General features: G+C 45.3%; 58 protein-coding genes, 1 tRNA gene and 1 riboswitch (1 of these 60 running past the window's edge). Of the genes, 55 read left to right on the top strand and 4 right to left on the bottom strand.

What is annotated here, in order from left to right:
- A protein-coding gene (locus J3A84_RS13365) for a branched-chain amino acid aminotransferase (protein ID WP_207600605.1) crosses the window boundary here: on the top strand, nt 1-913 show its 3' portion. 155 nt of this gene lie to the left of the window's left edge; only the last 913 of its 1,068 coding nucleotides appear in the window; its start codon lies beyond the left edge, outside the window; it ends in the stop codon at nt 911-913.
- A 147-nt stretch (nt 914-1,060) separates the two neighbouring features.
- Here J3A84_RS13365 and J3A84_RS13360 read toward each other — a convergent pair whose 3' ends face one another.
- The gene (locus tag J3A84_RS13360; protein WP_207600543.1) at nt 1,061-1,642 is read right to left on the bottom strand and encodes a hypothetical protein; all 582 of its coding nucleotides are present in this window, start codon (nt 1,640-1,642) and stop codon (nt 1,061-1,063) included.
- Nucleotides 1,643-1,952: 310 nt separating this feature from the next.
- On the opposite strand from J3A84_RS13360, the gene J3A84_RS13355 reads away from it, so the two are divergent.
- The 9 genes from J3A84_RS13355 to J3A84_RS13315 all read left to right on the top strand — a co-directional run bounded on the left by J3A84_RS13355 (nt 1,953) and on the right by J3A84_RS13315 (nt 11,465).
- Nucleotides 1,953-2,843: an NYN domain-containing protein gene (locus J3A84_RS13355; protein ID WP_207600542.1), complete on the top strand. Its 891-nt coding sequence runs from the start codon at nt 1,953-1,955 to the stop codon at nt 2,841-2,843.
- Between the two features lie 153 nt (nt 2,844-2,996).
- Nucleotides 2,997-3,072: transfer RNA gene (locus J3A84_RS13350), tRNA-Val, on the top strand.
- A gap of 124 nt (nt 3,073-3,196) precedes the next feature.
- Nucleotides 3,197-3,661, top strand: a complete 465-nt coding sequence (locus J3A84_RS13345; protein WP_207600604.1) for a methylated-DNA--[protein]-cysteine S-methyltransferase — start codon at nt 3,197-3,199, stop codon at nt 3,659-3,661.
- A 142-nt stretch (nt 3,662-3,803) separates the two neighbouring features.
- On the top strand, nt 3,804-4,394 hold the full coding sequence (locus J3A84_RS13340; protein WP_207600541.1) for a general stress protein: 591 nt from the start codon (nt 3,804-3,806) through the stop codon (nt 4,392-4,394).
- Between the two features lie 311 nt (nt 4,395-4,705).
- Nucleotides 4,706-6,019, top strand: a complete 1,314-nt coding sequence (locus J3A84_RS13335; protein ID WP_207600540.1) for a PGN_0703 family putative restriction endonuclease — start codon at nt 4,706-4,708, stop codon at nt 6,017-6,019.
- A gap of 31 nt (nt 6,020-6,050) precedes the next feature.
- Nucleotides 6,051-6,932, top strand: a complete 882-nt coding sequence (locus tag J3A84_RS13330) for a hypothetical protein (RefSeq protein ID WP_207600539.1) — start codon at nt 6,051-6,053, stop codon at nt 6,930-6,932.
- A 515-nt stretch (nt 6,933-7,447) separates the two neighbouring features.
- Nucleotides 7,448-8,569 carry a sugar ABC transporter substrate-binding protein gene (locus tag J3A84_RS13325; RefSeq protein ID WP_207600538.1) on the top strand — a complete coding sequence of 374 codons (1,122 nt, stop codon included), beginning with the start codon at nt 7,448-7,450 and terminating at the stop codon, nt 8,567-8,569.
- 158 nt (nt 8,570-8,727) lie between these two features.
- Nucleotides 8,728-10,263, top strand: a complete 1,536-nt coding sequence (locus J3A84_RS13320; RefSeq protein WP_207600537.1) for a sugar ABC transporter ATP-binding protein — start codon at nt 8,728-8,730, stop codon at nt 10,261-10,263.
- A gap of 23 nt (nt 10,264-10,286) precedes the next feature.
- Nucleotides 10,287-11,465: a sugar ABC transporter permease gene (locus tag J3A84_RS13315; RefSeq protein WP_207600536.1), complete on the top strand. Its 1,179-nt coding sequence runs from the start codon at nt 10,287-10,289 to the stop codon at nt 11,463-11,465.
- 128 nt (nt 11,466-11,593) lie between these two features.
- Here the strand turns inward: J3A84_RS13315 and J3A84_RS13310 are convergent, their stop codons facing one another.
- Nucleotides 11,594-11,959 carry a hypothetical protein gene (locus J3A84_RS13310; protein WP_207600535.1) on the bottom strand — a complete coding sequence of 122 codons (366 nt, stop codon included), beginning with the start codon at nt 11,957-11,959 and terminating at the stop codon, nt 11,594-11,596.
- Nucleotides 11,960-12,141: 182 nt separating this feature from the next.
- Here J3A84_RS13310 and J3A84_RS13305 point away from each other — a divergent pair, with 182 nt between their 5' ends.
- Together J3A84_RS13305 and J3A84_RS13300 are read left to right on the top strand one after the other, a co-directional pair.
- Nucleotides 12,142-13,047 (top strand): radical SAM protein, encoded by a 906-nt coding sequence (locus J3A84_RS13305; RefSeq protein WP_242694243.1) that lies wholly within the window; start codon nt 12,142-12,144, stop codon nt 13,045-13,047.
- Nucleotides 13,048-13,088: 41 nt separating this feature from the next.
- Nucleotides 13,089-13,553 (top strand): hypothetical protein, encoded by a 465-nt coding sequence (locus tag J3A84_RS13300; RefSeq protein ID WP_207600534.1) that lies wholly within the window; start codon nt 13,089-13,091, stop codon nt 13,551-13,553.
- Nucleotides 13,554-13,612: 59 nt separating this feature from the next.
- Here the strand turns inward: J3A84_RS13300 and J3A84_RS13295 are convergent, their stop codons facing one another.
- Nucleotides 13,613-14,770 carry a cation diffusion facilitator family transporter gene (locus J3A84_RS13295; protein WP_207600533.1) on the bottom strand — a complete coding sequence of 386 codons (1,158 nt, stop codon included), beginning with the start codon at nt 14,768-14,770 and terminating at the stop codon, nt 13,613-13,615.
- Nucleotides 14,771-14,895: 125 nt separating this feature from the next.
- Here J3A84_RS13295 and J3A84_RS13290 point away from each other — a divergent pair, with 125 nt between their 5' ends.
- The 15 genes from J3A84_RS13290 (at nt 14,896) to J3A84_RS13220 (ending at nt 29,721) form a co-directional block, all read left to right on the top strand.
- Nucleotides 14,896-15,375 (top strand): HD domain-containing protein, encoded by a 480-nt coding sequence (locus tag J3A84_RS13290; protein WP_207600532.1) that lies wholly within the window; start codon nt 14,896-14,898, stop codon nt 15,373-15,375.
- Nucleotides 15,376-15,443: 68 nt separating this feature from the next.
- The gene (gene mutY, locus J3A84_RS13285; RefSeq protein ID WP_207600531.1) at nt 15,444-16,541 is read left to right on the top strand and encodes an A/G-specific adenine glycosylase; all 1,098 of its coding nucleotides are present in this window, start codon (nt 15,444-15,446) and stop codon (nt 16,539-16,541) included.
- Nucleotides 16,542-16,606: 65 nt separating this feature from the next.
- A complete protein-coding gene (locus J3A84_RS13280) occupies nt 16,607-17,608 on the top strand; it encodes a macro domain-containing protein (protein WP_207600530.1) in 1,002 nt (333 codons plus the stop codon).
- An 80-nt stretch (nt 17,609-17,688) separates the two neighbouring features.
- A complete protein-coding gene (locus J3A84_RS13275; protein WP_207600529.1) occupies nt 17,689-18,348 on the top strand; it encodes a vWA domain-containing protein in 660 nt (219 codons plus the stop codon).
- A 185-nt stretch (nt 18,349-18,533) separates the two neighbouring features.
- Nucleotides 18,534-20,339, top strand: coding sequence for a thiamine pyrophosphate-dependent enzyme (locus J3A84_RS13270; protein ID WP_207600528.1), 1,806 nt, complete (start codon nt 18,534-18,536; stop codon nt 20,337-20,339).
- Nucleotides 20,330-20,908 (top strand): indolepyruvate oxidoreductase subunit beta, encoded by a 579-nt coding sequence (locus J3A84_RS13265; RefSeq protein WP_207600527.1) that lies wholly within the window; start codon nt 20,330-20,332, stop codon nt 20,906-20,908. Before J3A84_RS13270 ends, J3A84_RS13265 begins: the two co-directional genes overlap by 10 nt.
- Complete coding sequence (gene thpR / locus J3A84_RS13260) at nt 20,895-21,494, top strand: RNA 2',3'-cyclic phosphodiesterase (protein ID WP_207600526.1); 600 nt, start codon at nt 20,895-20,897, stop codon at nt 21,492-21,494. Before J3A84_RS13265 ends, thpR begins: the two co-directional genes overlap by 14 nt.
- Before the next feature lie 153 nt (nt 21,495-21,647).
- Nucleotides 21,648-22,088, top strand: a complete 441-nt coding sequence (locus tag J3A84_RS13255) for a VOC family protein (protein WP_207600525.1) — start codon at nt 21,648-21,650, stop codon at nt 22,086-22,088.
- 182 nt (nt 22,089-22,270) lie between these two features.
- Nucleotides 22,271-23,410 carry an AI-2E family transporter gene (locus J3A84_RS13250; RefSeq protein ID WP_207600524.1) on the top strand — a complete coding sequence of 380 codons (1,140 nt, stop codon included), beginning with the start codon at nt 22,271-22,273 and terminating at the stop codon, nt 23,408-23,410.
- A gap of 157 nt (nt 23,411-23,567) precedes the next feature.
- Nucleotides 23,568-24,236, top strand: a complete 669-nt coding sequence (locus J3A84_RS13245; RefSeq protein WP_207600523.1) for a SatD family protein — start codon at nt 23,568-23,570, stop codon at nt 24,234-24,236.
- 56 nt (nt 24,237-24,292) lie between these two features.
- Nucleotides 24,293-25,630 carry a metallophosphoesterase gene (locus J3A84_RS13240; protein WP_207600522.1) on the top strand — a complete coding sequence of 446 codons (1,338 nt, stop codon included), beginning with the start codon at nt 24,293-24,295 and terminating at the stop codon, nt 25,628-25,630.
- 162 nt (nt 25,631-25,792) lie between these two features.
- Nucleotides 25,793-25,973: riboswitch (Lysine riboswitch) on the top strand.
- A 192-nt stretch (nt 25,974-26,165) separates the two neighbouring features.
- Nucleotides 26,166-26,957 (top strand): transporter substrate-binding domain-containing protein, encoded by a 792-nt coding sequence (locus J3A84_RS13235; RefSeq protein WP_425350769.1) that lies wholly within the window; start codon nt 26,166-26,168, stop codon nt 26,955-26,957.
- A gap of 55 nt (nt 26,958-27,012) precedes the next feature.
- Nucleotides 27,013-27,786: an amino acid ABC transporter permease gene (locus tag J3A84_RS13230; protein WP_207600520.1), complete on the top strand. Its 774-nt coding sequence runs from the start codon at nt 27,013-27,015 to the stop codon at nt 27,784-27,786.
- A 3-nt stretch (nt 27,787-27,789) separates the two neighbouring features.
- The gene (locus J3A84_RS13225; RefSeq protein ID WP_242694242.1) at nt 27,790-28,530 is read left to right on the top strand and encodes an amino acid ABC transporter ATP-binding protein; all 741 of its coding nucleotides are present in this window, start codon (nt 27,790-27,792) and stop codon (nt 28,528-28,530) included.
- Between the two features lie 168 nt (nt 28,531-28,698).
- Nucleotides 28,699-29,721 (top strand): D-alanine--D-alanine ligase family protein, encoded by a 1,023-nt coding sequence (locus J3A84_RS13220; RefSeq protein ID WP_207600519.1) that lies wholly within the window; start codon nt 28,699-28,701, stop codon nt 29,719-29,721.
- Between the two features lie 191 nt (nt 29,722-29,912).
- Here the strand turns inward: J3A84_RS13220 and J3A84_RS13215 are convergent, their stop codons facing one another.
- Nucleotides 29,913-30,860 (bottom strand): NADP-dependent oxidoreductase, encoded by a 948-nt coding sequence (locus tag J3A84_RS13215; protein WP_207600518.1) that lies wholly within the window; start codon nt 30,858-30,860, stop codon nt 29,913-29,915.
- A gap of 164 nt (nt 30,861-31,024) precedes the next feature.
- Between J3A84_RS13215 and J3A84_RS13210 the strand changes: the two genes are divergently transcribed.
- From J3A84_RS13210 to J3A84_RS13080, 28 genes are all read left to right on the top strand, one after another.
- Entirely contained in the window at nt 31,025-31,678 is a 654-nt protein-coding gene (locus J3A84_RS13210) for a DarT1-associated NADAR antitoxin family protein (RefSeq protein WP_207600517.1), read from the top strand.
- Between the two features lie 99 nt (nt 31,679-31,777).
- On the top strand, nt 31,778-32,827 hold the full coding sequence (gene corA, locus J3A84_RS13205) for a magnesium/cobalt transporter CorA (RefSeq protein WP_207600516.1): 1,050 nt from the start codon (nt 31,778-31,780) through the stop codon (nt 32,825-32,827).
- Nucleotides 32,828-32,899: 72 nt separating this feature from the next.
- On the top strand, nt 32,900-35,188 hold the full coding sequence (locus J3A84_RS13200) for a heavy metal translocating P-type ATPase (RefSeq protein ID WP_342590974.1): 2,289 nt from the start codon (nt 32,900-32,902) through the stop codon (nt 35,186-35,188).
- Between the two features lie 45 nt (nt 35,189-35,233).
- Nucleotides 35,234-35,464, top strand: coding sequence for a heavy-metal-associated domain-containing protein (locus tag J3A84_RS15485; RefSeq protein WP_342590973.1), 231 nt, complete (start codon nt 35,234-35,236; stop codon nt 35,462-35,464).
- A 13-nt stretch (nt 35,465-35,477) separates the two neighbouring features.
- Nucleotides 35,478-35,741: a metal-sensing transcriptional repressor gene (locus tag J3A84_RS13195; RefSeq protein ID WP_207600515.1), complete on the top strand. Its 264-nt coding sequence runs from the start codon at nt 35,478-35,480 to the stop codon at nt 35,739-35,741.
- Nucleotides 35,742-36,359: 618 nt separating this feature from the next.
- The gene (locus tag J3A84_RS13190) at nt 36,360-36,536 is read left to right on the top strand and encodes a Flp family type IVb pilin (RefSeq protein ID WP_207600514.1); all 177 of its coding nucleotides are present in this window, start codon (nt 36,360-36,362) and stop codon (nt 36,534-36,536) included.
- A gap of 95 nt (nt 36,537-36,631) precedes the next feature.
- The gene (locus J3A84_RS13185; RefSeq protein ID WP_207600513.1) at nt 36,632-37,195 is read left to right on the top strand and encodes an A24 family peptidase; all 564 of its coding nucleotides are present in this window, start codon (nt 36,632-36,634) and stop codon (nt 37,193-37,195) included.
- A 20-nt stretch (nt 37,196-37,215) separates the two neighbouring features.
- Nucleotides 37,216-37,641, top strand: a complete 426-nt coding sequence (locus J3A84_RS13180) for a TadE family protein (RefSeq protein WP_207600512.1) — start codon at nt 37,216-37,218, stop codon at nt 37,639-37,641.
- Between the two features lie 20 nt (nt 37,642-37,661).
- On the top strand, nt 37,662-38,852 hold the full coding sequence (locus J3A84_RS13175; RefSeq protein WP_207600511.1) for a pilus assembly protein TadG-related protein: 1,191 nt from the start codon (nt 37,662-37,664) through the stop codon (nt 38,850-38,852).
- A gap of 23 nt (nt 38,853-38,875) precedes the next feature.
- Nucleotides 38,876-39,610: a Flp pilus assembly protein CpaB gene (cpaB, locus tag J3A84_RS13170; RefSeq protein WP_207600510.1), complete on the top strand. Its 735-nt coding sequence runs from the start codon at nt 38,876-38,878 to the stop codon at nt 39,608-39,610.
- Nucleotides 39,611-40,762: a CpaE/TadZ family protein gene (locus J3A84_RS13165; protein WP_207600509.1), complete on the top strand. Its 1,152-nt coding sequence runs from the start codon at nt 39,611-39,613 to the stop codon at nt 40,760-40,762.
- 12 nt (nt 40,763-40,774) lie between these two features.
- Nucleotides 40,775-42,160, top strand: a complete 1,386-nt coding sequence (locus tag J3A84_RS13160; RefSeq protein WP_242694241.1) for a TadA family conjugal transfer-associated ATPase — start codon at nt 40,775-40,777, stop codon at nt 42,158-42,160.
- 2 nt (nt 42,161-42,162) lie between these two features.
- Nucleotides 42,163-43,131: a type II secretion system F family protein gene (locus J3A84_RS13155; protein ID WP_207600508.1), complete on the top strand. Its 969-nt coding sequence runs from the start codon at nt 42,163-42,165 to the stop codon at nt 43,129-43,131.
- A gap of 13 nt (nt 43,132-43,144) precedes the next feature.
- Nucleotides 43,145-44,062, top strand: a complete 918-nt coding sequence (locus J3A84_RS13150; RefSeq protein ID WP_207600507.1) for a type II secretion system F family protein — start codon at nt 43,145-43,147, stop codon at nt 44,060-44,062.
- 677 nt (nt 44,063-44,739) lie between these two features.
- Complete coding sequence (locus J3A84_RS13145) at nt 44,740-45,078, top strand: DUF192 domain-containing protein (protein WP_207600506.1); 339 nt, start codon at nt 44,740-44,742, stop codon at nt 45,076-45,078.
- A gap of 494 nt (nt 45,079-45,572) precedes the next feature.
- Entirely contained in the window at nt 45,573-45,746 is a 174-nt protein-coding gene (locus J3A84_RS13140) for a Flp family type IVb pilin (protein ID WP_207600505.1), read from the top strand.
- 234 nt (nt 45,747-45,980) lie between these two features.
- A complete protein-coding gene (locus J3A84_RS13135) occupies nt 45,981-46,556 on the top strand; it encodes an A24 family peptidase (RefSeq protein WP_207600504.1) in 576 nt (191 codons plus the stop codon).
- 25 nt (nt 46,557-46,581) lie between these two features.
- Complete coding sequence (locus J3A84_RS13130; RefSeq protein WP_207600503.1) at nt 46,582-46,983, top strand: TadE/TadG family type IV pilus assembly protein; 402 nt, start codon at nt 46,582-46,584, stop codon at nt 46,981-46,983.
- 12 nt (nt 46,984-46,995) lie between these two features.
- Nucleotides 46,996-48,126 (top strand): pilus assembly protein TadG-related protein, encoded by a 1,131-nt coding sequence (locus tag J3A84_RS13125; protein ID WP_207600502.1) that lies wholly within the window; start codon nt 46,996-46,998, stop codon nt 48,124-48,126.
- Between the two features lie 14 nt (nt 48,127-48,140).
- Nucleotides 48,141-48,899, top strand: coding sequence for a Flp pilus assembly protein CpaB (cpaB, locus tag J3A84_RS13120; RefSeq protein ID WP_207600501.1), 759 nt, complete (start codon nt 48,141-48,143; stop codon nt 48,897-48,899).
- A 5-nt stretch (nt 48,900-48,904) separates the two neighbouring features.
- The gene (locus J3A84_RS13115; protein WP_207600500.1) at nt 48,905-50,083 is read left to right on the top strand and encodes a CpaE/TadZ family protein; all 1,179 of its coding nucleotides are present in this window, start codon (nt 48,905-48,907) and stop codon (nt 50,081-50,083) included.
- A 13-nt stretch (nt 50,084-50,096) separates the two neighbouring features.
- The gene (locus tag J3A84_RS13110) at nt 50,097-51,482 is read left to right on the top strand and encodes a TadA family conjugal transfer-associated ATPase (RefSeq protein ID WP_207600499.1); all 1,386 of its coding nucleotides are present in this window, start codon (nt 50,097-50,099) and stop codon (nt 51,480-51,482) included.
- Between the two features lie 3 nt (nt 51,483-51,485).
- Entirely contained in the window at nt 51,486-52,442 is a 957-nt protein-coding gene (locus tag J3A84_RS13105) for a type II secretion system F family protein (protein ID WP_207600498.1), read from the top strand.
- 12 nt (nt 52,443-52,454) lie between these two features.
- Nucleotides 52,455-53,375, top strand: coding sequence for a type II secretion system F family protein (locus J3A84_RS13100; RefSeq protein WP_207600497.1), 921 nt, complete (start codon nt 52,455-52,457; stop codon nt 53,373-53,375).
- A gap of 22 nt (nt 53,376-53,397) precedes the next feature.
- Complete coding sequence (locus tag J3A84_RS13095; RefSeq protein WP_207600496.1) at nt 53,398-55,917, top strand: vWA domain-containing protein; 2,520 nt, start codon at nt 53,398-53,400, stop codon at nt 55,915-55,917.
- Nucleotides 55,918-56,178: 261 nt separating this feature from the next.
- On the top strand, nt 56,179-56,535 hold the full coding sequence (gene tnpA, locus J3A84_RS13090; RefSeq protein WP_425350768.1) for an IS66 family insertion sequence element accessory protein TnpA: 357 nt from the start codon (nt 56,179-56,181) through the stop codon (nt 56,533-56,535).
- Nucleotides 56,532-56,888, top strand: coding sequence for an IS66 family insertion sequence element accessory protein TnpB (gene tnpB / locus J3A84_RS13085; RefSeq protein WP_207600494.1), 357 nt, complete (start codon nt 56,532-56,534; stop codon nt 56,886-56,888). The genes tnpA and tnpB overlap by 4 nt, the downstream gene beginning before the upstream one ends.
- 113 nt (nt 56,889-57,001) lie before the next feature.
- Nucleotides 57,002-57,671 (top strand): IS66 family transposase (locus J3A84_RS13080; RefSeq protein ID WP_207600493.1); only part of this gene is annotated, 670 nt, incomplete at its 3' end.

The following is a 57,671-nucleotide window of genomic DNA, read 5'->3' as shown; positions in this document are numbered from 1 at the left end:
ACCCATTCCAATGGACCCAGGAGCCATGGTCTTCCATTATGCTCAGGAAATCTTTGAAGGCATGAAAGCCTACAGGACGGAAAGCGGAGCGATCCAGTTTTTCAGACCTTTTGAAAACATCAGAAGAATGGCCAGGTCCGGTGAAAGAGTGAGCATGCCAGCAATGGATGAGGATATGTTCATGGAAGCGCTGAAGAAACTGGTGGAAGTGGACAAGGAATGGGTACCTAGTGAAGAAGGGACTTCCCTCTACATCAGACCGTTCATGATTGCAACAGATGTAGGTCTTGGTGTGCATGCTTCAGACAGCTACCTGTTCTGCATACTGACCTGTCCAGTAGGAAGCTACTATCCAGAAGGCATCAATCCCATCAAGATACTCATCGAGGATCAGGATGTCAGAGCAGTACGTGGGGGTACTGGTTATGCGAAATGTGGCGGAAACTATGCTGCATCCATCAGAGCTTCTGTCAGAGCCGGAAAGAAAGGCTTCTCACAGGTTCTGTGGCTGGATGGCGTGGAAAGAAAATACGTGGAAGAAGTCGGTGCCATGAACATCATGTTCAAAATCGACGGAAAGATCTATACGCCAGAACTGAACGGATCCGTTCTTCCTGGTGTGACAAGAAAGTCCAGCATCGAACTTTTGAAGGACTGGGGATATGAAGTCATCGAAAAGCTCATCAGTGTTGATGAACTTGTGGAAGCTGCCAAAGCAGGGAAACTGGAAGAAGTCTGGGGCACAGGAACAGCAGCGGTGGTGACACCTGTAGGCTGGCTGACCTATAAGGATGAAACCTTCGAAGTGGAAGGTGGAAAGATCGGAGAAGTCACCCAGAAGCTCTATGATGGCCTGACAGGCATTCAGTGGGGCAAGGTCGAAGACACTCGTGACTGGATCGTTACAATCTAAATTTTTATGCAAGCAAAAAGCTTCATGTTCTCTTTTATGAGAAGCATGAAGCTTTTCTTCTGATGGAGCTCTGAGCTTTGCGGGTTCAGAACCTGATTTTTCATTGATCCCAGTCTTCTTGTGTCAGTTGGAAGTGTAATAATAGAACTAAATAATTGCTGATGCCTTGAGGGCCGGATTCATGACCAGATTCGGTTCACCGTTATACATGGAGATGAATCCCTCATAAAGGAGTTCCATGTTCTCGACGCTGTAGAGATCATCCGGTGAGATCAGTTCAGGTTCCTTATCAATGTCGTAGATCTTGCTGTTGATGAGGATCTCCGATATGAACTGGGAACAGAAGTAGTGGTGTTTTCTCTTCAGTGGAATACCGAGCTTTGCACCCACAAGACCGATGAGGTTGTAGTGGTATTTGTCGGCTTCGTTCTGGAATTTCGCCAGTTCCTCTTTCAGAGAATAGTACTGAAGCTCTGTGACCTTTACCTTATAGATGAGGCATCTGGACTCCGTGAATTTCTGGTAGACGCCACCTTTGAGGTTTTCTTCCACAAAGCCGCCTGAAAAAGGATTGTCCGGATTTCTTCTACCGAAGGAATACATTCTGGTGAAGCTGTCATCAAAGCTGATGGATGCATGAACATATTTCATGTCCGAAAAAGTGGCAATGACACGGGACAGCCAGGTCCCGGTTTTCGTGAAAACAAGATAAATATAATATGATTCCATTTCTGTCTCTTCCTCTCATTAAGTCCTTGTACATTCCTATTTTACGGGGTAATTCTTATGAAATTATGAGTATTTCCTGATATATTAATCTGGTAAAAGAAGTACATCTTATTATAGTCTGCTTTCCCTGAATTTGAAACATCTATTTTCTTTTTCTTTTCTGGAAGAGATAGAGATGCTTTTCATCAGAGACGAAGCGTGCATCCCGCAGAAATCAGGATAAATGAGAGAAAATCAGCGAAAATGTTCCGTTTTCAATTTCAATTCGTGGTATGATAAAAGAAAAGCTAGAAAACTTGGAGGCCAATAGATGGTAGAAGAAAAACGGTTTGCAATCCTCATCGATGCAGATAATGTTTCAGCAAAATACATCAAGTACATATTCGACGAAGTATCCAATTACGGAGTAGCCACCTACAAGAGAATCTATGGAGACTGGACATCACCAGGGTCCGCATCCTGGAAGGATATTCTTCTGGCCAATTCCGTCACCCCGGTGCAGCAGTACAGCTATACCGTAGGGAAGAATGCCACGGATTCTGCCATGATCATCGATGCCATGGATATTCTCTATACAGGATATGTGGAAGGATTCTGCATTGTATCCAGTGACAGTGACTTCACAAAGCTTGCCTCCCGATTGAGAGAGTCAGGCATGCTTGTGGTGGGCATGGGCGAAAAGAAGACCCCGAAGCCCTTCATCGCCGCCTGCAACCAGTTCAAGTATCTTGACGTGCTGCTGGCCTCAGATGAAAAGAGCAAACGGGAAGAAGAGGAGAAGGCTTCAGCCATCGAAAGAGAGAAGAAAGAAAATCAGTTGCAGCCTGGCACCAATGGAAAGAAACCTTCTTCTAAGACGGAGAAGTCCGATGACCAGAAGAGCATGACGGATATTGAAGTCATCAAAGCCACTGTGCTGAAAATGATGAATGAGGTGGAAGCCCAGAGCATGAATATGGGTGAAATCGGAAACCGTCTTGTAAAAAGATATCCGGACTTTGATGTGCGTAACTATGGAGACACCAAGCTTTCCAAGTTCCTGAAGAAATTCGATTTTCTCGAATTCAACACCAAGGGGAAAGACGGCACGTCCATGTGGGTTTCACTGAAGGGTGAAGGCAAAGAAGCTCCAGAAGAGGAGCCAGCCCCACAGCAGGCAAAACGCCGAAGCTATCGGAGAAAACCGAAGAAAATGAAGTAGACCAGATCGGAATCCCGGAGACGTTGTTTCCGGGATCTTTCACGAATATCAGAAAAGCGGGAAAAAACGCATCAATTTTCAAGAAACATGAAAAAAAGGCTTTGCCTTGGCGCTGGAATTTGCTATAATGAAGGGGCAGCAAAAACTGCCTATGGGAGGATAACTCAGCTGGGAGAGTGCCACCTCGACAAGGTGGAAGTCGCAGGTTCGAGTCCTGTTCTTCCCACCATAGGATCTGAATGATTTTCATTCAGGTCTTTTTTTATATCGCAAAAAGCGGAAAACGGATATTTATTAATTATGGAAGATAGGGTATGATGAGACCAGAAAACGAATTGGGGGGCTATCTGGTCATGAAATGCAAATACACCATAGAAACACTCATCGGCGAACTGACTGTGCTGGAGAATGACGGCAGAATCACAGATCTTCATTTCGGTAAAGTATCCATACTGGGCATGAAGGAAATGAAGACACCGCTTATCGAAGAAGTGGAAAAGCAGATTAACGAATATTACCAGGGGAAAAGACAGGAGTATGATCTTCCTCTTCGCCTGGAGGGAACCCCCTTCCAGAAGAAAGTGTGGGAAGCCCTGCGTGAGATCCCCAAGGGGGAAACAAGAACCTATGAGGACATCGCCATTGCAGTGGGAAACCCAAAGGCTTCACGTGCCGTTGGTATGGCCAACAACAGAAACCGGATTCCCGTAATCATTCCCTGTCATCGCGTCATCGGAAAGAACGGGAAACTGGTGGGCTATGCGGGCGGACTGGATGTGAAGGCCAGGCTTCTGTCCATGGAGAAGAAACAGGGATAAGCATTGGTGCTGAATCGAAATATGAACAGGAGATAACACAGTTTTCACTATCATTTCACTGAAATGTTAAAAAATGGTCTTTATTTAACGGTATAGTGAAAGTGACAACCAGAATAATTTTTTGATAAAGGAGTGTTATCTTTTGAAAAGACTAGTAGGAACATTTAGAACAGAAGAAGAAGCCATCCTGGCCATCAATGATCTGAAGGAAATGGGACTGGATGCCAATGAAATTTCCGTGGTCACCAACGATCCTTATGAATACAAGATGCTCAAGGACACGATGGATACCAGAGTAGAAGAGAAAGTGATTGTAGGAGATCTGTTTCATGGACCGGGCGTTCATGAATTTGTCGCTTCCCTGACGCACTACGGCATTCCAGAAGAGAATACTGCAATCTACAGAGACAGACTGCACGAAGGAAATATACTGGTGTTCATAGGGGTCAATGATGAAATCAGAAACCATATTGAAAATCCAGGCACCTACAGAGCACCAGACCTTTTCATAAAGGACATCATGACACCAGGAACATTCACCATCACAAAGAGGTTCAAGGAAGACCCTGATAATCCGGGCACTTATGTGGCTTTAGACTATGGATTCAGAAAGACTACCCCAGGTACGTATGAAGATCCCCATGTGGATGAGGAAATCTTGAATCCAGGGTCTATCACAGAAGAGGATGTGATCCATCCGCCACACCACATGGAAAAAGTGGATGAGGACTGAAAGGAATCCGTAGACCGTTCCATTTCTCTGGATGAACGAGAACTGGAAGACTATGCGGACCTGGATAAAGTGAACAGGAATGTTTCTGAGGAGGAAGAGGATCCGCTGGACCCAGGGTTCCACCTTCACTAAAGATTAAATAACCCGAAGAGAGGAGAAATCCTCTCTTTTTCTTCTCCTTCTGGTAATCGATTGCAATTATGTGTATTTTCCAACTTTTTATCTGGAAATTAACATTTACAGAAGAAATTGAGATAAAATAGAAGCATATTGAATTGGATAGGAATCTATGCATTGCGGGGGGAATGAAGATGGAGAGGACACTGATGCTGAAGGAAAGAGGACTGCTGGATACACGCAGCAGAATGATGGAAGAAACAAAAGTCATTGAGGAATTTCTGACGCGCCATGCAGGAAGGAAGAGTCTGCTGGTCATAAGGATTTCTCAGTACAAGGATGAGGTGCGAAATGAGCTGCGTGCGTTCAGTGAGAACACGAAGAGAGAGTTCATACTGCTCAGAGGTGAAGAAATCACGCCTGAGAACCTAAAGAAGCTGACCGAAAAGAAAGACCAGCCTCTGATCATCGGCATCGAAAAGCTGAGCAGTGCCAGAGCCCTAGGCACCATCGAAGAGGCAGCGGTCTACAGAGCCATCATCAATATGGCGGATACAGGGAATGAGGAGTTCGGTCTTCATGAGGAGAGTTCCTTTGTATTTCTTGCGGAGGAAGACTTTCCCAGTCAGGAACTGGCCACAGTGAGCCTCACCTGGGCTTATGAAACGGCTTTTCTGGACTGCAGAGCATTCAGCAGTAAAGTTCTGGATCATATGAAATCCTATAAGGAGAGATTCCTGAGGGTGAAGGAAGAGGTCAGCTGTAATGGAAGAACCTACGGTCACATTCTTCCTGAAAAATACTATGAGATGAATTTCTCCAGGGAAGTGCGGGAGAAGCTAGTGGGATCCAAATATCTTTCCACCATCCACTGGCACAGGTACTCCCATCATCTGAATTCCTCTCAGGTCATGGCGGTGAATTTCTTTTATCCGCTTCTTCGTTACAGGGAACTGGATACACTTCTTGCGCTCATGGGCATTGAGGATGAGATTGTCTATGATCCTGCCCATATTTCCTTCTCGAAAATCTCGGAGATGGAACAGACCGAGGGCAGAAAAACCTGTTTTGATTTCCACATGAAGCTGAAATCCGGGAAAGAGCTCTACGTCATAGCAAAGTATACCCAGGGATGCTATGGACGTGCCCGGGATGAAGAGTATCTTGAAAAATACGAGGAAACCTACAGACCGCTATTGGAGCAGTCGGAAATCATCAGAGAGGAGCATAAAAGCGAGAAGGCATTTCTGGAAAACTACAGCTTCATGAGAAGTCTAGTACATCTTTCACCAGACAGCTATCTCATGGTGCTTTATCCCAGGGAGAACTGGAAGGTCAGAAGCAAAGCGCTCACAGCGGAGGAAGAGATTCTGAGGGAGGAGTTCAAGGAGCATTATCTGCCCGTTGTATGGGAAGAACTGGTGGAGCATCTTATCGAGAAGATGAAGAGCAATGATCTGGCACGTTTCTATGAATCCTGGTTCAAAGACAAGTATTTCAGATATTAGTTGTAAAGTCCTGTCTGAAAGGAGAAGAAGTATGGAGTATAAAGAATATGAGCAAATCAGAAACTGGATCCACCGAAATGCCAGACCACTGGATCTTGCCAGATGGGCATTTCATTTCGAACACAAAGGCAGCGAAGAAGTGATCCGAATGCTTTCCTTTTATCAGAATGAGGATGGGGGTTTTGGCCATGGTCTGGAACCGGATTCCTGGAATCCAGGCTCCACGCCCATCACCACCAACCGGGCTGCGGAGATTCTAAGAGAAATCGGACACGGAAACAGGAAACATCCCATGATCGTCGAGATGCTTGCCTATCTGGCTTCCGGTGAGGGGAAGATGGGTCATAAATGGCTGTTCTCCGTTCCGGAAAACAACACTTATCCCCACGCACCCTGGTGGGAAACAGAAGAGGATGGAACAGTGACGCCATTTAACCCTACAGCATCTCTTCTGAGATTCATTCTGGACTTCGGCGACTATAAATCCGACCTCTATATGCTGGCTTTGAATGAGATGGAATCCATGAAAGAGGAGTTCGTCAAGGCGGAAGAGCCTTCCATGCATGATCTGATCTGTCTGGAAACCATACGGGACTATCTGGATGAGGAAAGACTGAATGAGCTGGAGATGAAAGAAATCGAAAGGAATCCGGAGAAGTGGAAGGAGTATACCTGCAGACCTTCAGCTTTCATCAGGGATGCGCAGCATCCTCTTCTGAAGCACGGCGACATGAAAGCGCTTCTTGAAATCGAACTGGACCTTCTGGAGCAGTCTCTTCACCCTGACGGATACTGGGAAATCAACTGGAGCTGGGGAACATTTCCCGAAGCTTTTGCCATTGCCAGAAACTGGTGGAGAGCAGATGTCACCATCAGAAATCTGCTTCTTCTGAAAGCCTTCGGAAGGCTGTAGCATCTGTAGGATGCGGTAATAACAGGTACAGGGTTTGAACAATAAGCGAACCGCTCCTTGTCAGAAAGTCATTGTATAGAACAGAAATCAGTTTGTTGAGTTCCATCACTATGATGGGACTCTTTTAACATTGAAAAGGATAGAAGTAATATAACGAATCAGACGCATTGAGTAAATTTATGATTACAGTGAAATATCCCATGTAAGATGAATATGAAATAAAAGAATAACCTATGCATTTTATTCACATTAGTCTTTTTTGACCTGATTTTATCCTTGGAAATTTCTGATTTCCTAAACATGTACGAACAGGATTGACAACGGTTTCACCTTTGGTTAAAATGATAACGAACAAACTATGCGTAGATTGTTTAAAGAATGACGAATAAAGCAAAAAGGTACCATTTAAGGAAATGGAAAGTTGTTAGACCAGGCTGAAGTGAAAAATGACTGAATATTCCATAAATGATTCTTTTTATGCGTTTATTTGTCTAATCAAGAGAGGGGATAAAAGAATGAAAAAGAATCGTAAACTTGTCATCTTATCTGCACTGCTTTCCAGCATGATGTTGCTCTCAATAGGATGTTCCTCAGAGACAGACGATGGTGACAGCGATGGTACCGTGGATATCGGTATTGTTCTTCCCACAAAAGACGAGCCTAGATGGGTACAGGATGAAACCAGATTCATGGAAGCTCTTGATGAAACCGAATACTCTGTAGAGATTCTATTCAGCCAGGGATCTTCAGCAAAGGAAAAAGAGAATGTGGAATCACTGCTCACCAAAGGCATCGATGTGCTCATCATCTGTCCCCATGACGGGGATGCCGCTGCTGCCGCTGCTGACGCCGCTGCTGCAGAAGGTGTGAAGGTCATTTCCTATGACAGACTGATCACCGGAACAGATGCCGTGGACTACTACGTAACCTTTGATTCCATCGCTGTTGGTGCAGCCCAGGGACAGTATCTCATCGACAAAGCATCCGGAACAGACAATCCTTTATATCTGTATGCCGGTGCAGCATCGGACAACAACGCATTCCTGTTCTTTGAAGGAGCATGGAGCGTACTTCAGCCTAAGATTGCAGATGGAACATTTGTCATCAAGAATTCACCGGAAGCCGTAAATCTACAGGACAAAGCGGAACTGACGAGAGACGAAATGTCCAGGATCATCGGTCAGATCACGACAAACTGGGATTTCAACGAAGCCAAGAACAAGGCGGAATCCCATCTGACTGCAGCCACTGCAGCGGATAAAGGGGATGTATTCATACTGGCTCCTAATGATGGTACAGCAAGATCCATTGCCGACACATTCGCCACAGACAGTGATGTGACGAGCTACGTCGTAACAGGACAGGATGCTGAAATGGCATCTGTACAGTATATCATCGACGGAAAACAGTCCATGACGGTATTCAAGGATGTAAGAACACTGGTCAAGGACTCCATCGATATGGCGGTTTCCATCCTGATGGGTGAATCCCCTGAAACCACAGGCACCTACGACAACAAGTCCAAGGAAGTGCCTGCGAAGCAGACAGAAGTCATCACTGTTGATCAGGAGAACGTAAAGGCAGCGCTGATTGATTCCGGTTACTACGAAGCATCTGAATTCACCGGTCTGGAATAACAGCAAGACTGAAATTCAACTCTTTAAGGTTCAATATAGTGAAAGCCTTTCGCGAGGCTTTCACTATTTATGATATTGTACGGAATTGAAAGTCTTCAAAAAGTCAGACTTTCTTCACATGAGGATGATTTGCGCGAAACAGAGGAGAGGGAAATAGTATGGAAAAAGCCCTTAAGACAGACTATATTCTGGAAATGAACAACATCACCAAGGAGTTTCCAGGCGTGAAAGCCTTGGATCATGTGAATTTCAAGGTCAGAAGAGGAGAAATTCACTGCCTCGTAGGTGAAAACGGAGCCGGCAAATCCACACTGATGAAGGTCTTGTCAGGTGTGTGGCCCTATGGCTCCTATGAAGGAGACATTGTACTGAATAACGAAATACAGAGATTCCAGGGGATACAGGATAGTGAAAAAGCTGGGGTTGCCATCATATATCAGGAACTCGCACTTATACCGGAGCTTTCCGTGTACGAAAATATTTATCTCGGACATGAGATCAGAAAAGGAAGAATCATCGACTGGAATGAAACCATCAAGATGTCGAAAGAGATGCTGAAGAAAGTGAGATTGAACGTTAATCCCGAAACGAAGATCAAGGAACTGGGTGTAGGAAAGCAGCAGCTCATAGAGATCGCCAAGGCTTTCAGCAAGAACGTAAGCCTCATCATTCTAGACGAGCCTACCGCAGCGCTCAATGATGATGATTCGGAGAACCTGCTGAAACTTCTTCTGGAACTGAAAGAGGAAGGCGTCACGTCCATCATGATTTCCCATAAGCTGAAAGAAGTCATACAGATCGCAGATACGGTCACCGTACTGCGAGACGGCAAGACCATCTGCTCCCTTTCCAGGGAAAAGGGAGAGATCTCCGAACCGGTTCTTATTCGAAACATGGTGGGAAGAGCCATTGATGACATCTTCCCCAAGAGGCTGGAGAAAAACATCGGAGAGACCGCCCTTGAAGTGAGAAACCTCAATGCCATCAATCCCAAGAACGGGAAACAGGTCCTGAAGAATGTCAGCATGCATACGAGAAAAGGAGAAGTTGTGGGCATCGCAGGCCTCATCGGTGCGGGACGAACGGAACTGGCCACCAGCATCTTCGGCAATCCCAAAGGATTCAGAATGGAGGGGGCAATCCTTCTGAATGGTGAAGTCATGCACTTTCACCATCCCAAGGAGGCCATTAAGGCAGGCATCGCCTATGTCACAGAAGATCGTAAGGCGGAAGGGCTCATCCTTCTCCAGGATATCAAACACAATATTTCCATGGCGAATCTCAAGGCCATTGCCAGCAGAGGGGTCGTCAATGAGAATGAGGAAATCAATGTAGGGGAATACTACAGAAAATCGCTGAACATCAAAACTCCATCCGTGGAGCAGCTTACGAGAAATCTCAGCGGTGGAAATCAGCAGAAGGTATCCATCGGTAAATGGCTCAATACAAAACCTCAGGTGCTGATTCTTGACGAACCGACCAGAGGAATCGATGTGGGTGCGAAGTTTGAAATCTACACCATCATCAACAGTCTCATTGCAGAGGGCATGAGCATCATCATGATCTCCTCGGAGCTTCCTGAAATACTCGGCATGAGTGATCGCATCTATGTAGTGGCAGAAGGCAAGATCACAGGTGAACTGGATGTGAAAGAAGCCACTCAGGATAAGATCATGGAACTTGCGACAGTCTGAAGAAGTGGAGGAGGAGAAAATATATGGAACTTTTCAATGATCTCAAAACCATGCTGAAAAAGAACATCAGAGAATACGGCATGTTCATTGCACTCTTTGCCATCATGCTGGTATTTTCCATTCTGAGTGATGGGGTGTTCATGTCTCCCAGAAACATCAGTAATCTGATCAACTCCATGGGATACATTGCAGTGCTGGCTGTAGGCATGACCCTGATTCTTGTCATCAAGCACATCGACCTTTCAGTGGGATTTGTAGCGGGCTTTCTTGGGGCTGTGGCCGCAACGCTGCTCACTTCCTACAATCTGCCGGTCCTTGCAGTCATTCCTGTCGTTCTTGCCATTGGTGTCCTCATAGGACTTTTTAACGGGTTTCTGGTTGCGAAACTTCAGATTCCTGCATTCGTCGTAACACTGGCAGGCATGCTGATCTTCAGAGGGGCACTGCTCCAGGTCACCGCCAAGACCGGAACCATCATCGTTCCGAATCAGACTTTCAATAACATCGGTGTGGGCTATATACCAGACCCCGTGAAGCTGATTCCAGGTTTTCATACACTGACGCTGGTGCTGGGTGCGCTTTTCATCGTGTATTACATCTGGTCTCAGTTCAAGAACCGGAAAAATAAGCTCAAGTACAATTTTGAAGTTGTGCCCATCAAGATCTTCTACATCAAGATGGTTTTTGTTTCCTTTCTCATCGGGTATGTCACCTATATTCTATCCGACTACAACGGACTTTCCTGGACAGTGGTCATCGTGCTCATCGTCGTGGCGATCTACCACTTCATGACCACGAAAACCGTTCTGGGCAGACATATCTATGCGGTGGGTGGAAACGATGAAGCAGCGAAGCTCAGCGGAATCGATGTGAAGAAGGTCACGCTTTTCGTCTTCGCCTCCATGAGTATGCTGGCTGCCTTATCTGGTATCCTCTTCACGGCAAGACTTCAGTCCGCCACCGTCACAGCCGGTACAGGCTTTGAACTGGACGCTATCGCTTCCGCCTACGTGGGCGGTGTTTCCGCAGCTGGTGGAGTAGGAAGAGTCACAGGGTCCATCATCGGAGCCCTGGTCATGGCTTCTCTCACCAGCGGCATGAATCTTCTCAATGTAGGGGCATCCTATCAGTACATCATAAGAGGTGCCATCCTTATTCTTGCCGTCGTCTTTGATGTGCAGACAAGAAACAAGAGCAAGTAGGGATAGAGTAGGCATAGAGAAGGAGAAAAACAGTATTGAAAAAAGAGACCTGAAAATCCACATGGACGATCAGGTCTCTTTCATCTCTTCTTAATGATTTTCCATTTCAGAATGAAGAAATCCCCTCATCATTTTGGAATCTTCCAGAGTCTGTAGTAACGGGAGAACTGGGTGCCGGAAACGATGACCTGGTTTTCAGGGTTTTCCTTCTGAGTGAAGAGATAGCCGGAGCCCATCTGGTCTGAAAGGGTATAGCCTTTTAGGACAGGCAGGGAAGTAAGCAGATTCTCATCTGCCTCTGTTTCTGAGATATAGTAGAGAAGCCCTGTATCCTCATCATACTTCACAAACTCCTGGTCACTCCCTGTAAGCTTCAGGACACCTGAAAGTACAGAGACGGTGTTTTTCTCCTGGGTCAGAAGGGGTTTTGCCCAGATAAGCAGAAAGAGCACCAGAAGTATCGAGACGGATAGTAGAATGGACTTTTTCTTCATACAGATCACCTCACATTTGTATGGGTCCATTATAGCAGTGGTGCACAGGAAATAGTGACAATATCATGAATATCCAGGATTTTATGCTTCCGGTTTAATGGGAGCGGGATGCCTTACTATTTTAAATGCAGTATCACTTGGTTATAATGATAGGAAGAGTACACGAAGAACAGGAGAAATCTATGGAATACAGAAAACTTTTAGACCGCTGCATGCTCTGTCCCAGAAACTGCGGTGTCAATCGGAACCAGGGAGAAATCGGATTCTGCGGAGTCACAAGCGAGCTTCTCGTGGCACGGGCAGCCCTTCACATGTGGGAGGAACCTTGTCTGTCCGGAGAAAAAGGTTCAGGCACCGTGTTTTTTTCAGGATGTGCCATGGGATGCGTATTCTGTCAGAATCATGAGATCGCCTTAGGCAGAAAAGGAAAGATCATTTCCGTTTCCAGGCTGGCTGAGATCTTTCTGGAACTGCAGGAGAAAGGGGCTAACAACATCAACCTGGTGACCCCCAGCCACTATGTGCCGCAGATCATAAAAGCCATCAGGCAGGCAAAGAAAAGAGGTCTGGTTTTACCCATCGTCTATAACAGCAGCGGCTATGAGAAAGTGGAGACCCTGAAACTTCTGGATGGCCTCATCGACATCTACCTCCCGGACTTCAAATATATGGATGGCGAGATCGCTCACAGATATTCCAGATGCAGAGATTATGCACAGTTTGCGAAACCTGCCATAGAGGAGATGGTGAGACAGACAGGAGAGCCGCTCTTTAATGAGGAAGGCATCATGATTAGAGGAACCATCGTCAGGCATCTGAGTCTGCCGGGTTTTCTCCATGACTCCAAGGACATTCTGACAGATCTTCAGGACACCTTCAAAGACCGGATCTTCATCAGCATCATGAACCAGTACACCCCCATGATCTCTCTTAAGAAGTATCCTGAGCTTACGAGAAAAGTGACGAAGGAGGAGTATGATGAGCTGGTGATGTTTGCAAAGCTCATCAGAATACACCATGCATTCATTCAGGAGGAGGAGACCCAGGATGAGAGCTTCATTCCATCCTTCGACGGAGAAGGGGTCTAGAAAAGCACTATGATTAAAGTATCCTGTGAGGAGGAGAACAGATGGAGCTACTGAAAAAACTGAAGAGAAAAAGCCAGGGGCAACTGGTTCTTCTGGATCTGCCTGAACTTTTGGAGCCCCTCCGAAAAGAGTTTGAGGACATTCTATCTGTGGAGAATAGTCTGAAGGAGGATAAAGCGGATTTCATTCTGGCCTTTTTCCATACCCAGGAGGAAATAAGAGAGAAAGTCCCTTTTATCATGGAGAAGGTCCATGCAGATACGCTCCTCTGGGTATCCTACCCGAAGAAATCATCCAGGAAGGTTTCTTCCGACATCACGAGGGACAAAGGCTGGGAAATCTTCGGCGAATATGGCTATGAACCCGTAAGCCAGATTTCCATCAGTGAAGACTATTCGGCCCTGCGCTTTCGTCCCCTGAAGAACATCAGAAGCTTCAGAAGAAATGAAGAGATGATTCTATCGGAAGAAGGCAGAAAGAGAAGCAAAGGAGAAAGAGGGGAGTAAACGGACGAAGAAAAAGGGAAAGAGAGATGCCTATGCATTTGACTTTCCCTAAAGGACAGTTATTCCTGCCTGTTCCTATGTTCTACGATTTTTCCAGGGTCGCTGATGATTTCAATGGTGGAGTGGCTGACACGAAGCTCAGTGGTGAGAAACCGCACTTTTTCTTTGATGTCCTCAATCTTACGCTGATTGTCCGTGGTGACGAAGAGCGTTGCATTCAAGGCGTTTTCTTCTCCGTCGATGGACCAGATATGAAGATGGGTCACGGCATGGACATCATGGATCTTCAGAATATCATCTTCCAGTCTGTCCAGATCCACATGGGAGGGGACGCCTTCCAGGAAGATGTGCATGGTGCTGATGAAAAGCGGCAGGGTCTTCACGAAGATGAAAGCCGCAATGAGAAGGGACAGGATGGGGTCCAGGATATACCACTGGGTGTAGCGGACCACGATGCTAACAACCAGCACCCCCGCCCAGCCCAGCACATCCTCCAGCATATGGACATTCAGAACCTTTTCATTCTGACTGGTCCCTCTGCTGAGAAGCCACGCCGCATAGCCGTTCATGGCGATGGCAAGGACCGAGATGAGAAGCATGCCTTCCGCGTTGACTTCTTCCGGAGCAAGAAGCCTCGGAATACTTCTTGCGAAGATGAAGACAGAGCCTACAAGAAGCACCACGGAGGTGATCAGCGCGCCCATGAGAGAGAATCTCTGATGACCGAAGCTGAAGCGATTGCTGGGCTCCTTTCTGGAATATTTCTGGAAGAGCCAGGAAAGCCCGACAGAGATGGAATCCCCGAAATCGTGGATGGCATCGGATAAGATGGCCATGGAATTGAAGAGCAGTCCGAAGACCACCTCAAAAATGGAGAAGAAGAGATTGAGAAAGAAGACGATTTTGATGTTCTTCACAGATTTGTCGGGATTGTTGAAATCCACTTCATGACTGTGCCTGTGATCATGACCAAGCCCTTTCCTATGGTCGTGCTCTTCGGGAGCATTCTTGCTATCCTTGTCTTTCGGATAGGCGATGACTTTCTCCTGGGCGAAAATCAACCTGACGTCATCGTCCTTCATATCATCAGGAACCGTGATTTCCTTTTTTTCATAATCCACTTTGACCTCTTCCCCGTGGGGGAGCTTCTTAAGCTTCTGTTCCAGTCTCACGCCGCAGTCTCTGCAGTGGAGACTCTGCAGTTTATATATTCTCATGAAGATGCCTCCTTCATTTTTAGATTGATCTGGTTTCATAGATTCATCTTATCACAGCAGAAAGTCCTTTTGCTATTGATTCCTGATGTTGTATGATGAATAAAAGAGGATGAGGAGAATTCGTTATGAATCGCATTGAGAAGGAACGGGAAATATTTCATTATCTGCTGAAGGATCTTCTAAGCCATGAAGAAGTGCTGAAGATGAAAGCGTACATCCAGCATGGAGACCTTTCCACTTACGACCATGCGGTGAATGTGGCCTGGGTGAGCTTCAGGCTGTCCAGGAAACTGGGGCTGAAGGTGGATGAAAGAAGCCTTCTTCGAGGCGCGCTTCTCCATGATTTCTATCTCTACGACTGGCATGAGCGAGACGAAAGCAGAAAGAGATTTCACGGCTTTCATCATCCCAGAACAGCGCTTAGAAATGCCAGAGCGCATTTTTCCGTAAACAAAATCGAAGAGGACATCATTATGAAACACATGTGGCCCCTGACACCGAAGCTTCCAAGATACAGGGAAAGCTGGGTGGTCACACTGGCAGACAAGTACTGCAGCGTGAAGGACACCTTGGGGTTTGAAAACAGGGAAAGACACACAGAATAAAACGCAAGCAGAATGAAATCAGAAGAGGAAAGAAGGCGGCAGGAATAGAGATGCTGCCAGGAGGAGACATGACCATAGAAAACACCAGCAGAAAAATAAACATACTGGATCATAAGGAAGACTTCATTGAAAGGATTCTTTCCTGGTATCAGTGGGAAAGAAGAACCATGCCCTGGAGAGAAGAACCGCTTCCCTATTACATCTGGCTGTCGGAGATTATGCTCCAGCAGACGAGAGTGGACACGGTGATTCCCTATTTTCACCGGTTCATCGGGAAATACCCGGACATCAGAGCATTGGCGGAAAGTGATGAGGAAGAGCTCATGAAGTACTGGGAAGGCCTGGGATACTATAACCGGGTGAGAAACCTCAGAGCCACAGCCATGGATCTTGTGGAGAATCATGGAGGCAGGCTTCCGGAAACCTACGAGGAGCTTCTGAAGCTGAAGGGCATCGGTGAATATACCGCCGGAGCCATCGCCTCCGAAGCCTTCGGGCAGAAGGTGCCTGCAGTGGACGGGAACGTCTACCGCGTCATGGCCAGGCTTCTAGGCGTCAGGGAGGACATCAAGGAGAGGAAGACCCAGCAGCTGCTGAAAGAAACGGTGAGCGCGCTGCTTCCCGAGGAGCAGGTGGGCGATTTCAATCAGGGACTCATCGAAGTGGGCGCGCTCATCTGCATCCCCAATGGCAGCCCGAAATGCGGACTCTGCCCGGTGAGAAAATACTGTATTGCCTTCGAAGAAGAGATACAGGATGAAATTCCCAGAAAGAAGAAGCCCAAGGAGCGAAGGGTGGAAGAGCGCACCGTACTTCTTCTGGAACATGAAAGCGCCTATGCCATCCGGAAAAGACCGGAAGGAAAACTCCTCGGGGGACTCTATGAATTCCCCCATGAAGAAGGATTCTATGGTCCCGAGGAAGTGAGAAAGCTTGTGAAAGAGATGCATCTTAGCCTTTTGTCCATGGAGCCGCTGAAGGAGAAGAAGTTTCTCTTCACCCACATTGAATGGAAGCTGAAAGCCTACCATATCAGGGTGGAAAACCCTGGGGAAGAACTGCTCTTTGCAGACCGTGAAATCATCCGTGAGAAATATACTCTTGCCACGGCCTTCAGAGAATATCTGGAGAAGCTGGACGAGGAGCAGCAGGCCTCCTTTCTCTAGATAGTAAAGCTTGGGAGGACCCGCTGCATAGAAAGAAACCAGGATCATGAAGGAGGAGAAAAGCCATGCCACTTAAAATTGTACAGGGGGATCTCACTGAAATGAAAGTGGATGCCATCGTCAATGCCGCCAACACCACCCTGAAGATGGGGGGAGGCGTCTGCGGCGCCATTTTCCTGAAGGCAGGTCCAGAAGAGCTTCAGAAGGAATGCGATGCAATCCACATGTGTCCTGTGGGAAGTGCAGTGATGACAAAAGGATACCGACTGAAAGCCAAGCACATCATCCACGCGGTGGGTCCCATCTGGCAGGGCGGGCATCATCAGGAGGAGGAAATGCTGAAAAGCGCTTATGAAAGTGCACTGAAGCTGGCGGAAAGTCATCATCTGGAGTCTGTGGCCTTTCCCCTCATCTCTTCCGGCATCTATGGCTATCCCAAGGAGGAAGCGCTGAGAGTGGCCAGAGAAGCCATCACGGACTTCCTCGAAAATTCCGATCTTCTGGTGTATGTGGTGATCTATGATCAGCGGTCTCTGAAGATCAGTGCGGAGAGAAGATCCTCACTGGAGAAGTACATACTGGAATACTATGAGCATGAACAGAGAAGAGGGCTTGTCAGAAGAAAATGGGAATCGGATGACCGCTATCTGGATAGCGCTATGGAAACGCCATCTCTGTCCATTGAGGAAGCCACGGAAAGCATCTCGCTGGAAGATTATTTCGACAAAATGGAGGAGACCTTTTCGGAAAGACTCCTGAAACTCATCGACGAAAAAGGCTATACCGATGCACAGATCTACAAGAAAGCGAACATAACAAGACAGCACTTCTCCAAAATCAGAGTGGATAAGGACTATCAGCCCAGGAAAAATACAGCCATCTCCTTTGCCATCGCTCTGGAGCTCAATCTGAAGGAAGCGCTGGATCTTCTGGGGTGTGCAGGATATACCCTTTCTCATTCCAGCATGTTCGATACCATCATCGAGTATTTCTTCGTCACGAAGAACTATGATATCTTTGAAATCAATGAAATTCTGTTTGCCAAAAAAGTGCATACACTAGACTAGAGAAATGTCGCCTGGGAGGCGACCTTTTTCGTTTTTGCCTCTGCTATGATTACATCATCAAACAGATGGAGGGAACGAAAATGAGAAAAGAAAAAAGAACAGATCTGGTGATGATTCTAGACAGAAGCGGTTCCATGTCAGGACTGGAAAGAGACACCATCGGCGGATACAATGCCATGCTGGAGGATCAGAAAAGACTTCCTGGCAAAGCTTACGTCACCACGGTGCTCTTCAACCACAACGTGCGCATTCTTCATGACCGGGAAGACATCCGGATTGTGAAGCCCCTGACCCATAAAGAGTACCACGTATCAGGCACCACAGCGCTCTACGATGCCATCGGCATCACTCTGGACCATATGGAGAAGCACTACAAGGAGAGGGGAAGCAGTGAAGACCGCGTCCTGGTGGTGATCACCACCGACGGTATGGAAAACGCCAGCTCGGAATACCATCTGGCCGCCATCCGAAGCAGAATCCAAAGGCTGAAGAAGCATTATGGATTCGAATTCATTTTCCTGGGTGCCAACATGGATGCGGAAGATGTGGCAGGGGATTTCGGTATCCAGAAAGACCGTGCCGTAACCTATCAAGCGGATGTGATCGGTACGAAGCTGAATTTTGAAACCATCAGCTATGCGGTGGAGAATATGAGAATGAATAGTTCCATCCCTGATGACTGGAAAACGGATATTGAAGCCGATCAAAAGGAAAGAAAGAGAAAGGATCCGAACCGATAAAATCTGGAAAGCCGAAAGTCAGATATTTTTGAGAGAGGGAAAATCCTTCTCTCTTTTTTTGAATCTGCTAAAGTGATGAAGAACTTCAGCAACTATTTAACGATTCATTTAAAATTGATTCAATATTTTGTCAATAGATGGTAAGATAGAAGGGTAATATGGAATAAAGTTGGGGGTTAATCAATATGACAACAGTTAAAAAGGTTCTTACAGGGAATGAAGCCGTTGCAAGGGGTTTTTATGAAGCCGGCGGTCTGCTCGCTTCCAGTTATCCGGGGTCTCCCACCGTGGAGCTTCTGGAAGCGGTGAAAAAATATGAGGGTGTCTATGCGGAGTTCAGCGTCAACGAGAAAGTGGCCCTGGAAGTGGCCATCGGTAGTTCTTTCTATGGGGCACGGTCCATGGTTTCCATGAAGCATGTGGGGGTCAACGTGGCCATGGATCCGCTCATGACCTTCACCCAGACGCCCATGAATGGAGGATTTATTCTGGTGACGGGGGACGATCCTGGCATGGCCAGTTCCCAGAATGAGCAGGACAACCGGATTCTGGGAAAATTCGCCAATATGCCCATCCTCTTTCCCGGCAGTTCCCAGGAAGCAAAGGACTATGCAAAGCTTGCTTTTGATCTGTCCGAGGAATTTGAAACGCCCATGATGCTGGACATCACCTCCAGAGTCTGTCACGCCAGGGGAATCGTCACGGAGGAGCCCCGCGAGGAGCATGAACCCAAGGGGTTCACACCGGACAACGCCAAATACACCATGCTTCCACCCATCACCCATGCAAGGCAGTATGCCATGAAAGAGAGAATCGAGGCCCTGGCGAAATACGCCTATGATGCACCGGTGAATCTCCTGAAGGAAGTGGAAGGCTCCAAGGTGCTTCTGGTGGCATCGGGCCTTGTGTATCATAATCTGCTGGAGCTGAATCTACCCTATAGTATTTACAGACCCGGCATGGTCTATCCCCTGAGCGGAGAGAGAATGAAGGAGCTCAGCGAAAAATACGACCGGATCCTCGTCATCGAGGAGCTTTTGCCCTTCATGGAGAATGAGCTGAAGCTCATGGGCATCTCCTGCGAAGGGAAAGAGTGGTTCTCCTTCACCGGAGAGCTCAATACGGAAAACATCGAAGCGGGACTGTTCAATGCGGGTCTCATCACAGACAGAAGACTGGCGCTTCTGGAGAAAAATGATGCGGTCTCCAGACCACCCATGTTCTGCTCAGGCTGTCCTCACAGACCGGTCTTTGATATTCTGAAGAAAATGAAGGTCCTGGTCATGGGTGACATCGGATGCTACTCCATGTCGGTTCTTCCGGCCTTTGAAGCTTCTCATACCATGATCTCCATGGGGGCCACGGTGGGCATCACCAAGGGCATGAACAAGGTCATGCGCATGAAGGGAAATGACAAGCCCCTGGTTTCGGTCATCGGAGACGGCACCTTCTTCCATTCCGGCATGACAGGATTCGCCAATCTTCTTCATCAGATGGAGGAGAACGACAATATGACCTTCATCATCCTTCAGAACGGAACCACAGCCATGACCGGCGGTCAGGGCAATGGAAGCTCCGGAAAATACGATGTCAACGACGATATGCACATCGACATCAAGGAGATGCTCAGTACCATGGGCATTGGAAATGTCCAGTATGTGGACCAGTTCGACTACAACCTGTTCCGGGACACGCTGAAGGAAGAAGTCAAGAAGAAGGGCATCTCGGTGATCATCGCCACAAGGCCCTGTGCACTGAAATTCAAGATCAAGCAGCCCAACTACTATGTGGATCCGAAAATCTGCATCGGCTGCAGAAGCTGCGTGAAGACCAACTGTCCACCCATCAGAATGAAGCAGTATCCGGGCATCGAAAAGCTGAAATCTTCCATCGATCCCAACATGTGTGTGGGCTGCAGTGTATGCGCGCAGGTCTGTCCGGTGGGGGCCATCAAGAAATCACTGAAGGGAGAGCAGAAAGAATGGATTTAAGAAGTATCATCATCGCAGGCGTAGGTGGCCAGGGGCTCGTCCTTGCCACAAGAATCATTTCAGAAGCCGCGTTCAAGGCCGGCATGGATGTGAAAACCAATGACGTGGTGGGGCTGTCTCAACGAGGCGGTACCGTATGGGGCACCGTGAAGATGGCTGAAACCGTTCATTCTCCCAATATCCTTCCAGGTGAAGCCGACATCGTTTTAGGCATGGAGCCTCTGGAAGCCTTGAGATGGAGCCATGGACTGAAGGAAGGGGGACTGGTGATCTTAAACACCAACAGAGTCTATCCCACCCCGGTGCTCCTGGAGAAAGCGGAATATCCCGAAGCGGAAATTGAGAAGCTGAAGGAGAAGTTCAGGGTCATAGAGATTGACGCCCAGGCTGAAGCCAGGGCTTCCGGCAACATCAGAGCCGCAAACACCATCATTCTGGGCGTGCTGTCGAATTTTCTGGAGATTGACGATGCAGTATGGCTTGAGGTGCTGAAGGAGAATGTTCCGGCAAAGGCCGTGGAGGAAAATCTGGTGGCCTTCAGGAGGGGAAAAGCATATGTCAGAGAGTAAAAGACTGTTCATCGGCATCGAACTGAATCAGATCCACAAGGAAAATCTATCCGAGACCAACAAGAGAATCATGATGCATCTGAAGGAAGGACGTCCTACGCCCAGAGACAATTATCACATCACCCTGCGGTTTCTGGGAGAAACCAAGGAGAACAGAATTCCGGTCATTGAGGAGATCATGCAGGAAGTGGCCATGAAGTCCCAGATTTTTCTCACCTACATGGCAGACCTGGATGAATTCAGAAAAGGAGACAAATCCACCATCTGGATGGGCGTGAAAGACCAGGAGAAGCTGACGGAGATTCGCGAAAGGCTGGATGAGGAGCTGGAGAAGCTTTTCTACAAGAAGGACCCTGCCGATTATGTTCCCCATATCACACTGGTGAGAAACGGACAGTATCTGGAAGATGTAGCGGGGATAGAAGAGCTGAAGCAGAAGATGAAACTTCCCAAGCTTCCGATCCTCATGGATAAACTGGTTCTCTTTGAGAGCGTGAAGGCAGATGAGGAGCAGAAGTACCTCAATATCTATGAGACGCCTCTTAGCGTGAAGAGAGTGGATGGATCTCCGAGAGTTACGGAGTAGAAAAAGCAGGAAATGTTCCGGCAGAACGCACAGACACTCTGCCGGAACTTCTTTTTTCAGAAAGAGTTTTCCGAAAGTACACAGAGTATACACAGCTCCAAGCTCTCTGTATGGGAAAATGGATGTAAGAGAAACAGGAAAGGAGAATCGTTTATGGGTGTACAGATATTTCTCAACTATAACGGAAACTGCAGAGAGGCGGCAGAGTACTACAGTGAGATCTTCGACACGAAGCCACCGGTCTTCATGACCTTCGGGGAAGGCATCAGGGAAGAAGACCACAGTGTTCCTCTGGAAGCCATGAATCTCATCATGTATACGGAACTGGAGATAGAAGGGGACCGGATCATGATGTCGGATATCTTCCCGGGGATGGAGTACAAGGTGGGCAACAACATGAATCTCACCGTGATCTGCAAGGATGTGGAAACCGTCACGAAGTATTTCTATCGTATGAAGGAGAAGGGCACTGTGGAAATGGATCTTCAGGAAACGGAGTGGAGCCCCATCTACGGCAGCATCACCGATCCCTATGGCATCCACTGGCAGTTTAATGCTTCACCTGAAGTGGGAGAATTCAGTATAGAATCATGATTGAGGAAAGCGGATAGCAGGTCTATCCGCTTTCACTATGGTGTATAGAGCGAAACGGCAGAAGATTTCAGCATTTCTTCATGTCATTCTTTCTGGAACTGCGATATAATAAGGATTATAGAAATTTCTGAACGAAATGTGACAGGAAGATCCTGAAGAGATCCCTGCAGAAAGAGGTGAGCATGATCTTAGACAAGAAAACCGTAAAAAGCCTGATAACCATCATTTTTTCCGCAATTCTGTTTGCATGGGCCCTGAAACATATACCCTTTATTCTGGGCGTCTTCGGGACCATTCTGAAACCGATGATCCCGCTGATTATCGGCGCTTCTCTGGCCTTTGTGCTGAACATCTACGTGAAGCAGCTGGAAAGATTCTTTGCGAAGATCGAAAAGAAGAAGCTGAAAAGAGCACTCAGCATCGTGGTGGCCCTATTGACTCTGGTTCTGATTCTGGCACTGGTGCTTCTCATCGTCATACCCGAGATGGCCAGGACCTTTGAGAACATCGGGAAGATGCTTCCCGGATTCTTTGAAGATGCCAAGACATGGCTGGAAGGACTGCTTGGAAGCTTCCCCATGTTCCAGGATTACCTGAACAACATAGACTTCTCTCTGGAGAACATCGGAGAAACCCTCATGGACATCATCATGGTGGGTGGAAACAGTCTGGCGGACTTCACCGTGAGTGTGGCGACGTCACTGTTCTCAGGAGCCATGAATATTCTTCTGGGACTCATCTTTGCCATCTACATCCTGTTTGACAAAGAAAATCTGGGCAGACAGGTCAGACGAATTCTCTATGCCTACCTGCCTGAAAAAAGAGTGGACCAGCTACTGGGCATCTCCGTTCTTGTCAGCGACATCTTCCAGAAGTTCGTCACCGGACAGCTGACGGAAGCTGTGATTCTGGGTATGATGTTCGTGGTCTCCATGCTGATCTTCGGATTCCCCTATGCGGTGGTGGTGGGCGTCCTTGTGACCCTTACAGCCATCATCCCCATTGTGGGGGCCTTCATCGCCATGGCCATCGGATTCTTCCTGATCTTTGTGAACAGTCCTGTGCAGGCGCTGTGGTTCCTGGTTCTGTTCTTCGTGCTCCAGCAGATCGAAGGGGACTTCATCTATCCCAAGGTTGTGGGGAACTCCATCGGCCTTCCGGCGCTATGGGTACTTGTGGCCGTGATGGTGGGGGGAGGACTCTATGGCATTCTGGGGATTCTCCTGGCAGTGCCCATCGCATCGGTCTTCTATGTGCTCATCAAGAGAAATGTGGGCAACAGGCTGGACGATAAGGATATCGATATGCGCAAATACAAATAAGCTTGTTATTGAGGAGTCCGGCTTGAGCCCGGACTCCATTCTTTTGCAGCATAAAGGCGATCCGAAGCTTCTGGTATCAAGGAGCATCATCAAGGTTTTAGTTTAGAAAACCAGGAAATCAATGCTATAATGAAGAAAACGCATGAGGAGAAGTGCCATGTATTTTATGATCATCGGAGAACTGAGGGGGCTGGAAACAAGGCAGCAGAGAGCCCAGGTGGAGGAAAGACTCACGGAGATCCTGAAAAAAGTCAATGAGGAGTATGGTGGTGTCATTGCGTCGAATTTCACCATGACCATCGGAAATGAGTTTCAGGGGCTTCTTCATAGAGGAGATAAAATCATGGAAATCATTGATCTGTTGCGATTCCACATGGAGGGCGTGGAGCTTCTTTTCGGCATCGGTGCTGGGGACATCGAGACGAGAATCACGAAGCTCAGCATCGGAGTGGATGGTCCTGCCTACTGGAATGCGCGGGAAGCGCTTCTTAATATTCATGAAGACAATGATTACGGAAACCTGATGATCCGCATCGGTGCAGAGGAAAACGTAAGCCTTCTGCGCATGATGAACGAGACACTAAGACTCTGCGGCTATATGGAAAGCCGATGGAGAGACACCCAGAGAGAGATGGTCCATCAGTCGGTGCTGCTTCACGGTCATGATCTTTCCGTGAAGCAGATTGACCTGGCCAGGGAGCTGGGGCTCTCCAGTCAGGCGCTCAATCAGAGAATTCAGAGCAGCGGCTACTACAGCTATGTTCGTGCACGCCGAGAAATCTCGCAGCTGCTGGAAGCGGAGTGGGGAAATGGAAACAGATCCTAACGGAAAAGCCATAAGGATCTTAATGAGAAAACAAGTCAAATCGGAGGTTTAGTCAATTGAAGAACAGGAAAAGCATCCTCATCCTACTTCTACTCCTTCTTTCCGTCCTGATTTCTGCGGGATATGAAAAAAGCGGCAGGGAAAAGGAGAGCATAGCGGAAGAACCGGATTTTCAGAAGGCATCTGAAATCTGGGTCATTTCCGATATTCATTATCTATCCCCCTCCATCAACGATCAGGGACCCTCCTTTCAGCGGATTATGGAAGTGGGAGATGGAAAGAATCTCCACGAGATCCATCGGATTCTTGACGCTTTCAAGGAAGAGGTCATGAGAGAAAAACCCCATGCCCTCATCGTCAGCGGAGACCTGACCAATAACGGAGAAAGGGAAAGTCATCTGGAGCTGGCTGCCGTCTTTTCAGAAATCGAGGAAGCGGGGACAGAGGTCTACCTTACACCAGGAAATCATGACCTGAACAATCCCTTCGCCAGAGGGTTTCGTGGAGAAGAGCAGTACAAGGTAGAGACGGTGACCCCGGAAGACTTCAGGAAAATATACAGAGAAAACGGCTTTGCGGAAGCGTTCTCAGAGGATGCGCACTCCCTGAGCTACGCGGTGAAGGTGGATGAGAAAACCTGGATGCTTCTGGTTGACACCAACCGGTATCAGAGAAACATGGAGCTGGGATATCCGGAAGCGGGGGGCATCCTTAGTCTTGGCACCTTCAGGTGGATGAGAGAAGTTCTGGAAGAAGCCCAGAAGGAAGGAGCAGAGGTCATCACGGTATCCCATCATAATGCCCTGATGCACAGCGGCATCGCCATAGAAGGATATATGATCGACAATCATGAGGAGTATCTCGGAATCATCAGAAGAAACGGGGTGAAGCTCAATCTCACTGGGCATATTCATATTCAGGACATCACAGTGAATGAAGAGATGGATCCCGTCTATGAGATCGCCACCAATGCCTTGTCGGTCTATCCCCATAAATACGGAAGAATTCTTGTATCGGATGAAAAAGGGATCGAGTATCGGAGCAGGAAACTAGACCTTTCAGACATCATGATGGGCAGCGCCTTGACAGATTTCCATTCACTGGATGCCTATTCGAAAGCCTATTTCCAGGAGCGGTCTGCTACACGCATCTATCACAGACTCCTTGAAGAATCAGAAGCTACAGAAGAGGAAGCATCCCTCATGGCAGAAGCCATGGGCATGATGAACGCGCTCTATTTCGGCGGAGATGAAGAGAACATCACAGAAGAAATGATGAGCCATGAAGGGGTTTTCCTCATGGAGACAGCCGGTGATGAGAAGACTGCGTATTATCTTGAGAGAATGCTAAATGAATCGGGACCCGACGACAATGTTCTTCACATCGGAAAGTGATTGTTGAGAATCTTTGAATTTCAAAGTAGATGTAAATATTTACAGCTACAGGATTATTCCCTGATTCGTGTCAATCTCATATTTATTCAGTTTTGCGGTTGACATGAAATGGGGATTGGGATAGTATAGAGGCAACAATTTAATAGTGACCTCATCTTAGTAGGGTGAGGTAGAGGAGCGGTATTTAAGAACCATGGAGAAGTAGAGGAAGCAGAGATCCCATGGCACAGGAACTATCGCCGAAGTGTAAAGTGGCCTCACCGCTTTATGCTGGGCTTGCAGTGAACAGCTGCAGGACTGTCCTTATGGCTTACCCAGGTCATAAGGTTGAGCTATCTTATCAAGGGAAAGAAAGGGGTTCAAGGGTGCATTATAATGCCTGAGTTCGTCTCGGGTATTTTTTTATTTATCAGAAAACACTATTAAAGCGTTCGAATGAATAATTATAAATAACTAGAGGCTGTATAGAGATACTATGCAGACAAAAAAGGAGAGAAACAGAATGAGAAGAATCAGTATGATGGTCATGGTGATCATGAGTGCGCTTATAATATTAGCAGGTTGCGGAACAAAGATCGATGCCGAAGGGGATGGCGTATTCAAGGTTGGCATGGAAGCGGGTTATGCACCGTTCAACTGGACACAGAGTGATGATGAGAGCGGCGCGGTGAAGATTGAAGGAACAGAAGAGTATGCAGCGGGATATGACGTGGAGATTGCCAAGAAGATCGCAGAAGGCCTTGGAGAAGAACTGGTCATCGTGAAGGTGGAATGGGACGGACTGGTTCCAGCGCTGAAGTCAGGCACCATCGATGCCATCATCGCAGGCATGTCCCCAACAGAAAAGAGAAAAGAATCCATTGATTTCACAGACAACTACTACATGTCGGATCTCGTCATCGTTGTGGCGAAGGACGGAGCCTATGCCGATGCACAGACCCTTTCCGATTTCGGCGGTGCCAAGGTCACAGCCCAGCTGAACACTTTCCACTATGACGTCATCGATCAGATGGAAGGCGTTCTGAAGCAGACCGCCATGGACAACTTCTCCGCCATCAGAGTGGCACTGGAGTCCGGCGTCATCGATGCCTATGTGACAGAGAGACCGGAAGCGGTCAGCGCTTCCGCAGCCAACGACAAGTTCACTTTCATTGAACTGACAGACGGTTTTGAGACTTCCCCTGATGATACCGCCATCGCTGTAGGTGTGAAGAAGGGAAATGAGACCCTGGTTGAAGAAATCAATGCGATTCTTGCAGGGATCTCTGTAGAAGAGCAGCAGAGCATTATGGATCAGGCGATTTTGAATCAGCCTTCCGCAGAGTAAAATGTGATACCTGGCTTCAGAGCTTCTGAAGCCGGTTTTCCACGAGGAGGATAAAATGACACTGGAGACTATTTTTGATATAGCCGTTAGCAACTGGCCGATGTTTCTGAGAGGAGCCTTGTCCACGTTAGAGATTTCCATCATCAGTACCATCCTGGGTACGGTGCTGGGACTTGTTATCGGCATCATACGAACCATTCCGCAGCCCGAGAGAGGACCAAAGAAAATCTTCCTGAAGATCGTCAACGGTCTCATGTCGGTCTATATCGAAGTGTTCCGAGGAACACCGATGATCGTGCAGGCCATGATCATCTACTACGGCGTGGCCAACACCTACGGAATTGACATGGACCGAACCTTTGCCGCCATTCTCATTGTCACCATCAACACCGGTGCCTATATGTCTGAAATCGTGAGAGGAGGTATTCTTTCCATCGACAAGGGTCAGTATGAAGCGGCGCAGTCCGTAGGCATGACCCATTTCCAGACCATGATGAATGTGGTGCTGCCGCAGGTCATCCGAAACATTATGCCGGCCACAGGAAATGAATTCGTCATCAACATCAAGGACACCTCGGTGCTGAACGTGATATCGGTGACAGAGCTCTTCTTTGCCACGAAATCCGTAGCCGGTGTCAACTATATGTATATGGAAACCTTCATTGTAGCAGCGCTGATCTATCTGGTCATGACCTTCAGTGTCACGAGAATCCTGAGATTCATCGAAAGGAAGATGGACGGACCGGAAAACTACAACCTGACAGGAAATCAGATGCAGGTGCTGAAACCCGAAGACATGGCACACAAAAGCGAAACGAGGGGGAATTAGAAAATGGAACATATCATAGAAATCAATCATCTTCGAAAGTCCTTCGGTGATCGTGAAATCCTGAAGGACATCGACTTCAGAGTGGACCCGGGCGAAGTGATCTCCATCATCGGCGCTTCCGGTTCGGGGAAATCCACGCTGCTCAGGTGCATCAATCTGCTGGAGACACCCTCCGGTGGAGAGATTCTCTACAAAGGAAAGAACATTTTAGGGGAAGAAATGAGCATCCATGCCTATAGAACCAAGCTCGGCATGGTGTTCCAGCAGTTCAATCTCTTCGAGAACCACAATGTGCTCTCCAACTGCGTGGTGGGACAGATGAAAGTCCTGAAGAAAACCAGAAAGGAAGCGGAAGTAACCGCTCTGAAATATCTGAAGGTGGTGGGCATGGACCAGTATGTCAATGCCAAGCCCAAGCAGCTTTCCGGTGGTCAGAAACAGAGAGTGGCCATCGCAAGAGCACTCTCCATGGAACCGGACGTCCTTCTTTTTGACGAACCGACCTCAGCTCTGGACCCTGAAATGGTGGGCGAGGTGCTGAAGGTCATGAAGGATCTGGCGGAAGCTGGCCTGACCATGATCGTGGTGACCCACGAGATGGCCTTTGCCAGAGATGTATCAGACCGTGTCATTTTCATGGATGACGGCGTTATCGTGGAAGAAGGACACCCAAGAGACATCTTCAATGCACCCAAGGAAGAGCGAACAAAAGCCTTCCTTCAGAGAACGCTGAAAGAGAATTAAAGAGGAAGCGGCAGGGCCTTTCTGAGACATCAGAAATTGACCCTGACCGCTTCTTTTTCATTGGGTCCAATGGATACTTTACCGGCAGTTCATGACTTGGTGGTATGTTTACAGTAGACTGGCGGACATGTTGTCGGTATCGAGTTGAAAGAATGAGGCGAAAGAAAAATGAAAATAGCAGTAGTGACAGACAAATCAAGAGCAGAGATCCTTCATAACGAAGAAGGTTTTCTTGAAGACAGTTTCAAGGAATCAGTAGGAAAAGCGGTGGTGAAAGCGCTGAAAAGCAGATATGATGTAATCCGTATTCCTTTTGATCAGAATCTTGTGGAAAGAATCCGGAAGGAGAGGGTGGATTTAGTATTCAATCTCTGTAACGGCATTGAAGGTGCAACCAGATTATCTCAGCTTCCTTCTCTCCTGGAGAAACACGGGATCCCCTACACGGGTTCGGGACCTCTACCCCATAGCATCGCATACAACAAGATCTTTTCGGGGAAAGCCCTGCAGGCATCCTCCATCCCCACACCCGGATTCTTCACCTGTACAAAGGTGGAAGAGCTGTCGGACATGGACCTGACCTATCCTCTTCTGGTGAAACCCAAGAATGAAGGCTCCAGCCGAGGCATAAGAGAGGATTCTCTGGTGCACAATTTCAAGGATCTGACAAAGAAGGTGGAGCATCTTCTTGCGCACTATGATCCACCGGCGCTGATCAATGAGTATATTGACGGAAAGGAGTTCACCGTCGGGGTTCTTGGAAACGGACAGGAGCTTTTGACGCTTCCGGTCATGGGCATCGATTTTTCGAATCTGCCACAGAAGTTCAGCAGATTCTACAGTTTTGAAGTGAAGCATCATTATGATGATTATGTGCGTTTTCAGATTCCCGCAAAGGTGGAGAGACATGTGGAAGAGAAGATCAGAGCCACGGCGGAAGCCGCCTTCAAAGCGCTGGGATTAAGGGACTATGCGCGCATCGATATGCGGGTTGTGGACGGAAAGCCCTATGTCATCGAGGTGAACTCGCTGCCGGGGCTTCATCGGGAAATCAGTGATCTGGTGAAGATGGCGAAGGCTGTCGGCATAGGCTACGAAGACCTGATTCTTCATATCGTGGATTCGGCAAAGAGAAGATATGAGCATCTTTCCGGTGGAGACTACAAGACCAAGGTCTTCCCTGCAGTGTAGAAATCAGCTGTATAATAAAAGACTGCGGAAACTTTCTGTGAATTTCTGCTCCATAAGATACCTTGAGAAAGCGAAAGAGAACAGACCCTTATTATACGGTTCTGTTCTCTTTCTGCGTCCTGCATGACTATCATATTGTTCTACGTATTTCTGATGTTCTTTCCTGATCAATACTTTGTGATCCTGCTTTTCTATCTGCTGATGAGAAACACCGCTTTTCCATGAAGCTTTCCAGCCTCATGTAGTCTGTGAACCTCTGGAATGTCCTCCATTTTCCAGGTGGAAGCAATCATCGGCTTCAGCTCGCCTTCCCTGACCAGTTCTGAGATTTGATGAAGCCGCTCTCCGCCGCGCTTGGCCTGCTCGCCAAGTACAGTGATTCTTCTGTGCTCTTTCGCATCTTCCGGCACACCGGTGGTGCTTACAAATCGTCCGCCGTCTTTCAGCAGGGGAAACAGCTTCTTCATCTGCTCATCATTCAGGGGAGCCAGGTTGTAGATGAGATCCAGTTTTTCGGTGATGGCATCCAGGGGGTTCTCCTTCTTGTAGTCGATGATCTGGCTGATCTGAAGCTCTTCCAGCACGGAAAGAGTTTCTGTGCTGGCTGTGCCGATGATCTGAGCATTCTTAAGCTTTGCCAGCTGGATGGCCATGACGCCGACGCCTCCGGTAGCCCCGTTGATGAGGATGCGCTGATTCTCCTTCAGCTCTCCCAGCTCATAAACGCCCTGCCAGGCGGTGAGGGCTGTAAGCGGAAGAGAAGCTGCCTCTGCATAGGACAGATTCTCGGGAATCAGGTCCGCATCCTTTTCCTTCAGAACAGCATATTCTGCATAGGAACCATCCCTCTTGATGCTGAGGTAGCTGTAGACCCGGTCGCCGGGCGTGAACTTCTTTGCCTTTGCGCCTGTCTCTACCACTTCACCAGCCAGGTCCAGCCCGAGAATTCTTGGACTACTCACATCGATGAGCTTACCGAAATCACCGTTTCTCGCTGCGGCATCGGCAGGATTGAAAGATGAACCATGAACCTTCACCAGAATCTCATCTTCCTCAGGTGCAGGGACATCGAGAAAGGCTTCTTTCAATACCCATGGGTCTCCGAACTTCTCTATGATCATTGCGCGCATTTTCTTCATTCTTGCATTTCCTCCTTATCTGCTTCTGTCTTCTACCCTCAATATAGTATAAACTGCAGTAGGATTTGCGGGTTCCGCCTGATTGTTTACAGAAGGTTTCTAAATTCATAATAAAAGATTCCTATAGATTGATATAATAAGAGTATTAGTGAGGTGAAGGATAAATGGCCAAACGACTGTATTTCATCGCGAAACCCTCCTATCAGGGGCTTATCGTGGAGAAAACCATACATTTTGAGAATTTTCGTGGTCAAAGCTTGAATCAGAAACATAAATCCATCGAATCCATGCATCATGCCATCCGGGCTTTTGAAAGCGGAGGAAAGATCCTGGAAGTATCCACCATCTCTCCGGACCCCTTAGGAAGAAAACTTGCAGGGGTTACGTTATTAGCGGAAACAAGAGATGGACTGGAAGTACCCGTCATGAATATCTTTGAAAGTGCAAAAGTGTTTGAGAAAGGCGGTCCCTACAGAGATCTTCTGGAAGCGGATCCTTTTACGGTATCAGAAGATAAGAGGCTGACGGAATCAGGAAGACTTCTGGGATTCCATTTTGAAAATGTGCCCTACAGCTTATCGCCCAGACATCTTTTTTTCGACTGGATCTATCTGCGTGCCCTCTATAAGAGGAAAGAGCTTCATGAGGAGCTCGCCTCCTATGACATGGTGACGGACATCGAGTACAATATGCAGAGCATGTTTGCAAGTTCTGCCAGAGCCTGTGCTTATTTCATCAGTCTCTATCATGCAGGACTTCTGGATGAGGTCATGAAGGATCCGGATTCCTTCAGCAGAATCTATACCATGGTGTTTTAATATCGACGTTCAACCAAGCTGTGGTTCTCTTCATAACCATGGCTTTTTGGCGTATACTGAAATCAGGAAGGAAAGATACAGAAAAGGAGGGGGAATTTAATGAAAGCAGCCATAGGAAAGAGGAACGCTTCCCAAGTTTCAGGAAGAGGAACACCGGAAAGGGAAGAGATGATCTCTGTGACGCTCTACAACGAGGAAATCATGCAGGAGAAAATAGTGACCCTGAAGGAGCTCATGGAACAGAAAGCGTTTCTGGAAGCAAGAGAAGGGTTTAATCTCTGGATCAACATCGATGAAGGGTATGACAATAAAGTGGTGGAAGCCATCTGCGCTCTTTTCGACATTCACCCTCTGGTGAAGGAAGACATCATCCTCATGGGCCAGAGGCCCAAAGTGGAGGAGTATGAGCATTACATCTTCAGCATCGTGAAGATGATCTACTACAAGAAAGGAATCATGAAGGCGGAGCAGCTGAGTTTCATACTGGGGAAGAATTACGTCATCACCTTCGGAGAAGAAGAGGGGGATGTCTTTGACCCGGTGAGGGTGAGGCTTCGCAAGGAAAGCAGCATGGTCCGGAAGGAAGGTGTGGATTTTCTTTTCTACAGTCTCATGGATGCGCTGGTGGAAGAGTATTTTCATATTCTCTCCTATATCGGTGAGCGCATCGATGTCATCGAGTATGAGGTGCTGGAGAGCAGCACCAATGAGGAGCTGAAGGAAATCCGTCTGCTCAAGAAGGATCTTCTATACCTCCATAAATTCGTATGGCCCTTAAGAGAAGTGACGGCGTGGCTGGGAAAAGAGGAAGTCACTCAGATCTCCGATGCCACCAGTTTCTACTTCAAAGACCTGAACAGGGAACTGGTGCAGATCGTGGAGTCCACGGAAACCTATCGGGAGGTCCTGTCCTCCCTTATTGAAATCACCTTATCCAGCATCAGCTACAGACTGAACGAAGTCATGAAGGTGCTGACCATCATCTCCACCATCTTCATCCCGCTGACCTTCATTGCCGGGGTCTATGGCATGAACTTCAGGCATATGCCGGAGCTCTACTACAGATGGGGATATCCCATCGCTTGGATCGTCATGCTGCTGATCGCGGCGGCCATGATCTACTATTTCAAGAAAAAGAAATGGTTCTAGTTGACAAAGCCTTCTGCTTGCGTTATTATTTAGTTGAACACACCCCCCAGGGGGTGGGGTAAGGAGGTTAACATGGAACAGAAATTTGATGTCACTGGGATGACCTGTTCTGCCTGCACTGCAGCGGTAGAAAAGTCTGTGAAGAAGCTTGAAGGGATTACCAGTGTAAATGTCAGTTTAATGACCAACTCCATGACCATCGCTTATGACAGCGATGTGCCGGAAGAAGCTGTAATTGAAGCAGTGAAGAAGGCGGGTTATGGGGCTCAGGTCCATAAGAAAACAGGGGAGAGAGGAGCGACGGTGTCGACCGTGAACCCCATAGAAGAAGAGCTGAAGGAAATGAGATACAGAGTGAAAGTCTCTTTCATTTTCCTGATTCCGCTCATGTACATCGCCATGGGCGATATGGTGGGACTTCCGATCCCATCCTGGCTTCTGGGCTTTGAAAACGCCGTGAGCTTTGCCTTCATTCAGATGCTTTTATCCCTTCCAATCATCTATGTGAACATGAAGTACTACAAGGTGGGATTCAAGGCTCTATGGCTGAGATCGCCGAACATGGATTCGCTCATCGCCATCGGATCCGCAGCAGCGTTCATCTATGGCATCTATGCCATTTTCAGAACCGGATACGGTCTGGGTCATGGCAATATGGAAATCGTCCATATGTATGCCCATGATCTCTATTTTGAAAGTGGTGCCACCATTCTGGCGCTGATCACTTTCGGTAAGTATCTGGAAGCGAAATCCAAAGGCAAGACCTCAGAAGCCATCAGCAAGCTCATGGACCTGGCGCCGAAAACCGCTCTCATCGTGAAAAACGGTGAAGAGGTGGAAGTGCCCATTGAAGATGTGGTCATCGGAGATGTGGTCGTGGTGAAGCCCGGTAAGAGCGTACCTGTGGATGGCACCATTGTGGAAGGTTCTTCTTCACTGGATCAGAGTGCCCTCACAGGAGAAAGTATCCCGGTGGAGAAGACCATCGGTGATAAGGTCATCGCAGCCACCATCAACAAGACCGGTTATTTCCGGTTCAAGGCGGAGAAGGTCGGAGACGACACAACCCTTGCCAAGATCATTCAGCTCGTGGAAGATGCCAACGCCACCAAGGCGCCCATCGCGAAACTTGCAGACAAGATCAGCGGAATCTTTGTACCGACGGTCATCGGAATCTCCATCGTCACCTTCATGGTGTGGATGCTCATGGGATACGATTTTGAGTTCGCACTGTCTCTGGCTATCACGGTCCTTGTCATCTCCTGTCCATGTGCCCTGGGTCTCGCGACTCCTGTGGCCATCATGGTCGGAACCGGTAAGGGAGCCCAGCACGGAATTCTCGTGAAATCCGCGGAAGCTCTGGAAACCATGCATTCCATCAACACGGTGGTGCTGGATAAGACCGGAACCATCACGGAAGGAAAACCTGTGGTCACCGATATTCTGACCAACGGAGAAATGACAGAAGAAGAACTGATCCATATAGCGGCTTCCATCGAAAAACCATCGGAACATCCTCTTGCGGAGGCTGTGGTGGAGAAAGCCAAGGAGATGGGTCTGACCCTCAAGAAAGTGGACAATTTCAATTCCGTATCAGGTATGGGGATTGCCGCATTCATTGAAGGAAAGCCATACATCGCCGGAAACCTGGCGCTGATGAATGAAGAAAGCATTGAGCTTGGACAGTTCCAGGAAGAATCAGACAGACTGGCGAATGAAGGAAAGACACCACTATTTTTCGGAGACAATGAAAGAGTCCTCGGCATCATCGCCGTGGCAGACGTGGTAAAGAAGAACAGCAAGCAGGCCATAGAGCTCTTCAAGAAGATGGGCATCGACGTGGTCATGCTAACGGGAGACAACAAGAGAACGGCGGAAGCCATCCGAAGACAGCTGGACATCGATAAGGTCATTGCGGAAGTGCTGCCTCAGGACAAGGAAAGAGAAGTCAGAGCCATTCAGGAGAAGGGTCACAAAGTGGCCATGATCGGAGACGGCATCAACGACGCACCAGCACTGACAAGAGCGGATGTGGGCGTGGCCATCGGCGCAGGAACGGACATCGCCATTGAATCAGCGGATATCGTGCTCATCAAGAACGATCTTCTGGATGCGGTGACTGCGGTGCAGCTATCCAGATCCACCATCAAGAACATCAAGCAGAATCTGTTCTGGGCATTCTTCTACAATGTCCTGGGTATACCACTGGCAGCTGGCGTATTCTATCTCTCCATGGGATGGAAACTGAGCCCCATGTTCGCTGCGGCAGCCATGAGCTTAAGTTCGGTGTTCGTTGTGACCAACGCACTGAGACTGAAGTTCTTCAAGCCAGTCCATGAAAGAAATCAGATTGAGTCATAGACTAAAGAAATCAAGAGAATAATATAGAAAAGAGGAGAATGAAAAATGAAGAAAGTATTAGGAATTGAAGGAATGCACTGTATGGGATGCGTAGGAAGAGCCACCAGAGCTCTGGAAGGTCTGGATGGAATCTCATCTGCGAAAGTGGACCTGAACAAGAAAAGTGCAGTGGTGGATATGACTTCTGAAGTGTCAGAAGAAGCCATGAACGCAGCGCTGAAGGAAGTGGAACTGGAACTGGTTTCCGTATCCGAGAAGAAGAGCATATTTGGATAGGAGGTCGATCTAGATGCAGGCCGATAAAGATCGGATCACGAAGCTTCTGAAGACCGCCCGCGGTCAGATGGATGGACTTCTTAAAATGGTGGAAGAGGACAGATACTGCGTGGACATCTCCAATCAGCTTATGGCCACCCAGGCCATTCTCAAGAAGGTCAATGCGGAAATCCTCCATGATCATCTCAACCATTGTGTACATGGTGCCTTCGGTACGGAGGAGCAGAGTGAGAAGATCAGTGAGATCATCATGATCATGGATAAGCTGACTAAGTAAGAGCAGTAGTATAAAAAAAGAACAGTATAGAATCTCGAAAGCAGAAGCTTCAGAATATGAAGTTTCTGCTTTTCCTTTTTTTAAACATACTTTTTCCGTTTATCTCCATATGAATATTCATACAGATACAATGCTGTTATATAGATATATACACAAAAACCTCAGTCCTGCTATTTTTTACTGTTACGGCATGAGATGTATAATATTTTCAGTAATACCATCGTAGAATAAACCTTATTTCTTTGTGAATATCATGCATAAGATGCATAGTCGAAAAGTTTTTTTCGATTTTAACCACTATTACAAACATTACAGATGGTTTGAATAATATGTCAGATAATACGAATAAATCTGACTACTCGGTAGTGATATATATCGAAATACGCAGTATAAATCATGCTGCTAAAGTGACATTAGAAAATGTCAGACAACTTGAGTCGAATTATTAAGGCGCCATGAACGATAACATGTCGAAAATTGAATAAGTTTAATAAAAGTAATAATTTGGAAAGAAATTTTTGTTTGACATTAACAATTCAGACATTATAGAATGTGATTAGTAAGAAATGTAGAGAATATATTTAATACATTTCAAATCAATTATTAGGGGGTACGATCATGGAAATGTTAAAAAGACTCTGGAATGATGAAGAAGGACAGGGAATGGTAGAATACGGACTTATTATTGCATTGGTTGCAATCGTAGCTATTGTAGGACTTAAATTAGTCGGTGATAGTGTAGGAGGGATATTTAACGACGTATCTGCTGAATTGGAATCACCTTCAGGTTCATAATAATTCTAACAATAATCCATAAAGCCCCCTCTAGAGGGGGCTTTTCAAACATATGTCTATGTTTTAAGAGATATTTCATTCAACCGAGGTGACACATGGATTTCATAATGACCATGCTTTTACTTATTCTACTTAGTTTAGCGGTTTATCACGATCTCAAGTTCAGGAAAGTGCCAAATAAAATAACTGTGCCTATGGCTTTGGCAGGGATTCTGTTGTCCGTACTGCATTCGGGTTTAGAAGGTCTGGTTTTTTCGATAGTGGGCCATGTATTTGGACTTCTGATTTTCATCATACCTTATATGATGGGTGGAATGGGTGCCGGGGATGTGAAACTCATGGCTTCTATAGGGGCACTGATGGGATGGAGATTTACGATGTGGACCGCTCTAGGGGCTGCGCTTGCCGGAGGTCTCATGGTCGTTCTTTATATGACTTATAAGAAAGAACTTGGCAATACACTCCTCAAAGCGGTAGGGATACTCCTGATTCCTCTTGGTAAGAGAATCTATGAGAAAACCTTCAGTCCTAAGATTCTTAAAATGGTATCTTATTTTGAAAACAAACAGTCACGAAGCAGCGCTGTGTATATTCCCTATGCTGTAGCCATTGCCACCGGATCAATACTTGTTCTCTTTGGAGCCTTTGTAAATTTCTAAGTGAAATTGGGGTGGTCATAATGAAAAGAATAAAAAACTTCAGAAGTAATGAGGAGGGACAGGGCATTGTTGAATTTGCTTTGGTGCTTCCTATTTTCATTATGTTTTTACTTGGAATCATTGAATTCGGATGGATGTTCAATGCACAGATTACAACCACATCCGCAGCGAGAGAGGGCGCAAGAACAAGGGCAATCATGGGAATCACAACAGATCCGGTGAAAGTGCTGTCATTTGATACTGCAGCAGAAGAAGTGGTGAGGCAGTCTGCGCTACCCACCATACCTGAAGATAAGATAGAGGCTACTTTTATCAATATCACTGAGAACAGCATCAATGGTGTCTTTATACAATGTGATGTGGAAGCAGTTGTAAAACCACTTGTAGGTTTTTTTATAAGAGGTGATCAGATATTGACGGCCACGGCAACATTCCGAGTAGAGTAACCAGTCAAGGAGGAGTCCATATGAAATGGATCAATAAACTGATAAAAAGTGAAGAAGGATCTGTGCTACTGATCTCGGCAGTCCTCATTTCTACGGTTTTTGCCGGATTTGCAGCACTTGTCATTGATGTAGGGATGCTTAGAGTGGAAAGAAGACAGCTAGTAGCAGCGGCTGATGCTGCCGCGCTGGCTGCTGCACAGGTTCTTGAAGTCAATCAGGGAACTGGAACAGATGCTGCAAAAAAGACAGCGGAAGAAACCATAATACTGAATGGCTATGATCCGCTGGATTCAGAAATTTTCATCGGAAACAGGCAGGTGATGATCCAGGGGGAAGCTGATACGAGGCAGGTGGTGGATGTCAGTCTGACATCGTCTAAAAATCTGCTTTTCGGAAAAATCTTCGGAGAACAGTATGGAACAGTTCATGCCGCTTCTACAGCCACATGGGGCTATTCCAAAAGAGTGGCGGGTGGTGGTGTACTACCGTTTTTCGTGTTTGAAAGTGTATTCCAGGAAGGTGCACATGCCAATCTTCATACAGGGAAACTGGTCCTTTCGGACGTGGAGAACATCACAGAATCCACGGAGATTGCCAACGGCAACTGGGGTTGGAACAATCTTTTTCATGAAAACGAAATGAAGAATGTTATCGAGGGAAGTAACGTAGGGGTAATACTCGAATTTGATCCTGAAATCGGCACAAACACGGGAAATAAGCAGGGATTTGCAAAAGAATTCAACACCAGATTAAATAATGCAGGATTACTGACATCGGAGGATGATTCAAGAATCTATATGAGCGGACTCATTCCCATCATTGATGATTCAAGTGAAATCGAGTCCAAAGGAAGCAAACTGATTCTTCCTGTGAAGTACTTTGCCATGTATGAGATTCTTGATTACATCGTCGCGGATGGGGTTGGATCGGATCGATCCTTCCTGTTTCTGAAAGAGGAAACAAGTGAGAGCGCCTCGTTCAATGTGGAAGACTATCGGGTGAATTATCATCGACAGAGATTTGAGGATAACCTGACTGGTATCCGGTATCTCGATGATCCGGATACACCGGAAGATGAAGAACTGAAAATGGGAACCATAGTAGGTAGATTTGTCGGGCAGCCTGTGCCTTATATTGCAGTTTCCGAGGCTGGTGATCAGTTATCACCAGTGGATAAGGAAATCGCCACCTATCATAAATTGATTAACTAAATGAAACTAGAGAGGAAATCTTTATGAATATGAAAAAGAGAGTTATAATTCTAGCCATTATATTTTCCATAATTACTTCCGCGCTGATCTATCTGTATCTGAATAGTGTTGATGTGCCTGCTGTCTCTGTTGCTGTTAATAAAACAGAAGTAGTTGTTGCCGCCAATACGATTCCTGAAAATGTGATCATCACGGGAGAAATGCTCACGGTGATGTCCTTGCCGACAGATGGTGTGCATGGAGATGCAGCAAGAACAGTAGAAGAAGTGGTCGGTTTCTTGTCCAAGAATGAAATCATCGCTGGGGAACAGGTTCTTAAAAGCAGAGTAGCCACAGATCTGACTTCCTCCTCTCTTGCATATAGAATCCCTGAAGGGATGAGAGCCATGACTCTTTCCTCCAATGAAATCAGTGGAGTGGCTGGGTTTATCGCAGTAGGTGATAAGGTGGACATCCTTGTTTCCTATACGGATATGGAAGCGCTAGGTCAAGGACTCCAGATCACAACGCAGTTTCAGAATGTTGAAGTGGTGGCTAAAGGTCCAGCGGTCTCGGGGGCCACAGGTGGACAAAGTGATACAGGTGTATCATCTTCCCTTACGCTGCTTGTAACACCGGATGATGCGCAGAAACTTGTATATGCTGCAGCATCAGGATCCATCAATATGACGCTTAGAAATCCAGTAGACACTAAGATTCTTGAACTTCCAGGATATGGAATGGATGCGTTTGAGGGTCTGGAAGAGGAGGTGGAGTAAATGGAAAAAATCAGTGTGATGATTCTGGAAGACTCCATTGAAGAGAAGGAAAAACTGCAAGCCGTCTTATCAAACATTGAATATATCAACCTGGCCAGAGAGCCCAAGACGCTCTCCATGGCCATGAGTATCATTGATGCGGAAAGTGTCAATGTTATTCTCGTTTCTGAGGATTTTGACGGAGATGGCTTTTCCATGGTGGAAGGACTGACTCATGAATACCCGGATCGTGGTGTTATCGTTTTGACGGATGAACTGAAGGAAGACACAGTACATAAAGCCCTGTTTTCAGGGGCGAAAGATGTGATACTAAGACCCTATGAACCATCAAAATTACTGGATTCCATCTACAAAGTTAATGATTCTCTTACAAAATCGGTCAAAAAGGAAAAGGTGGTTCATGGAAAGAATTCTCTTGCGAAGATCGGGCAGGTGTTTACATTCTTCAGTACAAAAGGTGGAGTTGGAAAGACCTTTGTTTCATTGAACTTTGCAGTATCGCTGATACGAGAAACAAAAAAGAAGGTTGTTCTTGTGGATTTTGATCTAGGTTATGGCAGCGGCGCACTGGCTCTCAATCTTACACCACGATATTCTATCATCGATGTGGTCAATGACATCAGAAATATTGATGCTGATTTTCTGGAAAGCTATCTTACAGTTCATAATACAGGACTGAAAATTCTTCCGGCAAATCTTGATCCTAATAGGGCGGAGATGATCAGCGCTGAACATCTGATGCTCATCATAAAGACACTGCAGTCTAGTTATGACTATGTGGTGGTGGATATGCCTTCTTCCTATTCGGAAGTGGTGAAACCAGCCATTTCCTATGCAGACAAGCTCTTTATGGTGGTACTTCCAGAGATTTCCTCCATCAGAAGCACAAAGTCTTCTCTGGTATATCTCAATGAAATGAACTATCCCAAATCCAAGATTCATCTGGTTCTTAATAAAAGGTCTAGAAAGGACGATATCAAGAGCAAGGATGTAGAGAAGACTCTGGATCAGAGTATAAGTTTTATTCTGGATGCGGATCACAGAAAAGTGCCCTATACACTGAATCAGGGAATTCCCTACGTTGAAAGATATACTAGAAGCGCTATATCAAAAGAGATGAAGAAATTTATCTTAAAAATGAGTAAAAACTAAGGAGGGTTCATCATGAGTTTTGGAAGTTTTTCCATGAATAGAGACAATGTCGTTCAATTTAGTGAAGATCATGCAGCTAAAGAATTCAAAGCGAAACGCAAAAGAGAAATGGAAGAAGTCTGCAAAGTGGTTCTTGATAAGGTCATTGATGAGATGTCCGTAAATAAGCAGAATCCCGATATTGCTCAGAAGAAAGAAGTCTCCCTTCAGATCACGAGAATAGTAGGTGAAGTATTAAGCGAGAGCAGCAGAAATCTTTCTTATGGCGAAAAGCAGAATATTGTGAAGGAAGTCATGGATGAAATCTATGGGCTTGGCCCACTTACGCCGCTCCTTGAGGACGACGATATTTCTGAAATCATGGTCAATGGACCTGATAATATCTATGTGGAGAAAAAAGGAAAACTGATCAAATCAGAAGTGAGCTTCAGAGATGATACACATGTGCTGCATATCATAGACCGCATCATAGCACCCATCGGAAGAAGAGTGGATGAAAGCTCACCTATGGTGGATGCAAGGCTACAGGACGGCTCTCGTGTGAACATTATCATACCACCGCTTGCGCTGAATGGACCAACAATCACCATCAGAAAATTTGCGGCAGATCCATTCACTCTGGAGGATCTTATTTCCTTCGGGACGCTGAACATGGACATGGCTACTTTTCTGAAGGCCAGTGTCAAAGGGCGAACCAACATCATTGTATCTGGAGGTACAGGCTCAGGTAAGACCACGTTTCTGAATATTATGTCCAGCTTCATCCCTCATGATGAGAGAATCGTCACCATAGAGGATGCTGCGGAGCTTCAGCTACAGCAGGACCATGTTGTGAAGCTGGAAACAAGACCAGCCAATGTGGAGGGAAAGGGGAAAGTCGGCATCAGAGAACTTGTTGTGAACTCTCTTAGAATGAGACCGGACCGTATCGTGGTAGGTGAGGTCAGAAGTGCGGAAGCACTGGACATGCTCCAGGCCATGAATACAGGCCATGACGGGTCACTGACCACAGTCCATGCCAATACACCTCGAGACAGTCTTTCCAGACTTGAAACCATGGTCATGATGTCCGGGATGGAGCTTCCTTCTCGTGCAATCAGAGAACAGATTGCATCTGCCATCCATCTCATCGTCCAGATTTCACGTTTTAATGACGGTTCGAGAAAGGTGTTGAAAATCACGGAGGTACTAGGTATGGAAGGGGATACGGTAACCCTTCAGGATATATTCGAATTCAGGCAGGATGGGTTTGATGAAAATGGTAGAGTCAAGGGAAGTCATGTACCGACAGGAATTGTTCCTGGTAACATTGAGAAACTGAAAACCCATGGAGAGAAGCTGAATACATCCATATTCAGAAATCAGTCCTTCCGGGGAGAAAACAGCTTTAGGAGATAATCATGAAGTATTTAATTATTCTAGGTGCATTCTTTTTCTCCCTGTTCTCCTTTTTATCACTCTATCTCATCCTCTTTTCCGGTAGATTAAGACTACGAGGTAGACTCCAGGGGATTCAATCCATGAAAAAGGATTTCGAAGAGGAACTGATTGAGGAGTATGCACCAAAAGACAAGGAAAAGAAAAGCGTGTCTGCTATGCTTCGAAAACTACTTCCACTTGAGAAGTACCTTGAAAAGAAAAGAAGAAAACTCATGCAGGCATCCATTCTGCTGAAGGCGGAAGAGTTCCTCTTCATCACCTTTATGGTTTCTCTGATTCTTGGACTTCTTGTTTATCTTTTCAGTGGAATGATTCTTATTTCGATACTTACATTTTTCATCGGCTTCAGGCTTTCTGATTCCTATATCCTATCTGTGAAAAGAAGCCGAAGTCAGAAGCTGAACGATCAGCTGCCTGACGCGCTGGGAGCGATCTCAAACAGTCTCAGATCAGGGCTCAGTTTCATTCAGTCCATGAATATCGCCATGAAGGAAATGGAATCTCCCATTGCGGACGAGTTCGCGCGTGTCATACGTGACAACACACTTGGGAAACCCCTGGATGAGGCCCTTTCGGATCTTGCTGAGAGAAACGATGACGAGGATATCGACATGCTTGTTACAGCCATCATGATTCAGAGACAGGTGGGTGGGAATCTTTCGGAAGTTCTTGATGTCATCACTGGTACCATCAGAGAGAGAATGCGGATCAAAGGGGAAGTAAGGACGCTGACCGCTCAAGGGAAGATGTCCGCGGCGGTTATCGGGCTTCTGCCTGTAGGAATCGCCTTAGCCATTTCTGTCATGAACCCGGAATATATCCATGTTCTTCTGAATACAACATTGGGGAATATTCTTATAGGTGTAGCTGTGATGATGGAGATGACGGGTACATTCATATTGACCAGAATCATCAAAATTGAAGTATAGGAGGGAAGAGGAGATGGAATACATAATCATTACATCCGTATTTATTACATCGATTCTGGTCTTTTATGCGCTGTTTTACATTTTCTTTCAGAGCAGAATCAATCTGGCGAGAAGAATGGAGGAGCTATCCAAAATTCAGGTGAAGGAAGAACCGGAAGATGACCTGGTGAAGCCCTTCAGTGAAAGAATCATAAAGCCTGGTTATGCGCGGTTCATAAAGCTCATCAATAAAGTCACCCCGCATTCCATCAAGAAGAAATATGAAGTGCTGATTTCGCAGGCGGGGTATGTGGGGAGGTATTCACCAAGTAACATCATCAGCATGCAGGTGATGTCAGGGATTCTTTTAGCCAGTGGGGCGTATCTCATTGGCTCGCCTTATCTGGTGGAATATGGTGTTTTTCCTTATGTCTTTGCTCTTTTTCTTGGTTTCTATTTTCCCTATAGCATTATAAATAGTAATGGGTTGAAGAGACAAAAACTGGTTCAGAGAAAGCTTCCTGATCTTCTGGATCTCCTCTTCATCAGTGTGGAAGCGGGGCTAGGGTTTGATATGGCTCTTAAACGTGCTACAGAAAAAATGCAGGGTCCACTGAGTGACGAATTTGATCGTGCCCTTCATGAAATGTCCAGCGGCAGGAGCAGGCAGGATGCTTTCAGAGGGATCATCACTCGAACAGGCGTAGAAGATGTCAATACCTTTCTCACTGCAGTGATCCAATCAGAGCTTCTGGGTACAAATATCGCCAATACCTTACGAGTTCAATCCAATGAAATGAGGCAGAAAAGGAGACAGAGAGCGGAAGAGATTGCCATGAAGATTCCCGTTAAGATGTTGTTTCCGCTTGTAATTTTCATGCTGCCTGCACTATTCATTGTGATTCTAGGTCCTGCAGGAATCAATATGATGGAATCTCTTGGGAATATGTAGATCAATACATTAAACCCATCCAACGAAGAACATTCTCGGTGGATGGGTTTTCGAATTGAAAATAATGAATAGAAGTTAAGTAAAAGAGGTTTGCTCCAAGAAATAGATAATTTAAATGCAGATAGAGAATGTTATTATTGTTGACATCCCAGCTAAGCCATTGTAAGTTAGATTGATACTGTCAGTTTGTACTTTTCATCATTGGTAATAAATGCATAATATAAGGTGATGAGAAATTAAGAGGAGTCTGCTGGAAGAATAAGTGACTATGGAGCTGAGAGACATCCATAGAAGTGTTGAAGAGGGAGTTGACTGGAGAGCTAGAAAAATAAAACGGAAGAGCTCTGTCATTGTCCTATGAAATCACTTTTCGAAAGTTACCAGATTAATGCAGTTATTAAGATGTATAGGGGCTTTCATCTGAAGCTCTTCTGGATAAGCTGGTATAAAAGGTACTGACCACCAAAACTCTGAATCCAGATCTAGTATCTAAAGTGTTCATGTAGTTTATTGTTTGAACAAGTGAAAGTATGGTTGGTATGGTTGGAGTTAAGTTGTTGTATCATTTATTACTGATAAAATAGGAAGACTATTTATTTCCTTATGAGTATAATGGTCATAAGAAGATAAAAACAGAGTATGAATTGTGAAAATTGCTGAAGGGTGGGTTGTAGATAATGAAAGTCATCAATGTCACTACGGGAGAAGAGATCCTGAAAGAACTAAATATTGCGGATACATTTGTAAGGAGATTTATGGGGCTTATGGGGAAAAAGGGGTTATGTCCTGGGTTTGGTCTTAAGATTGAGCCCTGTAGCAGTATACATACTTTCAACATGAGATTCGCAATAGATGTGCTTTTCGTTTCAGAGGATCACAAGGTACTCGAGGTGCTTTGTGCCATGACTCCTGGAAAGGTCAGTTCTGTGGTAAAGGGTTCTAGGTATGTAATAGAGGGAAATGCAAATGAACTTAGTGACAAAGTGAAGATCGGTGATGAAATTCAAATTCTGTGACGATATTCGACAAGGGTGGCTACTCAGATATAATCAAATACACACAAGGTGATAACACCAATACATTTACGTGATTGCAAATGTATTGGTGTTAATTTTGATATTCAAACAAATTTAACAAATAATTGCTGAAAATATGCTTAAATTTTCCTTTAAAATATGTTTAAATAATATTAATGGATATCCAGAAAAAGTGTATGATAAATCAAATACCGAAAAACCAAGTTAAACAATTTTCGCTTTGCCTTATTATACTCAAGTGAGATAAAACTATTAGTGTAAAATAGTTTTGTGAATGAAAAAATATTCTATGAATTAAAACAATTTATGTCGAAAGTATGGGTTTATTTCTGAAAATTACTGAAATATACAATAAAATACGGAGTAATATGTATTGACAATAGTCGATTGTAAGACTAAAATAAAAATAACAGAAAATTGACATAATACATTACTCGTACTACTAATTTTAATAAAATTTAAGGAGGTCTATCATGGAATTTTTAAAAAGGTTATGGAATGATGAAGAAGGGCAGGGTATGGTTGAGTATGGTCTGATTATTGCTTTGGTGGCTATTGTAGTTATCGTAGCATTAACAGCAGTAGGTGGTTCGCTTGATAAGATTTTTACTGATATTTCAACTGAGTTAGAGTCACCAACTAAATGATCGAACTACATAAATGCCCCCTTTTGGGGGCATTTTATTAAAAGAGGTGAATTATGTGAGAGTTATATATGAAGTGTTTTTTGATGAGTCTGCTCAAGGATTAGTTGAGTACTCTCTGATTATCTCTTTAGTTGCTATCGTGATAATAAGTGTGGTAATAATGTTTGGTGAATCATTGTTAAGTTTATATGAGACGATAAAAGAAGATGTAATAAATGCGTTGTAGGTGATTAAATGAATTTCGATTTTTCCCATGTTGTACTACTTATTTTGCTGATGCTTTCTGTTTACTACGACTGGACACGAAGAAAGATCCCTAATAAAATAACGATGCCTGCCATATTGATTGGTGTCATATGGTCAACTGTGAACAGTGGGTTAGACGGATTCCTATTCAGTGTATTGGGGTTTCTGCTCGGCTTTGCTGTTTTTTTAGTTCCCTATATTTATGGAGGAATCGGGGCAGGAGATGTGAAACTTATGGCTGCAATCGGTTCGCTTATGGGATGGGAATTTGTTCTTGTGTCTGGATTGGCAACAGCCATTTTTGGGGGCGGGCTTGTTATAGTGTACATGCTTTATAAAGGTGGCTTGAAAATGACGCTAATTGATGCGTTAGGGTTAGTTATCAGACCACTATTAAGACTACTATATATGTTAACTAGAAAAGATTGGTTTCTAGTTAAGCAGAAGTATTTCATTGGAAAGAAAGAAGAAAAGCAAAATGATTATATTCCTTATGCTCTAGCAATCGCATCTGGTACTTTGGTTGTCATGATGTTCAGGCTGGACACTTTTATTCAATTTTGAAAATAGTAAACCAGAGGTGGTTTTTATGTATAAAAAATTAGAAATTCATAAGAAAGAAGAAGGGCAAGGTCTTGTGGAGTTTGCATTAGTACTCCCGATTCTTCTTTTATTTCTATTAGGTATTATTGAGTTCGGGTGGTTGTTTAATGCTAGGATATCCTTGACCAGTGCAGCAAGAGAAGGTGCTAGGGTAGCAGCTGTTTCAAACATCAATCACCAAGCAAAAGCTGAAGAAGCTGTTACAAGCTCACTTTCGGGAGCTAGTGGAGTTGTGGTAACAAGTGTAGGTTATGATTCCGATATTGACACTTTAAACAACATTAGAAACGTAATCATTGAAGTCAATGGACAAGTAGAGCCGCTTATTGGTTTCTTTGTAACCGGTCCTCAACAGATGACAGCAAAAGCAACTATGAGATTGGAGTAGGAGGTGGATTGAATGAAATTCAGAATTATTAAAGATGAGAAAGGAGCAGTGCTGCCGATCGTAGCTTTATTTCTCCTATTTGTAGCTTTTGGTATGGCGGCGATAGTTGTAGATGCAGGTACATTATACAATACAAGAAGATCTATGGTAACTGCGGCAGATGCAGGTGCTCTTGCTGGTGCAAAAGAAATGGAAAAAGTGTTGGGGGAAACTGACCTTGCAAAAATTAGTCAGATTAAAACCGATGCCATAGCTATCGCCAAGAGTCTGGCAATTAAAAATGGTGCTGAAGGAGAACCAATTGTTGAGCTCAAGAAAATGGATGTGGAGCTTGCGAGTGGTGGCATTTCAAACCGTGATGTTATCGTTGTCACTGTCAAAAAAAATGAAGAGCATGATTTTGCAAAGCTCATCGGTTTCGACAACTCAGATGTTGTAGCTCAAGCAGTAGCGACATGGGGTTACAGCACTCAGATTACAGGAGGGCAAATTTTTCCTCTGTTTATGTTAGAGGAAGCTTTTATAGATGGGGAAACAACGTTACATTCTGGTAAAGTTACTTTAGAAAATGGCGAAGTATCAGATCCGAACAGGGGATTTGTTAAATTGGAAGAAGGCGAGAATGGGCAAAAAATCATTAATGATACACTAGCTGGGATTAATATGGATAGACAGTTTATCATCAATCAGGTTCTTGTATCAGAAACAGGACAAGCAAATTCGATGGTTGATGCAGTTGAAGATCGGATGATTACAGCTGCAGCTTTAGGTACAGTGAACGAAAGAAGACAGTTCATGTCTGGGTTAATTCCGATTGTGATTTCTGATGTAGCACTTGAAGAAGCTGAGAAGAATCCTAATGCTCATATAAACCTTACTATTCAGTATTTTGCAGTTTACACTATACATGATGTGATTACCGCAAATAACAATAAGATTCTTGGCTCTCAGTATGCTTTGACAAAGACGGATTTCACTAAAGTAAGTCAAGCTGCGACATACACTCCGGACTATGCGAAAGGGACTTTGTTAGGGGAGTTTACTGGTGAGATCATTGAGTTAAACACGATTATTAAAGATGGAGATCAGGATCCGTTACCTGGATATGAGGGTTTGTCTAGATACTCTAAACTAGTTAAGTAGGTGGGGGGATATTTATGAAAGTAAGGAAACGAGTAATTGTATTAGCGGTGTTATTAGGTTTGATATCAATGAGTTTACTGTATGTTTATTTAGAAGGTAAGGAAGAGGTGGAGGCTGTTCCTGTGCAACTGTCAGATGTCGTAGTGGCGGTAACAGCCATTCCGGCACATGTAACAGTAACACCAGAAATGGTTGCAGTGAAATCCATACCTTCTGAAGCGGTTCATCCTGATGCAATCAGTAGTATTGATGATATTGTTGGATTCACAACTAATATGGCTATTTATAACGATGAACAGATTATACGAACAAAAGTGGCAACTGATGAGAATTCTGTTAATCTTTCCTTTAGGATTCCAGAAAATATGAGAGCGATGACTATTCCGATGACAGAAATTTCCGGTGTAGGAGGCTATATAGTCGAAGGGGATAAAATAGATATTCTTGTTACATATACACTAGAAGCAGTGGATGATGACCCTGCTACGGAGCAAGATGAAGAAATTGAAGGGAAAACTGTAACATACACTCAGTTTCAAAACATTGAGATAATTGAGAAAGGACCAAACACAACGCCTACTGATGGTCAGACTCAACCAACGGGTGTAACCAGTTCATTGACACTTCTAGTAACACCTAGCCAGGCAGAGGTCCTTACCTACGCCCAAATGTCAGGGAGTATTAATATGACCTTGAGAAATCCTGTAGATGAAAATATTAATGAATTGACCGAGTTTGGATCAGATAACTTTAACACTTGGAGAGGGAGGTAGCTATAATGGATAGAATAAGGCTTATGATTCTGGAAGACAACGAAGAAAAACGAATCGAGATAGAAAGTATCCTTAAAAATATCGATTATATCATGCTTTCTCAGAGAGTGGATACCAGAGACGATGCAATGAGAGTACTTGATCTAGATCCCATTAATGTTGTAGTCGTCGGAAAAGATTTTGACGGAGACGGATATGACGTAGCTGAAGAGATTACAGCAGAGCATTTAGAAGTGTCTATTATCCTTATTGAAGATGAGATTAAAGAAGAAATCATGCATAAAGCGCTCTTCTCAGGTGCGAAAGATGTGGTTTTAAGACCCATCGTTCCTACCAGACTGATGGATTCCATTTACAAAGCATATGAACTGAACAAAAAAAGAGCAGATCTTCATCGAGATATTCCGCAAAGAGTAAAGAGAAAATCAGAACTTGGTCAGGTGATTACGGTCTTCAGCACCAAAGGTGGAGTAGGTAAAACCTTCGTTTCCATCAATCTGGCAGTTACTCTTTCCAAAGAGACCAAAAAACGAGTTGTTGTGGTAGACCTTGATCTGGATTTTGGCAGTGCTTCATTAGCACTGAACATTCAGCCAAAGTTTACGATATCAGATGTAGTCAATGATATTAAGAATATTGACCCGGATCTCATTGAAAGCTATCTTCTGATGCATGATTCAGGCGTGCGCATTCTTCCTGCCAATATTGAGCCTCAGATGAATGAATTCATCAATGCGGAACATATCCAGATCATACTCAGGACTCTTCAGAATTCTTATGATTATATTATTGTGGATATGCCAGGAAGGTTCTACGAACCCATTAATCCTGCTTTCGTATTTGCAGATAAGTTACTGATGATTACGACACCTGAAGTCTCTACAGTGAGAAATATCAAAGCATCACTGATTACGCTGAATGACTTGAATTATCCCAAATCAAAGATCAAGCTGCTTCTAAATAAAGCAGACAGACGTGGTGAGGTCAAAGCAGGAGATATTGAGAAGACACTGAATCAGACCCTGTTCTCGAGCATAGAAGCTGATTATAAAGGCGTCATATCCTCCCTCAATCAGGGTGTGCCTTATGTGACCAAAAACAGCCGTAGTGCTATTGCGAAGAATTTCAAGAAACTGGCTAAGAAAATGACAGATGAGTCAGAGGTAAAGGCAGCAAGTAAGTAAAGAGGTGACAGAAATGAATCTAAGCGGTTTTAACATAAATGAATCCAGTGTCAGAAATGAGGTTGCGAAAGAGCATGATGAGCTGAGTCTCAGAAAGCTGAAAGAGATTGAAGATTTCTCTCAGGAGATTCTAGCAAGAATCATAGACGAGATCATCATCTCTCCAGATAAGAATGATCAGGCCCAAAGAAAGATGGTTTCCGATCTGGTGAACGAAAAAATCAATGAAGTGCTGAACCAGAACAGAAAACATCTATCATCATCAGATAAGCAGAAAGCCCATAAACTGGTTATGGAAGAAGTCTTCGGATACGGCCCCATTACCTCTCTTCTTGATGACCCGACTGTGACAGAGGTCATGGTCAATGGTCCCAATGATATCTATATTGAGCGTTTCGGTAAAATTGAAGTGACAGACAAGAGATTTCGTGATGACAGACATGTGCTTCATACCATAGATAAAATCATATCTCCGTTAGGCAGACGAGTTGACGAAAGTTCACCGATGGTCGATGCGAGGCTTCCCGATGGTTCCCGTGTGAATATTATCATTCCGCCCTTATCCATCAAAGGTCCAGCCATCACCATCCGTAAATTTGCAGTAGACCCTTATACCCTAGAAGATCTGATTTCATTCGGAACGCTAAACATGGATATGGCAAAACTTCTCCGATCCAGTGTCAGAGGAAGAATCAATATCCTTGTATCCGGTGGTACGGGTTCTGGTAAGACCACTCTTCTTAATGTGGTTTCAGGATTTATTCCGGACAACGAAAGAATTGTGACCATTGAAGATGCTGCCGAGCTTCAGCTTCAGCAGAGACATGTGCTACCACTGGAAAGCAGGCCTTCGAACATTGAAGGAAAAGGTAGAGTGAATATCAGAGACCTGGTTGTTAACTCTCTTCGTATGAGACCAGACCGAATCGTCGTGGGAGAAGTCAGAAGCGGTGAAGCTTTAGATATGCTCCAGGCGATGAATACGGGCCATGACGGCTCATTGACAACCATCCACGCCAATACACCAAGAGACAGCCTGGCAAGACTGGAAACCATGGTTATGATGAGTGGGATGGATCTTCCATCAAGAGCAATCAGAGAGCAGGTAGCTTCAGCCATCAATCTCATTGTTCAGGTAGCAAGATTTACAGACGGTTCAAGAAAGATCACGAAAATCACGGAAATCGTCGGCATGGAGAGTGATACGATTACGCTGCAGGATCTTTTCGTGTTCAGACACGACGGATTTGATGAAAGAGGTGGCGTAGTAGGCAAACACGTTCCCACCGGTATTGTCCCTAATTACATGGAAAAACTAAGAGCTCATGGCGAAAATCTACCAACCAGCATTTTCAAAACACATGAAGGTGGAAACATTCAGGCTGCGAGGGGGAGATAACCTATGAAATATCTTGTATATTTATCGTTTTTTCTATTCATGACCCTGTTTTTCATTCTGCTCTACAATATGTTCTTTGCAAACAGGTCAAAAACAAAAGAGAGAATGAAACTCATTGCATCTTCATGGGACTACGCAACAGATGAAGACAGTGAAGAAGAAAAGGAAATAGAGAAAGATCGAAAACGTAAAAAGAACAGTTCTTTATTGAATGCATATTACACCAAGAAGAAGAAAAAGCTCATGCAGGCGTATATTCTGATGAAACCACAGGAATTCTTCATGATTTCCGTGAGTGCTGCTGTTTCGGTTTTTCTTCTAATGTTTCTCCTGACGAAACTACTGCCTATGGCTTTTGTGGGAGGACTTCTCGGATTCTTGCTGCCTGATCTTTATGTCAATCGTATCATCAGCAAGAGATCTCAAAAGCTCAATGGACAGCTGCCAGAAGCGCTGAACATCATCTCCAATGGTCTAAGGGCAGGCCTTAGCTTTGCGCAAGCAGTTAGTATTGCAGGTAAAGATCTGGAGAGCCCTATAGGTGATGAATTCACCAAAATCATACGTGACAATACACTGGGTAAATCCATGGAAAGCGCACTGGAAGATTTCTCTGAAAGAACCAGTGATGAAGATGTGGATATGTTTGTTACAGCCATGATCATACAGAGACAGGTGGGCGGAAACCTTTCAGAGGTGCTGGACACCATTTCCAATACAATTCGAGAAAGAGTGCGAATCAAAGGTGAAGTAAGAACGCTCACCGCCCAAAGCAAGCTATCAGCAGTTATCATCAGTTTTCTACCTGTTGGTATTGCCTTGGTGCTTTCGATTATGAACCCTAGTTATATCGGTCAGCTTTTCGATAATCTCATAGGACTTATCATGGTAGGGGCTGCTGTAGTGATGATGCTTATAGGTATCTTCATATTGTCTAAACTGGTCAAACTGGAAGTATAGGAGGATGATTTCATGGAACTGATGGTATATGTTTTATTATTCATCACAGCAAGTCTTTTCTTTGGCATTGTCTTTCAGATGGTATTTGGCAAAAGACTTCTTGTCAGTGAGCGAATGGAAGAGATTAATTCCATGTATAGCCTCCAGGGTGATGAAGATGAGATGAGAAAACCCTTTGTAGAACGTGTAGTGAATCCTGCTTACCAGAGATTTGTGGAAGCGCTAGGGAGTATCACTCCAGGATCCATCAAGAAGAAGTACGAGCAGATGATTATGCAGGCTGGCGTTGGAAAGAAATTCACACCAAGTTCTATTTTATCCATACAGGTCATGCTGGCCATTGTAATGGGTTCACTCTTATATCTGGTTTTCAGACTGCTGATCGGAGAAGGAAACATACTGCTTTCTGTTCTATTTGGTGCCTTGGGTTTCTTTCTTCCATATGTAAGGCTGAATTCCACGGCTCAGATCAGGCAGAAGAAAGTGCAGAGTGCGCTTCCGGATCTTTTGGATCTTCTATATATCAGTGTGGAAGCCGGGCTTGGGTTTGATACAGCGCTTAAAAAATCTGCGGATAAGATGCCGGGTCCTCTCAGCGATGAAATCAAGAAAGCGCTGGAGGACATCGCTAAAGGTCGAGACAGACAGGAAGCTTTAAAAGGGATCATACGACGTACAGGTGTGGATGATATCAATACCTTCATTACCGCAGTTATACAGTCTGAGATTCTGGGAACCAATATCGCCACCATGCTCAGAACCCAGTCTACAGTTATGAGGCAGAAAAGAAGACAAAGAGCAGAGGAAGCTGCCATGAAGATTCCGATCAAAATGCTCTTTCCGCTGATATTTTTCATGTTTCCTGCACTTTTTGTAGTAATTTTAGGACCTGCAGTGATCAGTGTTATTGAAAATATGAGCGGTTTATTCTAATATAAAGGTGGAGGTGGGAAAAATGGCAAAAACAACGAGAAAGACAACGTTATTATTGCTTTTTTTCCTCTTTTTTAATTTCTGCAATTTAAGTACTAGTAGAGTGCTGGGTGACGATGTGAAAGCGCTGGAAAGTGTTGCCATATCGCTCATCATCGATAAATCCGGTAGCATGAGTGATACGGACCCGAGTCTCATGCGAGAGACAGCAGCCAATATCCTTGTTGATCTACTCAGTCCTGAAGACTATCTGGGAATCATATCCTTCAGTAACGATGCTCAGGAGATTCAGCCAATGGCTTTGATAGGAGAAACGGGTAAGGATCAGCTGAAAGGAAAAATCACTGGAAATCTGGAAGCGCTGGGAAATACAGATTATCTGAAAGCCTTTGATCTGGCTTTTCGTCAGATGGAAAGTATTCAGGATGAGAATCTCAATAAGGTGATCATATTTCTCACAGATGGAGATCCTGACCCCGATGCAGCAAGAAGAGATGAACCGGGATTCATGGAAGAATATATGGATTCATTCTGGCTTAAAGTGAAAGAAATCGGTCTAGCAGGATACACTGTACATACGGTTGGTCTTGGTACTCTGGATTCTGAAGTCATGGATCGACTGGCACTGGAAACAACTGGAACATCCAATGTGTATAGTGAGTCATCTGATGTCGCGGTGGCTTTTTTTGATATCATCAGTCAGCTGAAAAACAGAAATGAGTTCATGAATATTTCTGAAGATGTGGCAGGTGAAAAACTTCTGGATTTTAAAATGGATGAATTTGTCTCTCAGGAAACCTTTGTCGTCAGAAATACAGGTGGCCCTCTGGAGATTGATTTCATTCCGCCAGAAGGAGTGGACCCTGGAGAGAATCTTAAGATCGTGAAAACAGAAAGCTACACCCTGGCAACCATTAATCAGGATGAGGCTGAAAGTTCAGGAATGTGGAAAATCAAGCTTACAGGCAATGCATCTGCCGAAATAATGGGCACAAAAGATCTTTTTGTGAAGATCTGGATGGATAGTCCCATCAATAATTCTCTTCATCCTATCGGAGAGCCGCTTGAAATAAGAGCAACATTGACTGGAAGTTCCAGTGAAGAGTTTCTTGTGGAGGGAGATGTCATGATTAATGGCGTTCAGGCTCTGCAGCCCCTGACCTTCGTGAAAGAGGGGGATGAATATGTTGGTGTATTTGAAGACACCAGTACCCGTGGCGACTACGAAATCAACTTGGCGGTTCACTCTGAAGAAGAGGTTATAGCAGCAACTTCCACCACGATTAGTGTCAAACTTCTTCCTGCAATCAAAAGCGACCTGGTCCTTCAGGAAACAGGCTATGTGCAAGGAGAAGAAAGAATCGTAAGCAGTACGCTTACCCTCGCTTCTACAAATCTGAAGGTATCAGACGAGCTGACGCTTGATTATTATGAACTTGTGCAGAGAAATGAAGAGGAGGAAGAAACTATAATTTCTCTTGTGGATGATGGTGTATTTGAGAATGGAGATGTGAAAGCTGAAGATGGAATCTTCAGTGGGATACTGAGCTTTGATGCGCTCGGCGAGCAGGAGATATTTATCCGGACTCGAGGAACTTACAACGGAGATCTGTTTATTCTGGAAAAGAATATTGGAAGGGCTGAGGTTCTTCCTCCTGGGACTGTAAGCATCAGCCTCGAAAGTCGATCCTATGAACTGCTGCAAGGAGATGCAGCACAATTACTGCTGACAATGAAAAGCACATCACCTTATCGAGAAGTGGTGAATCTATCCATCGATGGTGCTTACGGGATTCTTGAAACTGAGTCCGTGGCTCTTGAACCTATGGAAGAAAAGACTGTAAATGTAAGCCTTATGCCAGCTGTTGAAGCCAATGGAGAGCTGCTTACAGTTCCTGTGAGTTTCACTGTCAACAATGAGCTTACAAGTCTTTCCAGTGAAAGTGTGGATCTGGAACTGATGGTCACAACCAACACTGCGAGAATAATCAGTAGAATTCGAGAGAATCTGATGCTGATTACCGGGATTTTAGTATCTATAGCAGCAGCGCTTCTACTCATTTATGGGATTGGTAGAGTGCTTTATGAGAAAAATTACAAAAAACTCTATCAGGTTGCTGGAAGGTTGACCTATAGGAGAACAGATGATGATGCTTCAAAAGAAACAGGAAACGTTGATTTGTCCACCTTCGGTAAGTCCAAGGTGATCCTGACATTCAGTGAAAAAAGAAAGGACACTTCAGACTACTTCATTCCTGGAAGTCGATATGACTATGATCTTATCTTCGAAAAAATGGTGGATCAGGGAAGGTTCAAGTTCATGGACGGATACAGGAGTCTGAATAGAAAAACGCCTCCAAAACTCCAGATCAAAACCACCGAACCTGGTATTCTTGTGGTCAATGATGCAATTCTGATCAAGTATGAAGTGGATACTCAAGTGAACTTCACATCCGGAGAGTATGTTTTCAGCTATGAGTCAGCCTGGGTAGGAGATGCCAAAGCGGATACTGGAAAGAACATCCTGGAAGGTAAGTTCTAAAATAGTGTAATAGCAAAACCGCCTACTCCATAGGAGTGGGCGGTTTTTAAAAGTTCAAGCGTATTCTTCTTCTTTATATGATGAGAGTCCGCTTAATTTCGGATGGTGATGTATTTATATGGTAAGCGTTCAATAAATGCATGGATTCTATGTGAAATAAAACTATGAGATAATCTTCTCAATGGATTGGTTTTATCCTCAGCTGAGCTTGCTGAGCCAGGGTTAAAACTGTGAGTAAGGAGAGGATTGAATTTGGCAACTATGCAACAAGCTCGTCATGAGCTATTGAAATCGAAATGGACGGAGATTATCAAAGAGCAGCGAAAAAGCGGCCTGGCCATCAGAAAATGGTGTGAGATGAATCAGGTCTCCGCACCCAGTTTCTTTTACTGGAGCAAGGTAATCCGTCAGGATTCACTGGTGAAAGCTGGCACCATGGCGGTGACGGGGCAAGCCTGCTTTACGGAGATTACCTCCGAGGAAGGCCGACAGCAGCCTCCACATCAAAGTGGCATCTGTGCAGTTATTCGATCTCACGGTAATGAAGTCGAGATCCACAACGGTGCTGATCTTGCTACTCTTCAATCTATTCTCGGACTCATTGGTCATTCCTCATGAAAGTGAAGTTTCCCGAAGATGTCCGGATCTTCATCGCCTGCGGACAGACGGATATGAGAAAATCAATTGATGGCCTCGCGGCCATCGTCAGCCAAACCTTTAAGCTGGACCCTTTCCAGAATGCGCTGTATCTCTTCTGCGGAAGAAGAAGAGATCGGGTGAAAGCGTTGTATTGGGAAGGTGACGGATTTCTGCTTCTCTACAAGAGGCTTGAAAACGGAAGTTTTCAGTGGCCTCGAAGCAATGATGAAGCCAGGGAAATCACACCTCAGCAGTACCGCTGGTTACTTGAAGGCTTGTCTGTCGATCAGAAGAAAGTCATCCAAAACATCGGAAGCAAAAGAGTGCTCTGAATCACTGAAACCATTGTGAAATCAATGGTTTCAGTGATTATTTTTCGTGCATTTCTGCTGAAATTATGATATAATAATTGTAGATTTTAAATATAACAAAGGAGAGGTTCAACATGAATGACACCGATACATCCGTACTGCTCGAAGTGATCAAAGAACAGAATAAGACCATCGAATCTCTCCGTAAAACCATTGAAGAAATGAGTGTGAACATAATACTTCTACGTGAGCAGATTGAGTATCTCAACAAAAAGCGCTATGGTGCTAAGAGTGAGAAGACAGCTGCTCTGACCGGCCAGATTGTGATGGATGAGGTGTTTGAGCATGGTCAGTTTGACGAAGCTGAAACTGCGGCTGATCTTACAGAGGATGCTGAAGAAGATCTTACCCCGAAGAAAGCTTCGAGAAAAGGATATTCCCGAGAGAAAGCGTTGGTCAACCTTCCGAGAGAAGAGAAACTATATACGCTGACAGATGAAGACAAAGTCTGCTCCGTTGACGGAGACAGACTGTTTCCGGCCGGTAAAAAGTATCTGCGGACAGAAATCGAATATACACCTGCATCCATGAAACTTGTGGAGATCTACGTGGAAACAGCGGAGTGTCGCACTTGTCGCACTTGTCGCAAGGAAGGAAGAAGCTATATGATCCAGGCAGAACCAGATCAGCCGGTGCTTCAGCATTCGATGGCTTCCCCCTCCAGTGTGGCATGGACCATGTACCAGAAATATGTTAATCACGTTCCCCTCTACCGACAGGAGAAGGATTGGCATAACCTTGGGC

Source organism: Proteiniclasticum aestuarii, assembly GCF_017368455.1.
Taxonomy (GTDB): Bacteria; Bacillota; Clostridia; order Clostridiales; family Clostridiaceae; genus Proteiniclasticum; species Proteiniclasticum aestuarii.
This window is presented reverse-complemented; position numbering and strand designations above follow the sequence as displayed.

Excerpts from the sequence above, each read along its gene's own strand:
- J3A84_RS13360 (WP_207600543.1), bottom strand. The coding sequence starts at position 1,642 with ATGGAATCATATTATATTTATCTTGTTTTCACGAAAACCGGGACCTGG.
- J3A84_RS13355 (WP_207600542.1), top strand. The coding sequence starts at position 1,953 with ATGGTAGAAGAAAAACGGTTTGCAATCCTCATCGATGCAGATAATGTT.
- J3A84_RS13345 (WP_207600604.1), top strand. The coding sequence starts at position 3,197 with ATGAAATGCAAATACACCATAGAAACACTCATCGGCGAACTGACTGTG.
- J3A84_RS13335 (WP_207600540.1), top strand. The coding sequence starts at position 4,706 with ATGGAGAGGACACTGATGCTGAAGGAAAGAGGACTGCTGGATACACGC.
- J3A84_RS13330 (WP_207600539.1), top strand. The coding sequence starts at position 6,051 with ATGGAGTATAAAGAATATGAGCAAATCAGAAACTGGATCCACCGAAAT.
- J3A84_RS13325 (WP_207600538.1), top strand. The coding sequence starts at position 7,448 with ATGAAAAAGAATCGTAAACTTGTCATCTTATCTGCACTGCTTTCCAGC.
- J3A84_RS13320 (WP_207600537.1), top strand. The coding sequence starts at position 8,728 with ATGGAAAAAGCCCTTAAGACAGACTATATTCTGGAAATGAACAACATC.
- J3A84_RS13315 (WP_207600536.1), top strand. The coding sequence starts at position 10,287 with ATGGAACTTTTCAATGATCTCAAAACCATGCTGAAAAAGAACATCAGA.
- J3A84_RS13310 (WP_207600535.1), bottom strand. The coding sequence starts at position 11,959 with ATGAAGAAAAAGTCCATTCTACTATCCGTCTCGATACTTCTGGTGCTC.
- J3A84_RS13305 (WP_242694243.1), top strand. The coding sequence starts at position 12,142 with ATGGAATACAGAAAACTTTTAGACCGCTGCATGCTCTGTCCCAGAAAC.
- J3A84_RS13300 (WP_207600534.1), top strand. The coding sequence starts at position 13,089 with ATGGAGCTACTGAAAAAACTGAAGAGAAAAAGCCAGGGGCAACTGGTT.
- J3A84_RS13295 (WP_207600533.1), bottom strand. The coding sequence starts at position 14,770 with ATGAGAATATATAAACTGCAGAGTCTCCACTGCAGAGACTGCGGCGTG.
- J3A84_RS13290 (WP_207600532.1), top strand. The coding sequence starts at position 14,896 with ATGAATCGCATTGAGAAGGAACGGGAAATATTTCATTATCTGCTGAAG.
- mutY (WP_207600531.1), top strand. The coding sequence starts at position 15,444 with ATGACCATAGAAAACACCAGCAGAAAAATAAACATACTGGATCATAAG.
- J3A84_RS13280 (WP_207600530.1), top strand. The coding sequence starts at position 16,607 with ATGCCACTTAAAATTGTACAGGGGGATCTCACTGAAATGAAAGTGGAT.
- J3A84_RS13275 (WP_207600529.1), top strand. The coding sequence starts at position 17,689 with ATGAGAAAAGAAAAAAGAACAGATCTGGTGATGATTCTAGACAGAAGC.
- J3A84_RS13270 (WP_207600528.1), top strand. The coding sequence starts at position 18,534 with ATGACAACAGTTAAAAAGGTTCTTACAGGGAATGAAGCCGTTGCAAGG.
- J3A84_RS13265 (WP_207600527.1), top strand. The coding sequence starts at position 20,330 with ATGGATTTAAGAAGTATCATCATCGCAGGCGTAGGTGGCCAGGGGCTC.
- thpR (WP_207600526.1), top strand. The coding sequence starts at position 20,895 with ATGTCAGAGAGTAAAAGACTGTTCATCGGCATCGAACTGAATCAGATC.
- J3A84_RS13255 (WP_207600525.1), top strand. The coding sequence starts at position 21,648 with ATGGGTGTACAGATATTTCTCAACTATAACGGAAACTGCAGAGAGGCG.
- J3A84_RS13250 (WP_207600524.1), top strand. The coding sequence starts at position 22,271 with ATGATCTTAGACAAGAAAACCGTAAAAAGCCTGATAACCATCATTTTT.
- J3A84_RS13245 (WP_207600523.1), top strand. The coding sequence starts at position 23,568 with ATGTATTTTATGATCATCGGAGAACTGAGGGGGCTGGAAACAAGGCAG.
- J3A84_RS13235 (WP_425350769.1), top strand. The coding sequence starts at position 26,166 with ATGAGTGCGCTTATAATATTAGCAGGTTGCGGAACAAAGATCGATGCC.
- J3A84_RS13230 (WP_207600520.1), top strand. The coding sequence starts at position 27,013 with ATGACACTGGAGACTATTTTTGATATAGCCGTTAGCAACTGGCCGATG.
- J3A84_RS13225 (WP_242694242.1), top strand. The coding sequence starts at position 27,790 with ATGGAACATATCATAGAAATCAATCATCTTCGAAAGTCCTTCGGTGAT.
- J3A84_RS13220 (WP_207600519.1), top strand. The coding sequence starts at position 28,699 with ATGAAAATAGCAGTAGTGACAGACAAATCAAGAGCAGAGATCCTTCAT.
- J3A84_RS13215 (WP_207600518.1), bottom strand. The coding sequence starts at position 30,860 with ATGAAGAAAATGCGCGCAATGATCATAGAGAAGTTCGGAGACCCATGG.
- J3A84_RS13210 (WP_207600517.1), top strand. The coding sequence starts at position 31,025 with ATGGCCAAACGACTGTATTTCATCGCGAAACCCTCCTATCAGGGGCTT.
- corA (WP_207600516.1), top strand. The coding sequence starts at position 31,778 with ATGAAAGCAGCCATAGGAAAGAGGAACGCTTCCCAAGTTTCAGGAAGA.
- J3A84_RS13200 (WP_342590974.1), top strand. The coding sequence starts at position 32,900 with ATGGAACAGAAATTTGATGTCACTGGGATGACCTGTTCTGCCTGCACT.
- J3A84_RS15485 (WP_342590973.1), top strand. The coding sequence starts at position 35,234 with ATGAAGAAAGTATTAGGAATTGAAGGAATGCACTGTATGGGATGCGTA.
- J3A84_RS13195 (WP_207600515.1), top strand. The coding sequence starts at position 35,478 with ATGCAGGCCGATAAAGATCGGATCACGAAGCTTCTGAAGACCGCCCGC.
- J3A84_RS13190 (WP_207600514.1), top strand. The coding sequence starts at position 36,360 with ATGGAAATGTTAAAAAGACTCTGGAATGATGAAGAAGGACAGGGAATG.
- J3A84_RS13185 (WP_207600513.1), top strand. The coding sequence starts at position 36,632 with ATGGATTTCATAATGACCATGCTTTTACTTATTCTACTTAGTTTAGCG.
- J3A84_RS13180 (WP_207600512.1), top strand. The coding sequence starts at position 37,216 with ATGAAAAGAATAAAAAACTTCAGAAGTAATGAGGAGGGACAGGGCATT.
- J3A84_RS13175 (WP_207600511.1), top strand. The coding sequence starts at position 37,662 with ATGAAATGGATCAATAAACTGATAAAAAGTGAAGAAGGATCTGTGCTA.
- cpaB (WP_207600510.1), top strand. The coding sequence starts at position 38,876 with ATGAATATGAAAAAGAGAGTTATAATTCTAGCCATTATATTTTCCATA.
- J3A84_RS13165 (WP_207600509.1), top strand. The coding sequence starts at position 39,611 with ATGGAAAAAATCAGTGTGATGATTCTGGAAGACTCCATTGAAGAGAAG.
- J3A84_RS13160 (WP_242694241.1), top strand. The coding sequence starts at position 40,775 with ATGAGTTTTGGAAGTTTTTCCATGAATAGAGACAATGTCGTTCAATTT.
- J3A84_RS13155 (WP_207600508.1), top strand. The coding sequence starts at position 42,163 with ATGAAGTATTTAATTATTCTAGGTGCATTCTTTTTCTCCCTGTTCTCC.
- J3A84_RS13150 (WP_207600507.1), top strand. The coding sequence starts at position 43,145 with ATGGAATACATAATCATTACATCCGTATTTATTACATCGATTCTGGTC.
- J3A84_RS13145 (WP_207600506.1), top strand. The coding sequence starts at position 44,740 with ATGAAAGTCATCAATGTCACTACGGGAGAAGAGATCCTGAAAGAACTA.
- J3A84_RS13140 (WP_207600505.1), top strand. The coding sequence starts at position 45,573 with ATGGAATTTTTAAAAAGGTTATGGAATGATGAAGAAGGGCAGGGTATG.
- J3A84_RS13135 (WP_207600504.1), top strand. The coding sequence starts at position 45,981 with ATGAATTTCGATTTTTCCCATGTTGTACTACTTATTTTGCTGATGCTT.
- J3A84_RS13130 (WP_207600503.1), top strand. The coding sequence starts at position 46,582 with ATGTATAAAAAATTAGAAATTCATAAGAAAGAAGAAGGGCAAGGTCTT.
- J3A84_RS13125 (WP_207600502.1), top strand. The coding sequence starts at position 46,996 with ATGAAATTCAGAATTATTAAAGATGAGAAAGGAGCAGTGCTGCCGATC.
- cpaB (WP_207600501.1), top strand. The coding sequence starts at position 48,141 with ATGAAAGTAAGGAAACGAGTAATTGTATTAGCGGTGTTATTAGGTTTG.
- J3A84_RS13115 (WP_207600500.1), top strand. The coding sequence starts at position 48,905 with ATGGATAGAATAAGGCTTATGATTCTGGAAGACAACGAAGAAAAACGA.
- J3A84_RS13110 (WP_207600499.1), top strand. The coding sequence starts at position 50,097 with ATGAATCTAAGCGGTTTTAACATAAATGAATCCAGTGTCAGAAATGAG.
- J3A84_RS13105 (WP_207600498.1), top strand. The coding sequence starts at position 51,486 with ATGAAATATCTTGTATATTTATCGTTTTTTCTATTCATGACCCTGTTT.
- J3A84_RS13100 (WP_207600497.1), top strand. The coding sequence starts at position 52,455 with ATGGAACTGATGGTATATGTTTTATTATTCATCACAGCAAGTCTTTTC.
- J3A84_RS13095 (WP_207600496.1), top strand. The coding sequence starts at position 53,398 with ATGGCAAAAACAACGAGAAAGACAACGTTATTATTGCTTTTTTTCCTC.
- tnpA (WP_425350768.1), top strand. The coding sequence starts at position 56,179 with ATGCAACAAGCTCGTCATGAGCTATTGAAATCGAAATGGACGGAGATT.
- tnpB (WP_207600494.1), top strand. The coding sequence starts at position 56,532 with ATGAAAGTGAAGTTTCCCGAAGATGTCCGGATCTTCATCGCCTGCGGA.